The organism is Mucilaginibacter sp. A3364, assembly GCF_059690715.1.
Genome location: NZ_JCAWED010000004.1, coordinates 57,672 through 115,342 on the forward strand (window position 1 = coordinate 57,672; position 57,671 = coordinate 115,342).

The window sequence follows — 57,671 nt, forward strand, 5'->3', positions numbered from 1 at the left end:
ATCTGGGCCATAATAAAAAAGCTTATTTGCCGCTAAACCGTGGCTTTACCCATTTTTATGGCCATTATAACGGAGCGATCAATTACTTCAACCATAAACGCGAAGGCGAGTTGGACTGGCATAACGACTGGGAAACATCGTTTGACAAAGGCTACAGTACCGATTTGATTGGCGATGAAGCCGTAAAATGTATCAGCAACTACAGTAAAGGTGGCTCGCCGTTTTTTATGTATGTAGCCTTCAATGCTCCGCACGGGCCACTACAGGCTAAAGAGGAAGACCTGTTGGCTTATGGCTATGATAAAAACAAGCCCAAGTTTGCCAAAGGCGAAGCTATTGACGGCGATGTTGGCAGCGAAGACGGCAAAGGCAATACCCCAAGGCAAACTTATTCGGCAATGGTTACCTGTTTAGATAGAAACGTGGGCCGTATACTGGCTCAATTAAAGCAACTGCATATTGAGGATAACACGATTGTGTTGTTTTTGAGCGATAACGGTGCGGCCCCCAAAGGTGGCAGCAGCAGCGGCGAATTGCGTGGCAATAAATTCCTGGAGTGGGAGGGCGGTGTACGCTCGACCGCCGTGGTTAGATGGCCGGCCGTATTAAAAGGCGGCAGCCAAAGCAACCAGTTAATGGGTTATGTTGATATTGTGCCAACCCTGTTAGGCATTACCGGTGTAAAAAACGTGCAGCATAAACCCTTTGACGGTGTAGACCTGTCGCCTTTATTTAAACAGGAAACAGAGGAGATAGACCGCCAGCTGTACCTTGGCTACGGCAGCCTTATCAACGGCAAATGGAAGCTGGTAAAAGCCAACTCGGGCAATAACGGGATGAAGGCTACCGAAGACCAGCTGTTTGATATTGTTAATGATCCGACAGAAAAGAACAACGTAAAAGCAGGTAATGATGCCGTATATCAGCAAATGCTGAAAGCCGTAGCACCATTTGATGCCATAAAGCCCGAAAACTCGGTAAAGCCATTTGGCGAAGGCCGTGAAGGATTTAAAGCGCCTAAGGATTGGGTGATAACGGAATAGAACCAAGTTTCACCATCGCGTCATGGCGAGCGTAGCGTGGCCATCCCCGATTTGCAGGTCTGCGTGCTGAGCATGGCGGGGATGGCCACACTCGTACCTCGTTCGCCATGACGTGGTGGTTTTATAAAACATAAACAAAAAAAGCCCTTCAGCATTACGCGAAGGGCTTTTTACATTATGGCTGGTTGGAATTATTTCAACTCTTTGATCTTGATGTTTTTGTAGCTAACCTCGTTGCCATGATCCTGCAACAGGATATGACCTTGTTTAGCTTCGCCGAAGTTTGGCCATTTGGCATATTTACTACCCGCAACCAAAGTACGGAAAGCTGCCGAACCACGCTCATACTCCAACACTTTAACACCATTTAAATAATGCTCAACGTGGTTGTTAGGATAAACGATCACGCGGCCGGTATTCCACTGACCGATAGGTCTGATAGCCGATGCCGGTTTTTGTCCTTTGATCAGGTCATACAATGATGACAAGGTACGGTTACCGTCTTTACCTAATTTAGCATCAGGGTGAAGCTCATCATCTAACACCTGGAACTCTAAGCCAATGGCCGATCCGGTAGTTTTCTCATCAAGCGTTACAAAATATTTAACACCGCTGTTAGCACCGGGAGTTAATCTGAAATCGAATACCAAATCAAACGCGCTGTATTCTTTGTCAGTTACAATATCACCAAACGCGGCAGACTCTTTACCTTCAGACGCCTGGATGGTTAGCAAACCGTCTTTAACTACCCAGCCTTTGTTTGGGAAAGGTTTGCCATTGGCCAAATGCCAGCCCTGGCCGTTTTTGCCGTTAAACAGCGAAACATAATCATTCTTTTTTTGCGCGTTAATTGTTAAAGCGCATACCAATATGCCCACTAAGGCTATTGCTTTAATAAAGGGTGCTTTCATAATAAAATATTTTCCAAATGGAGGTTTTAATTGTAGCCGTGCATTACAGCTAAGACTATGACAATAATAAAAAGATTAAAACCATATTAAAAATAAAATATTGCCGACAAAACCGCCTTTAAACCACTTTTAAGCCACATTATGGCCTTGGCGATGCTGTTAGCGCCGCTATTTCGATTTCGTAAATAGTTTGATAAAAGCTAATATTAACCGCCCGGATTGTACCGGTAAAACATCCGGATGCGGTTTATTAAAATAACGCCTATCAGCCTTGATCTGCAATTGACCATAAAAAGACAAGTGGCTTTTGATGCTGACAGGCTGCAGAAGAAGGCAGACAGCTATTTGCAGAAAAATTACTACCGCGTTAAAAGCCGCGGTGCGGGATACGTGGTTTTTGAAGATGACGAATTTAGCGAAAAAAAAAGATCCCGGTCCGACTATCATACCAGGATAGGGGAAGGCAGGTTTGAATTGGAGGCAAAAGGAGAAGAGACAACCATAAGACTGGTTTATTTAACACCTATTGGTACGCCCGTTTTCGTAATATTATTGGCTTTGGTGATTGGTTTTTTTGCAAAAGATTTTACGCCGGTATTGATGATGTCTGTTGCTGCTTTGCCGGTTATTTTAAAAATATATTATATGAAGGCTTATGTGTTTGATGAAGTGCTGAAATCCTGATCATCATCACCTCCCATGTTTTGATTAAAAAGAACTACCCAAAGCGGCCCGGGAACTATTACTGACAAAACACCGCCACCAAAAAAGCCAAACACCTGATAATAAGTGCTGTAGCTGCGCTACACCTGGTGTAGCAGTGTAGCGTGCTACGCATACAGCGCTACACTGCGCCTCAATTGGTCGCATAAAAAAGTCCCCTGCAATTGCCTGCCGGGGACTTGATATTTTGTTACGTTTAACCGCCCACATTCTGGCGTCCGCGTGGCTTAGGTTTAGGCAGTACGTTGTGGGTGTTTGCCCAGTTGCGCCATAGGCCGGCCAGTGTTTTTACCTTGTCAGGATTTTCGGCGGCAATGTCATTGGTTTCGCTGCGGTCAACGGCCAGGTTGTACAGCTTCCAGGTGGTATCCGCCTGTCCCGGTTCCGAAACAATTTTCCAATCGCCCTGGCGTGCATAACGCGCGCCAAAGTGTTCGTTAAACAATTCCTGATGACCAAAAACAACCTTGCCCTTAAACGATGGTACCAAACTTACCCCCGTAGTAGGGCTGATGGTGCGGCCTTTGTAAGTGGTAGGGTATTTACCGCCTGCCAGTTCTGTAAAAGTAGCCATAAAGTCCATCACGTGGCCAACCTGGTTGCTAAAGCCGCCCTTTTTAACTGTAATGCCCTTAGGCCAAAACGCTATCATCGGCGTATGTAAACCACCCTCATGCGAATCAGATTTTGAGTGCACATAAGGCGTATTGGCCACGTTAGCCCAACGCGGGCCTATTGATGAGTAAACGGTTTCGGGTCCCGGGTCCACGTCCTTGTTTTTTGAGTAGCTAATCGGGCGGCCATCACGGGTTTCGTTAGGGCGGTCAAAGCCCGGGCCGTAGTTAACAGCGATTTCGGGACTGGCGCCATTGTCTGATAGTACCAGGATCAGCGTATTGTCCAGTTGATTGGTGGCTTTCAGCGCGGCAATAATGCGGCCTATACCCTGGTCCATGCAGTCGATCATAGCAGCATGGACAGCCATTGCTTTGGCATCCCAATCTTTATCCGGGTTGTTTTCCCATTTCAGGTCATCATTAAGGCGTTTTGATAGTTTGGTGGTTTTAGGGTCTATCAATCCCATTTTAACCATGCGTGCATAACGCGCTTCGCGGATGGCATCCCAGCCGCCTTTGTAGGTGTCCTTATATTTGGCTATGTCCTTTGGTTTGGCGTGTAAAGGCCAGTGCGGGGCATTTTCGGCCACATATAAAAAGAATGGTTTTGATGATTTGGCATAGCCTTTAATATAAGCCACCGCGGTATCATTGATAGCATCAGTGTGATAGTAATCTTTAGGCACTTTGGTAATAGGCGTAGTGCCGCTTACCAAACTGAATGGGTCAAAAAAGTCAACCACACCCCAAATAGTACCAAAGTATTTATCAAAACCGCGCGCGGTAGGATACTGGTTCAATGGCGAAAATTCAGGAAACTCGGTATGGTGATTTAACCAATCCAATTGTTCTTTTGGCGTACCCCGGCCTTGGGTATTTGAAACGTGCCATTTACCACTCATGGCGGTGTTGTAGCCCGCGGTTTTCAGCACTTCGGCAATAGTTACGGTGTTATCGCCCAGGTGGCCATAGTAGCCCGGGGTATCTTCAGCGTCGGTCATTTTACCTATACCGGCCTGGTGATTGTATAAGCCGGTAAGTAGCGCCGCGCGGGTAGGGCAGCAGCGCGAGGTGTTATAAAATTGTTTATAGCGTATGCCGTTGTTAGCAAGATAATCAATATTAGGCGTTTGTACCTCGCCGCCATAGCAGCCAAGGTCTGAAAAGCCCATGTCATCGGCCATTATTACAATAATGTTTGGCTTTTTGGCAGGAGCTTGTGGAGCCGATTTCTTAGGCTGACCTTTAAAACCAACAATAGCTGCTGCTGATGCCAAAGCCAGTACAGGTAGGAATAACTTTTTGTAATTCATTTGTTTGTATATTAATTAGTTAACCGCGGCAGGGTTTTCCACCAGGCGGCCAGTTTATCTTTTAGTTCGGTGGTTATTTTAGGCTGTTCGGCAGCCACGTTGGTGGCTTCGGCTTTATCCTTAATAATATTGTATAGCTGCACATCGCTGCCATCATGGTTCATCAATAGTTTCCAGTCGCCGGAGCGTACGGCCAGGTTAGGGCTTTTATCAACCGGCCTTGGGTAGGCATAGGCAATAGTATTGCGGCCGTATTCCCAGAATATATCTTTTGCGCGGGCGGCAGGTTTACCTAACAGCACCGAACTGCGGTCGGTACCATCGCCTTTGTAGTTGGCAGGTAGGCTTATACCGGCAATTTTGGTTAAGCTTGGCATTAGGTCTAAGGCGCTGATAACCGATGTTTCGTCTTTGGTATCCGCAGCTATGTGGCCCGGCCAACTGATAATAAATGGCATGCGGGTCCCACCATCATATAATGATAGTTTTGAACCACGCATCCCCAAAGCCCTTGTACCGCGAAAACTTGGCAACGGCCCGTTATCGCTGGTGAAAATAACGATGGTGTTTTTATCAAGGCCCAGTTTTTTTAGTCCGTCCATTAAATGGCCTATTTGCTTGTCATACTCTTTCAGCACTAAAGTAAAGGCTGCTTCCTCCTGTGGGTTCATCGGGTATTGGCCAGTGTATTCGGCTTCTTTACGAGGTACCCATGGGGTGTGCACATCATCTGGCCAAAGGTTGATAAAGCATGGCTGGCCCTTGTGTTTTTCAAGGAAACCAAGTGTACGGTCGACAAAATATTTACTGCGATCCCAGCGTTTAATGCTGTCTTTATCGCTCCATATCCAGTCGGTAGCCGTCAGCAGCGGATCAGGATCAGGGCTTTCGTAGGTGCTGGCATGTTCGTCAAAACCGTATTTTTCAAAGCCGGGTGCATCTTTAACATCGCGGCCGCCACCCATATGCCACTTACCAAAGTGACCGGTAGCATAGCCTGCATTTTTGAAGAACCGGCCTATTGATGGTGCCGATGGGTCCAGGAAATCAGCCTGCTCTGCATTTTTGTTATGCTTTTTATTGTCAAGATAAGTGGCAAAATTCCACCTGCCCGGGTTCATCCCCGTCAGGAAACCGCAACGCGATGGCGAGCAAATTGGTGCCGCGCTGTAATACTGCGTAAACATGCGGCCGCTTTTTGCAAGGCGGTCAATATTAGGTGTAGGCGTAAATTTTCCGCCGAAACAGCCAATATCGCTAAAGCCCATATCATCAGTCAAAATAAAAATAATGTTTGGGCGACTGTTTGCAGCTGTGGTTTTTTGTGCCGAAGCGGCCAGTGTTGCTACTAAGCAAAGGCTTAGTGCCAGGGTAAATTTTCTCATAAGTGGTTAACCTTGTTTGGTTGGTTTATTAATAACCAAATTGTAGTACAAAACTAAGTTATCTAATTTAAGCACTACTCAGCATCTGTAAAATACAGATATTTTTTTCAGGATCGTGGCCTGCGCCACAATGCCGGGTTATGTATAATTGGTAATCAGCACCAAATTAACAAAATGAGCGACTAAAAAATTACTCAAATTTTAGTCGATTTTTCTCAATCTCCTGTATAGGTAATGTTGTATCATATTGATTATCTATGTTTAACGGTTTATGTTAGCCTGCAGGCATTCGGGCACATAAATGTTACACGTATATGCTATAGCCTATGTGCTATATTTGAGTAACCAAATATGAACCTCGTTAGTAAAGTTTATTTGATAGGGGCAGTTTTACTGCTAATGGCGCAGCTATGCTTTGCGCAGGACTATTACTTTAAACGGTACCAGGCTGATGATGGTTTGGCACACAACTCAGTAGTAACCATAATGCAGGATAGCAAGGGGCTGATGTGGATAGGCACCCGCGGCGGCCTTAACCGCTTTGATGGTTATACCTTTAAATCTTTTAAAAACCCGCGCAACACTTTTGGTACGCTTGGCGACAATATTATTTTAAGTATAGCCGAAGACCATAAAGGTATGATATGGGTAGGTACCGGCCGCGGCCTTTTTAAATACAACCCTTATCGCGAGCAGTTTGTTGAGATAAGCAGGCCCCATAACCTGGCCGTTAGTCAAATTAATGTCGATAGGAACAACAACCTTTGGTTTATCAGCCGGACGCGGGTACACATCCTTGATCAGGCACACAACAAATTAATTAATACCAATATCAGGGCCACCTGCATTGATTTTGACAAGGAGGGTAATTTTTGGGTTGCCGATGGTACAGGTTTAATCAGGCAGTTTAATAAAAATTATCACCAGCTAAAAAGCATACAACTAATTGTTGCCCGCGGATTGGTGAATGGACGCAACATTAGTAAGTTGTTTGTTACCGGCGGGGATGAATTGCTGGTAGGTACGGCCAAGCATGGCTTAAAAAGCTACAACATAAAAACAGGGGCAATTACCTCTTTACTTGAAAGAAATGCCGACAACACCGAAATATACGTACGCGACATTTTACATAATGGTAACGATGAATATTGGATAGCCACCGAATCGGGTGTTTACATTTACAACCTGCGCAACCACACCAGTAAAAATTTAAGAAAACGTACCGGCGATAACTATTCTATTGCCGATAATTCGGCCTACACAATATGTAAAGACAGGCAAGGAGGGTTATGGGTAGGTACCTATTTTGGGGGGATAAACTATTACTCAACCACAAACGCCCGGTTTGAAAAGTATTTCCCATTACAGGGTGTTAATTCACTATCAGGTACTGCAGTACGCGAAATAAGTGGCGACGATAAAGGCAATATATGGATAGGTACCGAAGATGCCGGCATTAATAAGCTTGATCCGCAAACGGGGCAGTTTACCAACTACACTACAGATGGCAAGCCGTCAAGCATATCCTATCCAAATATTCATGGCATGAAGGCCATCGGCAACCGGTTATTTATCGGGCCTTTTCAACACGGTTTGGAAATAATGGATACCCGGACAGGGCGTATCACCGACAGGTTTAAACGAATAGGCGACAAGGATACAGCCATAAACGATTTTGTAATGAGCGTGTACCAAACCCGTGATAAAACTATACTGGTGGGTACAACAGGTGCCGGTGCAGGCCTTTTTAAGTTTGATACGGGTACAAAATCATTCATCAAGGTTAACCAAATGCCGCTAAGCTCGTTTGTTTATGCCATACTGGAAGATCATGAAGGCACCATATGGACCGGGAGTTTTGAACGCGGCGCGTTTTACTATAATCCTAAAACAGGGCTGCAGGGCAATCTGCGCTTTAATCAAACCAGTAAAGCGAAGCCGATGTTTGAGTATATGATACAAGGGATACACGAGGATAGTAACCACAACCTATGGTTTGCTACCGAAGGGGGAGGGCTTGTAAGGCTTGGTGCCGACCGTAAAACCATCGAAAAATTTACTACCCGTAATGGCCTGCCCAGTAATTACCTGTTCCGCATTTTAGAGGACAATAAACAACAATTGTGGATAAGCTCGTTAAAGGGGCTGATCTGCTTTGATCTGAAAACCGGAAGAAGCAAGGTTTACACCCGATCGAACGGGTTGATAACCGACCAGTTTAACTATAACTCGGCCTTTAAGGATAAGAACGGCAAAATGTACTTTGGCTCGGTTAGAGGCTTGATAGCATTTGATCCTTCGCGGTTTGGCAAAAAGGTGATACCACCACCAACCTATTTTACGGGCTTCCAGGTTGATAATAAGGAAATTGTTCCAGGCGGTAAAAAATCCCCCCTAAAAAAATCAATACTATATACAGATACTATAACGTTGCGCTATGATCAGTCCAACTTCAGCATTGAGTTTGCCGCGTTGGGTTATTCATCGCCCAATGTAACACGTTACAGGTATTTCATGAGGGGATTGGATAAGGACTGGACTTATTTAAACACGAATAGAAAAGCATATTTTACTGACCTGTCTGCCGGTAATTATACGTTTGTAGTAAAGGCCGAAAGCAACGTTGGCGATTGGGCGGGACACGAGCGTAAATTATTTATACAAGTGTTGCCGCCGTTTTGGAAAACAAAAGTAGCTTACTTTATTTATTTTTTGCTGGCCATGCTGGTGGTTTACTTATTGGTAAGGGCATACAACCAACATCTTGAACAAAAGAACCGCGAAAAATTAAGGCGTTTTGAGCAGGAAAAGCAAAAGGAGATATACGAGGCTAAAATTGAGTTTTTTACCAACATAGCGCATGAAATACAAACCCCGTTAACCTTAATTATAGGCCCGGTAGAGCAGGTAATGAAAAAGGTCGATGAAGTACCGGCTGTTAAAAAAAGCCTGCAAATGATAGATAAACATGCTAATCGTTTGTTGAAGTTAACTACGCAACTGCTTGATTTCAGGAAGACAGAGATGGATCAGTTTGGACTTAATTTTGTAAAGGTTAATATTAACGGCCTACTTAAAGAACAGGTGGAGCTTTTTATTCCCGAAGCACAGAAAGCGGGCATCAGCTTAACGTTACAGTTGCCCAAAAACCAGGTAACAGCTTATGTGGATAGAGAAGCTTTTAATAAAATATGCACTAATCTAATATCAAACGCCATTAAATATGGCGAAAGTAAAGTGTTGGTAAGTGTTGCAAGTTTTAATGCAGGCGATGGCACTTTCAGTATAAAATTTAGTAACGATGGCCGTGCAATACCCGAGGAATACCGCGACCAGATATTTGAACCGTTTTTCAGGCTGCGATCTAACGAGAAACAGGGCACGGGCATCGGCCTTTCGCTGGCCAAGTCATTATCCGAATTACACAATGGGGCGTTGGTATTAAGCCAGGTAAACGATGACGCAATTGTATTTGAGCTAACTTTACCTGTGCATCAAAAATTTGAATTTAAACTTGGGGGGTGGAAAAATTTAAAATAGCATGAGCGACAGTATTTTAATTATCGACGATAACGAAGATATCCTGGAGTTTTTATCAGAGGTGTTAAGCGATAGCTATACACTTCACCTGGCGCTAAGTGCCGGTAAGGCCCTTGAGATTTTAGATAACAATATGGTAAACATCATAATAAGCGATATTATGATGCCTGGTATGGATGGTTATGAACTTTGTAACCTGATCAAATCAAAAGTAGAATATTGCCATATACCGGTAATACTGCTTACAGCTAAAAACACTTTTATGGCTCAGATAGAAGGCCTGGAAGCAGGCGCCGATGCCTATATTCAAAAACCTTTTTCGCCTGAGTTTTTACAACTGCAAATAGCAAACCTGCTTAAAAATCGTCGCAAAATAAAAGACCACTTTGCCAATTCGCCGTTTGAGGATGTGCGTATTATGGCTCCGTCAAAAACAGACGAGACTTTTCTTAAAAAGCTGGATGAGTATATCAATAAAAATTTGAAAGACCCGGGGTTGGATATTGATAAACTGGCCAGCCATGTGCACATGAGCAGGCCCACCTTCTATCGCAAAATAAAATCGCTATCATCGTTAACGCCTAAAGAATTGATAGATATTACCCGCCTTAAAAAAGCGGCAGAGTTAATCGCCCAGAACGAATTTACCTTGTTTGAAATAGCGCGTATGGTAGGCTACAGTTCGCAAAGCGTATTTGGCCGAAACTTTCAAAGGCACTTTGGCTTGTCTCCTTCGGGGTACGCCGCTTCGCTGGAAAAGCAAAAATAAAAACCAACATGCCTACTACCATGGGCATAGTAAACCTACTTAAGCAAACGAGTTATACCTATTACTAATGAAAAAAATTGCCGGCATTACATTGTGTTTAATTGTAACTGTTTACGCTTTTATGGGCAACAGTAAGCCGGTACAACAAGCCCCGGCTCAGCCGAACATAATTTATATAATGGCCGATCAGTTGCGGTACAACGCCCTGGGTTATACGGGTAACACCAAAGCCATCACCCCAAACATCGATCGCTTTGCTGCAACGGCCATGAATTTTAGCCAGGCCGTATCGGCAACGCCGGTTTGCGCGCCTTACCGGGCTGCGTTAATAACAGGTAAGTATTCGTCGAGCACGGGTATGGTTACTAACGAGATCAGGCTAAACCCTAACCAAACAACTATAGCAAATGTGTTGACGGCACACAACTACAATACCGGCTATATTGGCAAATGGCATTTATGGAGCAACCAGGCAGGCAAACATAACGGTGCCGAAACCGAGTATACGCCCCCGGGCCCGTACCGAATGGGCTTTAACGGCGAATGGAACGCCTACAATTTTCATCATAACAACTTTAACAGTGTTTATTATGCCGATACCCCTACGCCATTAAAATATAAAAAAGATTACGAGCCCGAGGCCCAGTTTGATATGGCTATTGATTATGTAAAGCGCCATAAAAATGATAAAAAGCCTTTTGCCCTGTTTTTATCTGTAGGTGTTCCGCATGACCCATGGGTGAAAGAGAACGTGCCTGCAAAGTATTACGACAAGTTTAAAAATGTTGATTTTAAGCTACCTGCAACCTGGCAGGATGTGCCAGACCAGTACATGGACAGGAATACCGATAAACAGCAATGGCTGGCTAACTGGAAGGTAAACCTGCCCGAAATGATGCGCGTTTATTACGCCATGATAGCTAGCTTAGATGATAACATGGGCAACCTGCTAAAAGCGCTTGACGATGAACAGCTGGCCAACAACACCATCATCGTATTTACTACCGACCATGGGGAGATGTTTGGCGAGAACGGGCGCGTTTTTAAACTGACGTTTTATGAAAGCGCCGCACGTGTTCCGTTTTTAATACGATGGCCGCAACATATCCCGGCAGGCTCAAAAACCGACGCGCTGTTAAACACGCCCGATATTATGCCAACCTTACTCGGGCTTACGAAATTGCCTGTCCCCAAAACGGTAGAAGGCAGCGATCTAAGCAATCTTTGTTTAGGCAAGCCCGGCGCACAGCAACCGGATTACGCCTTTTTGCAGGGCATGGGCCATACTTATTTATGGCAGGACGGTTTTGAATGGCGCGCCGTGCGCGATAAGCGTTATACCTACGCCCGCTACCTGCGCGATGGCAGCGAACTGCTGTTTGATAATCAGAAAGACCCGCTGCAAACAAAAAATGTAATTAACGATGCCGCGTACCAGCACGTTTATAAAAGCTTAAAACAAAAAATGCAGGCCAGGATGCGGTCTTTGAATGACGAGTTTAAGCCGCTAAGCTGGTATCGTGATAACTGGACGGATGGAAACAGGAATATAATCGCATCTGCCAAAGGAAAATTTTAAATTGATAAACTAAACAATATGATGAATAAGTATTTAAGTAGAATAATTGTACTGGCCGCTTGCTGCTATGCGCCGGCAACTTTAGCGCAGGTAAAAAAAGCCAGCGGTAAACCTAATGTCATCGTTATTTATTCGGATGATCAGGGAGCTATGGACCTGAACATTTACGGCGCTAAAGACCTGGTAACGCCTAACCTTGATAGGCTGGCCCGTCGTGGTGTGCGCTTTACGCAGTTTTATTCGGCGTCGCCGATATGTTCGCCGTCAAGAGCATCGGTGCTAACCGGCAGGTATCCGCAGCGCGCGGGTTTGCCTAACATGGCCTCATCAAAAGAAGGGGTAGACGGCATGTCTGGCGATCAGTTTACGATGGGCGAATTATTTAAATCTGGCGGATATAAAACCGCGCACGTGGGCAAATGGCACGTAGGCTATACGCCCGAAACTATGCCTAATGCGCAGGGTTTTGATTATTCATTTGGTTTTATGGGCGGATGTATTGATAACTATTCGCACTTCTTTTATTGGGAAGGCCCTAACCGTCATGACCTTTGGCAAAACGGTAAAGAGATATATCGCCCAGGCAAATTCTTCCCGGATATGATGGTGAGCGAAGCGGGTAACTTCTTCAAGCAAAACAAAAACAACCCTTTCTTTATGTATTGGGCCATTAACATACCACACTACCCGCTGCAAGGCGCCGAAAAATGGTTAAAGTATTATAAAAACCTGCCTGCGCCGCGTAATATGTACGCCGCGTTTATTTCAACCATGGATGAGAAGATAGGTGAACTGTTTAAACAACTGGACGCAAACGGACTGACAGAAAATACCATCATTGTTTTCCAATCAGATCAGGGTTTTTCGGAAGAGGACCGCACGTTTGGTGGCGGTGGTTCTGCAGGTAAATTGCGCGGCTCAAAGTTTAGTTTGTTTGAAGGCGGTGTACGTGTACCTGCAATTATCAGCTGGCCTAAACGTATACCACAAAATCAGGTGCGCACGCAGGTGGCCGCCAATATTGACTGGTACCCAACCCTGGCCGAGTACTGCGGCATTAAATTACCCGAGCGTAAGTTAGATGGTAAGAGCCTGGTGCCGGTAATCAATTCGGCTATTGCGCCAACTCCGCACCCGGTATTTTACTGGCAAAGCGGCGGGCAAAAAGCCAACCCGCAATGGGCTGTACGAGATGGCGACTGGAAGCTATTGCACAATCCACTGCAATCAAAACCTGCCGACCTGGACGCCGATGGCTTATTACTGGTTAACATGAAGAGCGACAGCACCGAGCACACCAACGAAGCCGCCAAACACCCGGACATTGTACAAAAATTAAAACAACAATACCAGGCCTGGATAAGCGAAGTGTCTGACCAGAAATAAGTGGGTTGAGACAAATCGGCTAAATATTGATTTGACTAATTGGGCCCGCCTTTGTTTATTTGTAATTGCAACCAATTGTAGATAAGCGGCATTACCTGTATGATATTATTGACGATGAAAAGAAACTTATATATAAGTGCTTTTATAGGTGCTGTGTTATTGGGCATTGCCCCGGCAGCCGTGTGCCGGGCGCAGGCTCAAAAAAAGCAGCCCAATATTGTTTTTATACTGGCGGATGATCTTGGTTACGGCGACTTGAAAAAGTTTAATCCCAACGCCCAGATAGAAACCCCCAACATTACTAAACTGGCCGATGGCGGGACGATATTTACCGGCGCGCATTCGGCGTCGGCGGTATGTACGCCATCGCGTTATGGTATCATGACCGGCCGCTATGCTTTCCGTACCACGTTGCAAAAAGGGACGCTGAACGGTTATTCGCCGGCGTTAATGGAGCCTGACCGTTTCACTATCCAACAGATGCTGAAAAACGCGGGTTACCAAACCGCGGTGATAGGCAAATGGCATTTGGGGATAGACTGGAAACCTATCGACCCCTCAAAGCCAGCCATTAAACCAAATCCCGCGGGAGCGGATATCAGCAATATTGATTTTAAATTACCATTACTTAATGGGCCAAATACCCATGCTTTTGATTACAGCTATGTACTGCCTGCATCGTTGGATATGTCGCCCTATATTTATCTGGAGAATGGCAGACCGACCGATCTGTCCTGGGATACTATAGCGGACGTAAGAACCAGCAGGGGGGTATTTTGGCGGAAAGGCCACATGGCTAAAGATTTTAAAATAGAGCAAACGCTGGACAATTTTACCACCCATGCCCGCGATTATATTATCAGCGCCAGCAAAAAACCTGCGCAACCTTTTTACTTGTACCTGGCACTAACTGCTCCGCATACACCGTGGATCCCTGCGGGTAAATTTAAAAATAAGTCGGGTGTTGGCTTATATGGCGATTTTGTGATGCATACTGATGATGCCGTTGGCCGCGTACTGCACTGTTTAGATAGCTTGAAACTGGCGGATAATACCATCATCATATTCGCATCAGACAATGGTGCTACCTGGAAGAAAGCGGATAAGGAAGAGTTCCCGAAACATAGCTCCAACTATATTTTTAAAGGCGAAAAATCAGATATATGGGATGGGGGACACCACATACCGCTTATTATGCGCTGGCCTAAAAATATCCCGGCGGGCAAACGCAGCAACGAGGTTATTTCATTGGTTGATATGATGGCTACTTTATCGGCCATTACCAATCAACCATTACCCGCAGGTGCCGGGCCCGATAGCTACAACTTTTGGCCGCTGGTAAGTGGTAAAGGCAATGTGGTTAGGCCAAGCATCATCCACCACTCAAACGACGGCATGTTTGCCATACGCCGGGGCAAATGGAAGTTTATTGACGGCGAGGGCAGCGGCGGCTGGAGCGCCAAAGACCCCAACGATAATGCCCCCGGCCAGTTATATGATATGGAGAAAGACGAACGCGAAACCACTAACCTGTACACCAAATACCCTGAAGTGGTTAAAGAGTTAAAGAACCTGCTTGAGCAACAAAAAAGCCAGGGCTATAGTGTAAATGTGCCTCGTAAGTAATAACTTTACAACAAGGGCGTTAAATAAAACAACGTTATGAAAAAAAATACTATCATAAAATTTACAGCTTTACTACTAGCCATTGGCGCGGTAGCATTTACCATAGATGATAAAAAGGCCGCTAGTAAAACTGACAAAAAAGCTCCGGCTGCTAAAAAAGTAGTTGTAGCTAAGTCGAAAAAATCATCAATGTGCTGTGAATCGGGCATACCGGATAGGTTTGCCGCTGCCGGTGCCAAGGTGTTAAAAAAGGAAAAAGCGCCTGCTACCCATTAATGTAATTTAATTTTTACCTAATAAAGCATTGGCCCGCTGCAAATTATTTGCAGCGGGCTTTTTTATGGCTTTAATGGCATTGTACTTGTTAGGTTTTAACAAACAAAAAACTATACCATGAGCTTAATTAAAGGATTTTTATTGGGGATGGGCGTTGCCTACGGCATTTATTACCTGAACAAAAAAAACGAGAACGGCGTATCGTTACTGGACGAGTTACTGGATGACCCGTCGGACTTTGTAGAGCGCGCCAAGAACTATGCCTTGCAGGAGGCCGTACAGGTGGTTAAGGACAAGATATCGTAGTACGTTTTACTACATCCCACCTGCCTAAAATGAACAAAACGAACAAGTCACTGTAAATGCACCTGTAATTATATTAGTTACCCGATATAATTACAATGGCACCAAGGCAACACGCCATTTACAGTGGCTTGCGCGTATGAAAAGAAGTTTAGCTGGTACTACCCGTGTGGTTTTGGGCACTGCCGTTACTATTTTTATGGCGCTGCTGTTTGTGCTTACCCAAAAAACCTACGAAACGCTTTGCCAATCAAACCAGGCAGTGATAAGTACGGGCAATATCATCAGCGGGTATGAAAAGGTATCAGCCGATTTTAAGGACGCCATTATCTATATATCCACCTATAAAAATAGCCCTTCACTAACTTATCTCAACACCTATGGCAAGGGCCTTTGGGAGATACGCATGGATATGTACAAGCTCAAAAAGCTGGTGAGTAAAACCGAGCGTGCCCAACTCAACCACCTGGCCAGCCAGATATACCAGGAAGAAGAGTGGCTAAGCAACCCCGGCACCGATGACCCCGAACTGTATGAAGAGCGCGAACGGCATATCCAGAATATTATCACCATTCAAAATTTTTTAAATGGCAAGATAGCCCGGCTCTCCCGGCAATCCATCAGCAACGTACAGGCTGCCGACCGTATGCTGGTGCGTTTACATTATTGGCTTATGGTGCTTATTATTTCCACATCGGGGGTAATTATTCTGGCCATTTATGTAATACGCAATCAAATTGACAAGGTAACGCGGCAAAACAAAACCCTTGTTGAAATAGCCTGGATGCAATCGCACAAAGTGCGGGCACAGATAGCGGTGCTGCTGGGCCTGGCGCAACTGTTTGATCGTGAAAATACTTGCGACGAGGAGAATATAAAAGTGATAGACTACATGACCGCCACCACACACAAGCTTGATGGCATAGTGCGCGAGATAAATGAAAAGGTGAGTTGTAAGTAGCGGGTTGATTGTTTAGATTGATAAGTAGCAACTCCTAACTCAAAAATCCTATATTAGCCCGTCAATACCCAATTGCACCCTTTGTTATGAATGTTGTTAAAAACAGCCTGACCTCATTGTTAGGTTTTACCCTGGCGGGGATATTTTTATTTGCGCCGGCATTGGCCCAAACAGCCAAAAGTACTTACCCGACAGATAAGCCCACTATTGCCAAAGGCGAAGCCTTGTTTCAGCAAAACTGTATGGCTTGTCATGGTTTTGCGCAGCGTGGCATAGGCCCTAATCTGGCGGGCGTTACAGGTGAAGTTTCGGCTACGTATTTAAAGCAGTTCATCAGCAATTCGCAACAGCTTATTAAAAGCGGCAATAAGCGCGCTGTAGCTTTATTTGCCGAGTATAAGGTGCCTATGCCGGCTCATCCGCATCTTACGCAGGCTGATATTGGGGCTATACTGGCTTTTATCAATACCCACAAAAAACAAGTTGTGGCCGAAAACACGGCCGGTCTTGGCCCGATAATTAACGACCCGCTGCCGGCCAAAATTGTTAAAGGCGGTCTTACTATTAAACTGGTAGAATTTGCCACCGCGCCGCCAACCGGTGCCAAAAATCCGGTAGCCCGCATAAACCAAATGACGGTTTTAAAAGGCCCCAACGGTACCCGCACTTTTATTAATGACATGCGCGGCAAACTGTACGAGTTAAAAGGCAAAACTTTTAATGAAGTATTTAACCTCATAGCGCATCGCCCTAACTTTTTGAACGAACCGGGGCATGCAAGCGGCTTGGGTAGCTACGCCTTCCATCCCGATTTTAATAAGAACGGCTTATTCTACACCACCCATACCGAAAAGAAAGGTTCGGCACCGGCAGATTTTTTATATGCCGACTCGTTACCCGTAGCCCTGCAATGGGTAGTAACCGAATGGAAGTTTAACCCGGCCGATGAAAAATTTGAAGGTACCGGCAGGGAGATGCTGCGCATTAATATGCCAACGCCTATGCATGGCATGCAGCAGCTCACGTTTAACCCACTATCAAAACCCGGCAGTGCCGATTATGGTATGCTATACCTGGGGATTGGCGACGGTGGCAGCGCCGAGTATAACTTCGCGTTTTTATGCAACACCAATACGCAAATACGCAGCAGCGTGCTACGTATTGATCCGGCCGGAAGAAACAGCGCCAACGGGAAATACGGCATACCTCCCTCAAACCCCTGGGCCAAAGATGCCGACGCTAAAACCCTGGGCGAGGTTTACTGCCGCGGTTTTAGAAACCCTAACCGGATAGAGTGGGCGGCAGATGGCCGTATGCTGATATCGGAGATAGGCTTGAACAATATTGAAGAACTCAACATAGGCAAACCCGGCCTTGACTATGGCTGGCCTGCCCGCGAAGGTACTTTCCTGCTCAACTATAAAGGCAAAATGAACAAGGTTTATGCCCTGCCCGCTAATGATACACGCTACACCCAACCCGTTGCCGAGTATGACCATGATGAAGGTAACGCCATTTCGGCCGGCTTTTTTTATGTAGGTAGCATCCCCGCGCTTAAAGGCAAATACATTTTTGGAGATATTGTAAAGGGGCGGGTGTTTTATGTGGAAGCTGCGGATCTGCAATTAGGTAGACAGGCAGTTATTAAAGAATTTGATGTGCAGCTAAACGGCATACCATCAACTTTCAATGCACAAGTGAAAAATGCTAAAGCCGATATGCGTTTTGGTAAGGGCGAAGATAACGAACTGTATATTTATACTAAAGTTGATGGTAAGATGTGGGTATTAGTAGGGTGTGAGTAAAGCATACAGACATTTCAATGGGTAGGGTGCGCCACTTTTAAAGTGGCGCAGATGGCGCACCTGTTTTTTATAAATAGCTGATATTTAAATATTTGCTTAAAAAAGCGGCGCAATGCGGCGCACTTTCTTGTTTTTTTAAGTAATTGATAATGAGGTGTTTGTTTTTGTGGTGAATTGACAGGGTTTAAAAGTGGCGCACCCTATTTGCCCGTGTTATGAACTTTGACTAAGGCGTCTGGTAGCATTTTTCCCGCTGTCATTTCGAGCGATAGCGAGAAATCTATACACATGCTGACGTCAGATTAGCTTGTGTATAGATCTCTCCCGTTGGTCGAGATGACAAATCAATAAAATGCTATGCACTCTTGACTCAAGACTTAGCACTCACTCCCCTCACCCTCATATACACCACCGTATTCAACAATATCAACCCCATCCCATAAAATACATCTTCAACAGGTATAGTTAATATGCGGATATCCAAGTTGTGATTATTGTTATACCAAACTACAGGTTCATCCAGCCCGGTGCCGGTGAGCAGGCCGTTTACTACGAGGAAAGGGATAAGCAATATGCCGTAGATGATGTAGAAATTAAGCATCCATTTAACCTTCAGCATAAATTGCGCTACGCAGAGTATGATGGTTAAAAACGCGAAAGCGAAGGAGGTGTATAGCCTGTCGTGAAAAAATACTGCCATCACCACCGAAATTCCTATCAGCGCCAGCGTAATATTCTTTACTTTATTTTCCGCCAGTTTAACTTTAATAAGCGGGTTAAGGCAGGCAAATGTAAATACGCAACAGTAGGGGATGCAGATAAAAAACAATACCTCTTCAACAGGCAGGTTGCCCAGGTTATAGCCCATCAGGTAGCGTGGGTTAAATCCCCATACTTTAAGATGGGTAAAATACATGTCCCATGGTAAAAATACAGCGCACGATACCAGCATCGCGACAGCAAGCGCCCCCCAACCCTTATAAAACTTAATACCCGGATGAAACGATGCCAGGATGGGCACCAGCACGGCCAGCAGGTTAATAAGCAAGTAGGTGTGATGCATTTGTTTAAGATTTGCTTTCCCGGAAATATTTAAACGGAACCCAAAGCATACCAAAACACTCGCCGTGCTCTTTGCCCAGGTGTTTGTGGTGTACCTTATGTGCCCTTCGGATGCCTTTAAGATAAGCCGAATTGGTATTACGCAAGGCCTTAAAGCGCTGGTGAATAAAAATATCGTGCACAAAAAAGTAACAGGCACCGTACAGCGTAATGCCCACGCCAATACTGGTATAAACCGGCTGATGATAAAAGGTGCCGAACATTAAGCAAATAATGCCGGGTATGGCGAAGATGAGGAAGAAGAAATCATTCCGCTCAAAAAAGCCCTCGTGCTCCTTATGGTGATGATCGCGGTGCAAAGTCCAAAACAGGCCGTGCATAATGTATTTGTGGGTAAACCACGCCACGCCCTCCATGCTTAAAAAAGCACCCAAAGTAATGGCTATGTAGGTTATCCATTGGCTCATATTAATTTAATGGGCGTGCTGGTAATAATGTTCTTTTACTTTATCAAAGCATATTTTAAGCCATGCGGTATACTTTTTGGGGTTGGCTATCAGGTCCTCGCTCAGCTTTTCAATATCCATATAACGGGTAGCGGCAACCTCGGCGGGGTTGGGTACCGGGGCTTCATCGCTTATGCCAATAAACACATGATCATACTCGTGCTCCGTAAGGCCGTTATCAAACTTATGTTCGTAGGTGAAATGAAACAGTTCTGTCAGGTCGCCACTCATACCCATTTCTTCTTGTAAACGGCGGTTAGCGGCATCTAAAACAGGTTCGCCCAGCCGTGGGTGACTGCAGCAGGTATTGGTCCACTCGCCGCCCGAGTGGTACTTATCCAAAGCGCGTTGTTGTAGTAACAACTGCCCTTTACTATTAAATATAAACACAGAAAATGCACGATGCAGCCTGCCCGCTACATGGGCTGCCATTTTATCCATTGTCCCAATACCTTTTCCACCGGCATCAACCAGCATTACGCTCTCTCTCAATTTTCGTTTTCTATTTATGGCGATGTTATATCGCGTTCATTTTATATTTTACCAATGAATCTACCATCAGCCAGCATTTATGGCTGTTGGATACCCTTATACGTTGGGTTAACACTTTTTGTGCGCTTACCCGGGTTATTTTGCGGAAGAGTTCCTGGTAATACACGTAGGCCAGGTAAACCCCTTTGCGCGAGGAGGCCGGCAATTGCCTGATACCTATTAACGCTTCTTTAAACTCGCGGCGTATATCATTCTCAATTTCCAGCTTATCCTGCAAAGAAAATGACGCCATGTTAACACCCGGGAAATAGGTACGCTCAAGGTCCTCGTAATCGGCCTTAACATCGCGCAGAAAATTCACCTTTTGAAATGCTGAGCCCAGTTTCATGGCCGAGTCTTTCAAACGCTCATATTCCGCATTATCGCCCCCGGTAAAAACCTGTAAGCACATTAGGCCCACCACCTGCGCCGAACCCAGTATGTAAGTATCGTAAGTTTCGGGCGTATAGGTTTGCTGGTGCAGATCCATTTCCATGCTTTGCAGAAACTGGTCTATCAGCTCGTGCTTAATGCCGTAATAGTTAACGGCCGATTGGAAAGAATTAAGCACCGGGTTCAGGCTTATACCACGATCAATAGCTTCAAAGCAATCCTGGCGGAATTCGGCCAGCAGCTGGGCTTTTTGATAATCGTGAAAGCTGTCTACTATCTCATCGGCCAAACGTACAAAGCCGTAAATGGCATAAATAGGCGCGCGCAATTCCTTCCCCAAAAACCTGATGCCCAGCGAAAAACTGGTACTGTAAAGCCTTGTGGTGGCCTTGCTGCACGCTGCCGATAGCAGATCAAATTTTTGTTTCATGCGTTTGGTTGATATATTTTATCATTTGCTGCGCTGCTACCTTGCCCGATATGATGGATGGTGGCACCCCTGGCCCGGGCACCGTAAGCTGCCCGGCGTAAAATAGGTTGTTAATTTGTTTGTTACGTATACTGGGTTTTAAGTTGGCGGTTTGCATCAGCGTGTTGGCAAGGCCATAGGCATTACCCTTGTACGAGTTGTAGTCGCTTTTAAAATCCTTAATACAATAACTTTTTTTGTAATTAATATGTTTGCTTATGGGCCTACCTGTGTACTCCTCCAGTCTCTTAATTATCTTTTTATAATATTCCTCGCGCAATTCATCGCTATCTGTAATGCCCGGCGCAAGTGGCATCAATATAAACAAATTTTCGTGACCGGGCGGCGCTACATAGCTATCGGTTTTAGATGGGCAGCATACGTAAAACAAAGGATCAGTCGGCCATTGTGGCTGCTTGTAGATCTCCTGAGCATGCAGCTTAAGATCTGCATCAAAAAACAAGGTATGATGCTTCAATCTGTCCATTTTAACATCTACCCCTAAATAAAATATCAAACTTGATGGTGCCATAACGCGCTTATCCCAGTACTGCTCTGTATAATTACGATTTTTAGCATCAAGCAGTTTACTTTCTATATGGTGATAATCGGCGGCGCCGATTACGCCGTCGTATGAATGGGTGCGTTTGGTAGTTTTTACCTGGCTGATAACCTGGTTTGAAACGGGGAGTTCCGTAACCGCCTCATCGGTATGAAATAGCACGCCTTGTTCTTTGGCCACGGCTTTCATGCCATTTATTACCTGGCCAAAACCACCTTCGGGATACCAGGTGCCCAGCTTTAGGCCGGCGTAGTTCATCAGGCTGTAAAGCGCGGGAGTATCCTCGGGCATCGCCCCCAAAAACAACACCGGGAACTCCATCAAGGTGACGAGCTTTGGGTGCTTGAAAAACTTTTTTACATGCTTGCTGAAGGAGGTAAACACCTGCAGTTTAAACATGCCTTTGATCAGGTCCATGTCCGCAAACTCCAGCAGCGAAAGACCGGGTTTGTACACCAGTCGGTCCATGCCGGTTTTGTATTTAAATTCGGCTTCGCTTAAAAATTTTTTAAGTTGTGCGGCGCTGCCGGGTTCTATAGATTCAAACAGCCTGCAAAGCGCTTCAAAATCTGCAGGGATATCCACCACATCATCCTGATCAAACACCATGGTAAAGCCCGGGTCAAGCTGCTGCAGTTGGTAAAAATCGGTGGTTTGGTGGCCGAAGTCGTTAAAGAATTTCTCGAACACCTCGGGCATCCAATACCAGCTTGGGCCCATATCAAAAATGTAACCTTCGGGCGTGGCCAGTTGCCTTGCACGACCACCGATATCGGCATTCTTTTCATACACATCAACCCTGTACCCGGCCTTAGCCAGGTAAGCAGCAGCGCTTAAACCGGCAAAGCCCGAACCTATAATTGCTATATGGGTAGATGTCGTCATTTTTTTATGGTAGCGCCAAATATAGCTTAATTAAGCGCCATATAGGGGTTTATACAGGCTAATGTTGCTTTTGTGTTGCAATGTTTGCTTGTGTAATACAAGTATAAGCGGGCCCTGTTTTGGATAAAATATTTGAGTTAAAACCTTCAGGAATAACCACGAGATATATACGGTAAGTACGCTAAATAAAATTTAAGGTATTTGGTTAGTAATTAAATAGTTAGATTTGCGTTTAATTGCAAACCCCTGTTAATGCGTAATAAATTATTAATATCGATCACCGCTCTGGTTATTACAATGTATGGTTGTATGAAGAACCCGGTGATTAATAACCCCGAACCGCCACCCCCCGTTACAGGGGAAGATGTTGCAGCGCTAACCGCTGTTAAAATAGAAGCCTCGAAGAACACGGGTAAGATAAGCGCTGATATTACCTGTGGCTTTGTTAATGATACCATTACCGCTATACTTCCTGATTTAAAGGCCGTTAAAAAGCTGGCTTTAACTTTTACACCAAAAACCGCAGGCAGTACCATAAAAGTGAGCGATACCTTGCAAACCAGCGGCAGTACCATTGCTGATTATAGTAAAGCGGTTACGCTTACCGTAACATCGCCGAAGGGGAGCGTAAAAAACTACGTTATTAAACTTAAATCGTTTACAGGCATACCTATAATGTATTTAACAACCAGCGGCCCGGTGGTATCAAAAGATGTATATGTAACGGGTAGCGTAGTGGTTGATCCAAACCTGGAGGTTGAGCAGGCGGTAAACAATATCCCGTTGCAGATTAAGGGACGCGGTAATTCTACCTGGTCAAATTATCCTAAAAAACCTTACCGGTTAAAGTTTAATAACAAAGCCGCCATGCTGGGTATGCCGAGCGCCAAAAACTGGGTGCTGTTGGCTAATTATAACGATAAAACCCTGATGCGTACCAAGATCGCTTTTGAGCTGGCCCGCAGGGTAGGATCGGATTTTGCACCACAGAGCCGTTTTGTTGAGGTGGTGATGAACGGCGAATATATTGGCAACTACCTGCTTACAAGCCAGGTTGAAATACACGAAAACCGGGTAAACATAACCGAGATGAAAGCCACCGACGAATCTGCAAGCACCATTACAGGCGGCTACCTGGTTGAACTTGATTTTAGATTGGATGGTACCTATAACTGGCGCACAACAAGCAAAAATATTCCCTTCATTATTAAAGAGCCCGAAGAAATAACCCCGGCGCAGTTTGCCTACATTAAAGACTATATACAAAAAACCGAAGACGCACTTTACGCCGCTAACTGGAACGACCCCGACAACGGCTACGCCAAATACATCGACCCCGACTCGTTTATGCGTTGGTATCTGGTACAGGAAACCGTAAAGAACCAGGACTCGTGGGATTTTAGCAGTATATTTTATTATAAAGACAGGAATGGCAAACTTGGCATGGGCCCTGTATGGGATTTTGACATCAGCCTGGGTAATTGCGATTACTCGGTATCCGGCAGCCCCGATCAATGGTACAGCCGCAACGGTTTGTGGATGATTCGCCTGGCGCAGGATAATGCCTGGAACCTTAAATGGCGTAATAAATGGGCTGCTGTGCGCACCAAAGAAGTACAACAAATGTTTACAGATATTGATAACCTGCAGGCATACTTAAAACTATCGGCGGCCGCAAACTTTAAACGCTGGCCTATACTTGATCAATACGTGTTCCCTAACAAAGTGGTGTTGGGTACCTACGATAAAGAGGTGGAATACATGAAAAACTTTCTGCAACAGCGCGTAGCGTGGATGGATGCTAACATTGGCGGCTATTAATTTTTAATGTTTAAAAAGGTCTACCAGCGTATCTTGCGTAAGGCCGGCCAGTAAGAATATTAGCCCTGTTGCGATAATAGATTTAACGATGATGGTAGCCTTCGGCTGGTCGTTAAAAAAGTTGACGTTGGTTATAACGCAGTATAAAACAATGACCGGGACTTCTATATACCGGGTTTCAAACTCAGGATCAACAAATTTAGCCAGGTGCGAAAGCATCATAATTAACACCAGGAAAGCGAGCGAATACAATTGCAGTATGCCGATTTCTGCATAATTGTAACGCGTGTTCTTAAAAAACAGGTAGAGTATTAAAGTATAAACCGGCACCAAGCCAATTTGTAGCAGTACCCAGTATTGGTGAAAAAAGTCGGTTTCGGCGGCCTGCGAAACATGGTAATATTTTACGATGATGATGTTTGTCCAGTACACATCTAACGCCGCAAGCGACGCGCAGATAAAAAACATGGAGAAGGGCTTTTGATGCCTGGCCCTGAAGCCTGCAATATACAGGCGCTGCATGTGCCCGGGGCGCAGCAGCAACTCTTTAAGCGTAAACAAAAAGCCTTTGTCCAGGTGCGAAAAAAAGTGAAACACCTCGTGCAATAAACTATGCAGGGTTATGCGTTTTACCGCGTAAGCCTGCCCGCAGTTTTGACAATATTTTCCGTCGCCATCCTCGGCGCAATGCATACAGGTTGTGGTAGTTACGCTTGCCATACGCTAAAAATAATAAACTGGTATTGATATAGTGTAAAACATCATGATAAATTAGATGGATTATTATTCACATTTGTTGTAGGCGCGCGTCTATAAAGCAAAACCTGTTTATGAAAAGAATACTACCTGTAATTGTCATCTCCCAGTTTTTTTGCACCTCGCTGTGGTTTGCAGGCAATGCGGTAATTGCCGATGTTATTAAACAGTTTGGCTTAAGTATATCTGTAGCCGGGCTTACCAGCGCGGTGCAGGCCGGGTTTATAAGCGGTACGTTGGTATTTGCCTTGTTAAGCATGGCTGATAGGTTTTCGCCCGTGCGGGTTTTCTTTACCTGCGCGCTGGTGGCTGCGGTTATCAACCTAGGTATATTGTTACCTGGAAGCGGGGGTGCTACGCTATTGCTCTGCAGGTTTTTAACGGGTTTTTTCCTGGCGGGAATTTATCCCGTAGGCATGAAAATAGCCGCCGATCATTACGAAAAGGGCCTGGGCCGGTCGTTAGGATTTTTGGTAGGGGCGCTGGTATTGGGTACTGCCTTTCCGCATTTTTTAAAAAGTATGATGAGCGGCCTGCCATGGCGCTATATTTTGTACGCAACTTCGGCCCTGGCAGCGATGGGTGGTATAGCAATGTTAACGCTGGTGCCCGATGGTCCGCATCGTAAGGCCGGGCAACAACTTAAACTGAACAGTTTTTTAAGCAATTTCAAGAACCCGGATTTCCGCGCGGCCGCGTTTGGCTATTTTGGCCATATGTGGGAACTGTATGCATTTTGGGCCTTTGTACCTTTAATGCTTACAGCTTACCACGAACATTATCCGGCAACGGCTATCAATGTTCCTTTTTTATCTTTCGTTATTATAGTAGCCGGTAGTGTGGCTTGCGTTTTTAGCGGTATAGTTTCGCAACGTATGGGTGCCAAACTTACGGCTATTATTGCGTTGGCCATATCATGTGCATGTTGTTTGCTGTCGCCATTACTGTTGTTTAATGGTAGCCTTGCAAAGGTTTTAATTTTTATGTTGATATGGAGCACAAGCGTTATTGCCGATTCGCCTTTGTTTTCTACCCTGGTAGCGCAAAACGCGGTGCCGCAGCTAAAGGGTTCTGCATTAACTATTGTGAATTGTATCGGCTTTGCTATTACCATTGTGAGTATCCAGTTTATTAATGGCTTGCGCGCGAGCATTGGCAATCAATATGTTTATATGCTATTGGCTATAGGTCCCGCGTTAGGTTTATTGGCGCTAGCGCGGGGTAGACAGAAAGAGTTAAACTAAAACCCTTGGTCTGCTTATTGCGTTTCTTTTTTTCGATAGCTATTTTATAAATTAGATTAATGGAGAAAGCAGCCACAAAAATACGAGCTATAGTAACAGGTGCCACCGGCATGGTGGGCGAAGGTGTTTTGCACGAATGCCTGATAGACCCGCAGGTAGAGGCGGTGCTGGTCATCAACCGCAAACCCGGCGGTTATGTGCATCCAAAACTGACGGAGGTGATCCACAAAGATTTTTTCGACCTAACAGCTATTGAAGTGCAGTTAACCGGCTATAATGCCTGCTATTTTTGCCTTGGTGTCACATCAGTAGGTAAAAACGAGGAGGAGTATTTTAAGCTTACATACACGCTTACGCTAAATTTTGCCGAAGTGGTAAGTCGCGTAAATAAGGATATGACTTTTTGCTACGTATCCGGCAAAAGTACGGATAGCACAGAACAAGGTAAATTGATGTGGGCGCGTGTAAAAGGTAAAACCGAGAATGACCTTACCAGGCTGCCTTTTAAACAAGTCTATAATTTTCGCCCGGGGCTAATGCAACCAACCGAAGGATTGAAGAATGCGCCGAAGGCATACAAATATTTGGGATGGCTATACCCAATCGTTAAATGGATGTTCCCGAACGCCGCCTGCAAGCTAAGCGAAGTAGGGCGCGCCATGATCAATATAACTCAGTATGGATATCACACTAATACCATTGAAGTGCCGGATATCATCGCGTTAGCAAAAAATAAATAAAAACCTATTTAAGGTGCTTTTTTACCATGGCGGTTAAAGCCGTTAAATCAAACGGTTTACGCAGGTAATCATCGGCAAGGCCTGCTTCGGCAATTTCCTGTATATTACTTACCGCCGAAATAATGACTATTGGTATGTGGCTTGTAGCCGGGTTGCTTTTTAACTCTTTACTTAATTGCTGGCCATTGGCATCGCTTTTCCATTCGGTAAGCCAGTTATCCAACAATATCATATCAGGTTTAAGCGTGTCTAATGTTTTTAAAATTTTGGAGTCTTCGGATGCTACTACTTCGTATTGCTCTTCCTCCAACACATAAACAATGGTGTCCCTGATGTCTTTATCATCTTCAATTACCAGTATTTTTTTAGCCATGTTTTTAGATGTAGATTATAGGGTAAACAACGGCAAAAGGGCTTTTGTTTTGAGGATAATGAGTGAGTTTTGAATAAGTGAATGCTTTTTAAATATTTACTCATTCACACATCCCATCATTCAATCCTTAAGGTTATAGCACACTCTGCACCGTGGTTCGTAGCTTTCTTTTTCGCCAAGCAGTACTTTGTCTTTACTGGGTACCAGGCGGTAGGAGTATAGCGCGGTGTTGCCACATTTAACGCAAACAGCGTGTACTTTGGTTACCGATTCGGCAATTGCCATGAGTGTGGGCATGGGGCCAAAGGGGCGGCCTTTAAAATCCATATCCAGGCCGGCAATAATTACGCGTACACCTTTATTAGCTAAAGCTGTACAAACTTCGGGCAGTTTATTGTCAAAAAACTGCGCCTCATCGATACCCACTACCTGCGCGTGGCCGGCAAGCGCCAGTATGGCCGATGATTTATCAACCGGGGTGGCCACTACCTTAGTTGAGTTGTGTGATACTACATCTTCTTCCGCATAGCGGATATCAAGCTTAGGTTTAAAGATTTTTACGCTGAGTTTGGCATAACGGGCACGGTTTATACGACGGATCAACTCCTCGGTTTTGCCCGAGAACATGGAGCCGCAAACAACTTCAATGCCTCCGCCACGCTCATTCTTCCTACTAAAAACCTCCTCGCTTAGCTGCATGCCTAATTTTGTGAAACGCCTAATATCAGAATTTAATGCTTAATTTTGATAAGCATTTTCTAACAACTATGAAGCAGAAGGAAGTATTTAATAAAATTGGCGTCATTATAAAAGAAATTACAGATCAATATAAATACCTGGAAACCAACCCTGATGATCTGAATGCCCTTGAACTGGAACTTTTTGTGGCTAACGCGCATTTTTTAGCAGACCACGCCGAGATATTAAATAAATTAAACACCCAGGCCAATGCCGAACGCATAGTTGCCAAAAATGAAGAAGCTGTACGCAAGGAAAAATATTTTGAACCCGTAGTGCGCCAACCTGAGCCTGAAAAGCCCGAACGGGTAATTGATACTACTGCGACCGAAGCAAAAGATAGTTTTCAATTTATTATGGATGAGCCCGAGGTGATCCGCCATGAATTGACTGCCGACGATATACCGGGTTTTGACGAAGAAACTGAATACCCGGAAGAGGATGAAGAGTTACTACAGGATGAGATAACAGAAGACGAACAGGAAGCAGAAGCCGCTTTGCCACCTGTGCCCGAAAAGCATGAGCCGGTAGCTATTGAATTGCCAGTAACGCCTGTTAAGCCTATACCCGAGCCCGAGCCACCGGTGCAGGAAGCATCAAAACCTAAGTCGAAGCCCGCCGAAGCGCCGGCTAAGGAAGATATGTTGACCATTAACCAGCGTATTTCGGCCCAACTAAGCGCGGCCAAAGGAGGCGAGCAACCGGCCCAGCAACCCATAACCGACCTGAAGCAGGCCATAAACCTTAACGATAAAATGCTGTATGTAAAAGAGCTGTTTAATGGTTATAGTCTGGCTTATAGCGAAGCCATCGAGATATTGAACCGCTTTCAATCATTTGAGGAGGCCGACCGTTTCCTGAATAAAAACTATGTAACCAAAAATAATTGGGAGAGTAAAAAAGACACTACGGAGAAATTTTACGCTATTTTAAAGAGAAGGTATTTGTAGGTTCTCTTATTTGTCATTTCGAGCGTATGCGAGAACTATTCTCTTAAGCGTAGCGAAAAAACCTTATACGGGCGGTGACTAGCTCAATGTATATTATATCTCATTGATCCTGGTCGGGATGCATATTTATTTAATAATCATATAACCCACTTCGTAAAATAATACTGTATTAAAACAGTTATTATTGCCGGTTGGTTATTTACCTTTGCAGCAACCTGTTTATTTAATGAAGAATAAAATTCCGTTTTTATTGTTGTTGGCGTTTGTGTTGGTTGGCACATTGTATAATTCGTGCAAAAAGGACGAGCAAAGCTCCATTGAAGCCGCATTTACCAGGGGCCGTTGGCAGCTTTCAAGTATTACAGTTACCACAGCTATTGGCGACAGTACGCATATAGACACTTTAAATACCACCTGCGATAGTACCCAGTATTTTACTTTTAACGCCGATAAAACCTGTAGCTATACGAATTTTCATTGCAAGGCTCAACCAATAGCGCGCGGTAAATGGGCACTGTCTGAAGATCAGCTTTATTTAGTATCAGATATGGTTTGCCAGGATACAACCAAGGTCGGAAGTTCAAAACCGTTTGCAAATGCACAGATTTTTAACGTTGGGCAATATTCGTTGGTACTGCGTACCGGTGATCTGCAAAACTATTCAACCACAAAAAAACGTGTGGTTGTACGTTATGGCTTTATCCGTGAAAGGCCGGTTACCAACTAGCAAATACCAAGTAATATTATATATTTGATCGAACAATAAAATATATCTGCCATTTTGAAAAAACGAATCGCCATTTTTGCTTCAGGCTCGGGTTCAAATGCTCAAAAAATAATGGAGCATTTTAAACGCCATGCCGATGCCGAAGTTGTACTGATACTAACCAATAACCCGCAGGCTTATGTATTGCAGCGGGCAGATAATTTTGAAATACCATCGCACATATTTACCCGTAACGAGTTTTACCAAACCGACGAAGTAATACGCATGCTTAAAACCCTGCAGGTAGACTTGATCGTACTGGCCGGTTTTTTATGGTTGGTACCGCAATCATTACTACAAGCTTTCCCCAATAAAATTATTAACCTGCATCCGGCGCTGTTACCTAAATACGGCGGTAAGGGTATGTATGGCGATAATGTTCACAACGCGGTGTTGGCCGCGGGCGAAGAAGAATCGGGCATTACCATACACTTTGTTAATGAGCAGTTTGACGAGGGCGAGGTGATTCACCAGTCGCGTTTTAAAATAGATGCCGGCGACAATCTGGAAATGGTAAAATTTAAAGGTCAGCAGTTGGAGCATTTGCACTTCCCGAAGGTTATTGAGTCTCTCCTGAAAAAAATGAAAAGCTGATTTTTAAGATTAGCTATTGAAGATTAAAGATTAGTTTTATTTTTATCGCGTTGATTATAAACCGGTAACAATTTAATCTTTAGCACCCCCATGACCGATAAACCTGCCAGCAGCAGCATTTTCCAGCTTGCCGTTATTGTTAGTGCCCTAGGCTTTTTTGTCGATACCTACGATCTTCTCTTATTTGCTATTATTCGCAAACCTAGTTTAACCGCATTAGGCTTATCTCCTGCCGAGGTTTTAACGCAGGGCGAACTGCTCATCAGCATACAAATGATCGGTATGGTGATAGGCGGCATAATCTTCGGTGTTTTGGGTGATAAAAAGGGCAGGCTCAAGGTTTTATTTGGATCGATTTTGTTGTATTCGATAGCCAACCTAGCCAATGGCATGGTTACTACCCTTAATCAATACATTGCTTTACGATTTATAGCAGGCGTTGGTCTGGCCGGTGAACTAGGCGCGGGTATTACCCTGGTAAGCGAGTTGCTGCCGAAGGAAAAACGCAGCACCGCGGCTGGCTTTATTGCAGGCTTCGGTTTGTTTGGCGTGGTAGCTGCATCCATCATCAGCAAAATGGTGGACTGGCGCGTGTGCTATTATATTGGCGGCGTGTTAGGTTTAGTATTGCTGCTGATGCGCATACAGGTGCAGGAGAGTAACATCTTTAAAAACGTGCAGGAAACTAACATAAGCAAAGGCAATTTCCTGATGTTTTTTAATGATCGTAAGCGTTTTGCCAAATATATGCAGTGCATTTTAATAGGTGTACCTGTTTGGTATACCATAGGCATACTGGTTACTTTCTCCGACCAATTTGCCAAAGCCATGGGTATAGAAAGCGTAGAACCCGGCACGGCCATTATGTACCTGTACATGGCCATAGCCGCCGGCGATTTTAGTGTAGGCTGGCTTAGCCAACGGTTACGTAGCCGCAAGAAAACCCTGTTTATTTTTTATACTATATCGGTATTATTTACGGTGTTGTACTTTTTGCAGCATGGCGCTACCGCGGGCTGGTTTTACTTTATATGCGCAGGCCTGGGTTACGGTGCCGGCCTTAACGTAGTTTATATAACCAGTAGTGTAGAGCAGTTCGGTACTAACTTACGTGCCTCGGCAGGTATCAGTATACCCAATATGGTGCGTGGTACATTGCCGCTAATGATCTTACTTTTTAAGTTTACCCGCGAGGTTTTTGATAACTACCTTATAGGTGGTTGGGTAACGGGTTTGATCATTTATGCTATAGGACTGAGTGCGGCTTGGTATCTGAAAGAAACTTACGGTAAGGATCTGGATTTTGTGGAGGGTGGGGTTAGTTAGACCTTCGCGCAACTGCAAATAAATCAGTTAGTTTTGCTTAGTGTTTGCTATACACGCAACAGAAATGCTGTGCTATTAAATTTTCTTCAAAAAAACTAATCACTAATCACCAATCTCTAATCTCTAATACGTACCTTTGCGGCTCAAAATTTTAGCGTAAATGAGTCAGTCTGTTGCAATTAAAAATGCCCTTATTTCAGTTTATTACAAAGATAACCTGGAGCCTATTATTCATGAGTTAAAACGCCTTGGTGTGAACATTTACAGCACCGGCGGTACCGAAACTTTTATCCGCAGCCTTGGTGCTGATGTGATCGCAGTGGAGGACCTAACTTCATACCCATCAATTTTAGGCGGACGTGTAAAAACCCTGCACCCAAAGGTGTTTGGTGGTATTTTAAACCGCAGAAGCAATACCAGCGACCAGGAGCAAATTGCACAATACGAGATCCCGGAAATTGACCTGGTAATTGTTGACCTTTACCCGTTCGAAGAAACTGTATCATCTGGCGCAGGCCATGACGATGTTATCGAGAAGATCGATATCGGCGGTATATCATTGATCCGTGCCGCGGCAAAAAACTTTAAAGATGTAGTTATCCTGGCGTCAAAAGATGATTACCTGGAGCTTGACGAGATGCTGAAATCGCAAAACGGCACCACTACTATTGATCAGCGTAAGCGTTTCGCTCAAAAAGCGTTCAACATCACTTCAAACTACGATACGGCCATCTTTCAGTACTTTAACCAAGACGAGCCGATGCCGGTATTTAAAAACAGTATTCAAACCAGCAAAACCCTGCGTTACGGCGAGAATCCGCACCAACAAGGTACTTTCTATGGCAACCTGGATGCCATGTTCGCCAGCCTGAGCGAAAAAGGAAAAGAGCTATCATACAATAACCTTGTTGACGTTGATGCAGCTGTTGAATTGATCAACGAATTTACCGAGCCAACCGTAGCCATATTAAAGCATACCAATGCTTGCGGTGTAGCTACCCGCCAGTCAATTAAGCATGCCTGGATAGATGCTTTAGCCTGCGACCCGGTTTCGGCTTTTGGTGGGGTTATCATTACCAATACCGAGATAGATGCTGAAACAGCTACCGAAATAGATAAATTATTTTACGAAGTATTAATCGCGCCGGCTTACACTGACGAAGCTGTTGCCATACTTACCGCGCGTAAAGGCCGTATAGTTTTGGTGCGCCAACCTGTGGAATTACCGGTTAAACAATTTAAAACTTTGTTAAACGGTGTTATTGAGCAGGACAAGGACCTGGTAATTGAAGGCCCGGCAGCTATGAAAACTGTTACCGAACGCCAGCCGACCGAGCAGGAGTTGAAAGATCTTTTCATTGCCAATAAAATCACCAAGAACACCAAATCAAATGCCATCGTGTTGGTTAAAAATAACCAGATGCTGGCCAGCGGTGTAGGACAAACATCGCGTGTTGACGCTTTAAGACAAGCGTTGGCAAAAGCCGAATCATTCGGGTTTGACGTTAAAGGTGCTGTTATGGCGTCTGAAGCGTTCTTCCCGTTCCCGGATTGTGTGGAGATAGCTGCTGATGCCGGCATTACTGCGGTGTTGCAGCCGGGCGGCTCTATTAAAGACCAATTGTCTATTGACATGGCTAACCAGAAAGGTATAGCGATGGTGACAACCGGTATCCGCCACTTTAAACACTAATTAATAGTGATTAGTTGATTAGGTGAATAGTTAAAATATTAAACATTTAAACTATTTCATGCCAGTTTAACGTTAATGAAATGTTAGTCGGGGTTTATTAAGATATTTTCAAAAATAACTGTTCACTTAATCAACTTATCCCAACTTAATCAACTAAATTTATCAACTTTGCAAAATATTTGAAGCAAACGAAAAATGGGTTTATTTAACTTTTTTACGCAAGAGATAGCCATAGATCTGGGTACGGCAAATACCTTGATCATACATAATGACAAAGTTGTAGTTGACGAACCGTCGATAGTGGCTTTTGATCGCACAACCAACAAAGTAATTGCTATTGGGCGCCAGGCCATGCAAATGGAGGGCAAAACCCACGACAATATACGTACCGTACGCCCGCTTAAAGACGGTGTAATTGCCGACTTTAACGCTGCCGAGCACATGATACGCGGTATGATCAAAATGATCAATCAAGGTAAAGGATGGTTCTTCCCATCGTTACGTATGGTTATCTGTATCCCATCGGGTATCACCGAGGTGGAGAAACGCGCGGTGCGCGACTCTGCCGAGATTGCCGGTGCTAAAGAGGTTTACCTGATACACGAACCAATGGCTGCTGCCGTAGGTATCGGTATCGACGTGGAAGAGCCTATGGGTAACATGATCATTGATATTGGTGGTGGTACTACCGAGATCGCGGTTATCGCGCTTTCGGGTATCGTTTGCGATCAGTCTATCCGCGTAGCGGGAGATAACTTCGACTCTGATATCGTTCAGTACATCCGTCGCCAGCATAACATCATGATCGGTGACCGTACTGCCGAGAAAATCAAGATCGAAGTTGGTGCAGCATTGCCAGAGTTGAGCGACCCTCCGGGCGATTTCGCGGTTCAAGGTCGTGACCTGATGACCGGCGTACCAAAACAGATCATGGTATCATACACGGAGATAGCGCACTGCTTAGATAAATCGATCTCGAAAATAGAAGAAGCGATATTGAAAGCCCTGGAGATCACTCCGCCCGAGCTTTCTGCAGATATTTACCAAACCGGTATTTACTTAACCGGTGGCGGCGCGTTATTGCGTGGGTTAGACAGACGTATATCTGCCAAAACCAAACTACCTGTACACGTAGCCGAAGACCCGCTACGCGCCGTAGTACGCGGCACCGGTACCGCATTGAAAAATATTGGTAATTTTAAATTCTTAATGCAGTAATTTTAGATGTGAGACGTGAGATATGAGTATTGAGACACTTTAGTCCGGCTGATATCTCACATCTCAAATCTCATATCTCAAATCTCACAAAATGCGCAACCTGTTAATCTTCATCAGCAAGTACAACGCATTTTTTCTGTTTATTATATTCGAGGTTTGCGCGCTCATCATTTACGTTAAGTATAACTCTTTTCAAAAAGCAAACTTTATTAATACCACCAACCAGCTAACCGGCAATTTGTACGCGCAGGTTGATGAGTTTAAAAGCTACTTGTCTTTAAAAGACGAAAACAACCGCCTGGCTCGCGAGAATGCCCAGCTGCGCAATCAGCTTAAAACCTCATTTTATGTGGATAGCGCTGGTAAGCATAAGGTTGTTGACACCATTTACAAGCAACAATATGAGTATGTTGAAGCTAAGGTTATCAATAATTCGGTGAACCGCCGCAATAACTATATCACCATAAATAAGGGCAGCAATGCCGGCATTACTAAAGGTACCGGTGTTATTTGCAGCCAGGGTGTGGTGGGTAAAGTTGTTTTTGTAGGGCCGCACTACTCGATAATCCAATCGCTTTTGCATAAAGAAACCATTATTAGTGCCATGCTGGCCAACAGTAAGGATAAAGGCTCGTTTAAATGGGGCGATAATCTTGATCCGCATAAAGGCTTGTTGTATGATGTATCGAACAACGTACAGCCAAAGCTGGGCGAGCAGGTGGTAACTTCAGATGTATCATTATTCCCTGCCGGGATATTAATAGGTAAAATAAGCAACCTGCATGCCACCAGTACCGGCGGCTTCCTGTTAAATATGGATGTTGCTCTGGCCGTTAATTTTAGTAGCCTGGAGTATGTGTATGTAGTAAATAACAAACTGGCGCAAGAACAATTGGGATTGGAGGCTCAGCAAAAGCAAGATGAGTAGGGCAATAATTATAAACATCATCAGGTTTGTGGCACTGGTGTTTATCCAGGTGTTTTTGCTGAAGAACATTACGTTGTATGATTTGTCGACACCGTACCTGTACATCCTCTTCATTTTGTTGCTGCCATTTGAAACGCCTAACCTGTTACTTTTTCCATTGGCATTTATATTAGGTTTGGTGATAGATGCTTTTTATGATACCCCCGGACTGCACACCGCTGCCTGTACCTTACTAGCCTTTACGCGGGTGTTGTTCATCAGTATAACCGTACAAAAAGAAGGTTTTGATAACGAGCCCGAACCTACCCTAAGTATCATGGGTTTTCGCTGGTTTTTTACTTATGCGCTCATTCTTACTTTCATCCATCACTTATTCCTTTTCAACCTGGAAGTTTCTCGCCTTACCGAATTCAATTACACCATAAGCCGCGTTGTATTGAGTACAATATTTACAGTATTTTTGATGCTGGTTTCGGGCCTTTTATTTTTCAGGAGGAAAGAGCGTAAGTAGATGAATAATTTTTTTGAGCGACGTTACATTATTGCAGGAATTTTCATTACGCTGGTGGTGGTTCTACTGGCGCGATTATACTATATCCAGATAGTTGATGATCGGTATACGCTTTTCGCCAAATCAAACGTAGTACGCCGCATTATTCAGTACCCGGCCCGCGGGCCTATTTTAGATCGTAACAATCACCTCCTGGTGCAGAACGAATTGGTTTACGACATTACCGTTATCCCCAAAAATATCAAACCTTTTGATACGCTTGAGTTTTGTAAGCTGATAGGGATCACCAAAGAAGAGTTTCATAAAAAACTCAGAAAGGCTATAGCTTATTCGCCTAACCTCGAGTCGCCGTTTGATAAGCAGTTATCGCCCGAGTTGTTTGCATCATTGCAGGAACGGATGTCCGAATTTCAGGGTTTCAGCATACAGCCGCACCCGGTACGTACTTATCCCGACTCAACAGCAGCCGTGTTCCTGGGCTATATAGGCGAAGCCAGCGAAAAGGTTATTGCCGATTCGGGCGGCTATTACCGCAGGGGAGATTATATTGGTATAAGCGGTGTAGAAAGAAAATACGAAAACCTTTTGCGTGGTACCCGCGGAGAAACGAATATGATGGTTGATTCGCGCGGCGTGCCCAAAGGGCGATATGCTAACGGCGAGTTTGATATATTGGCTGTAGCCGGCGAACGTTTAAAGTCATCATTGGATGTACGCATACAGAAGCTGGGCGAAACGCTGATGCGTAACAAAGTAGGCAGCATTGTAGCTATTGAGCCATCAACCGGCGAAATATTGTGCTTTGTAAGCAGCCCAACTTATGATCCTAACTTGATGGTAGTGGGGCCCGACCGTGGCGAAAATTATAAGCAATTAACCACAAATCCTTACAAACCTACACTTGTAAGGCCTATTATGGGTACTTATCCGCCCGGCTCATCCTTCAAGCCGTTAAGCGCCTTAATAGCTTTGCAGGAAGGTATCATTACCCCCCAAACAACCTATTTATGTCCCGGGGCTTATTTGGCCAACCGCGGCAAACCAAAATGTACACACGTGCACGGTTTGGTTAACCTGAGCAGTGCCATTGCCGAATCATGCAATGGTTATTTTGCAATGGTTTTTGAGCGGTTAATAAATTACCGTAGCCCAAAACTTACTGACCAGAATTTTGATAAATGGAGCCAGAATGTAAATAAGTTTGGCCTGGGCGTAAAAGTAGATATCGACCTTCCCAGCGAACAGCGGGGCTTTATACCTAAGTCGGCATTTTACGATAAATATTACAAAAAAGGCCGCTGGCGTTCAAGTACCGTATTGTCATTAGCCATAGGGCAGGGCGAGGTTTCGGCTACGCCGCTGCAGCTAGCTAATATTGAATGTGCTATTGCCAACCATGGCTTTTACTATAAGCCGCACCTGATAAAAGGCATAGGAGAAAAGCAGATAATTAAACCCGAATACCTGGTAAAAAACAGCGTAGGTATTGATGCCAAATATTTTGAACCGGTAATTGATGGTATGCAAAGTGTGGTTGACTATGGTACGGCGCAGGGCTCAAAAATACCTGGTATAACTATGGTAGGCAAAACGGGTACGGCACAAAACCCGCATGGAAAAAACCACTCGGTGTTTGTAGCCTTCGCCCCGCGCGAGAATCCGAAAATTGCCATCGCGGTTATTGTAGAGAACTCAGGAGATGGCGGTACTTTTGCCGCGCCGATAGCGAGTTTTATAGTAGAGAAATATTTGAGAGATAGCATTACCCGCCGTCCTTCGGGTATTTTCCCGGAATACTATATTGAGAAGAACCTGCTGCCCGAACTAAGGACAGCGGTTAAAAAGCCGGTAACGCCGGATAGCCTGAAGAAAGCCAAAGCAGATTCGGCTAAAAAATCAAAAACAATAACAGCATCTGCCAATAAGAAAAACGCGGCTGCTACAGCAACGGCCATGCTGCCAAAAAGGAGGGACGATGAGTAATCAGCAACGCAGTTTCTTTTTTAATGTTGATTGGTTAACCGTGCTGGTTTACCTGGCATTGTGCACCGTTGGCTTGTTAAGCATCCATTCCGCGGTATTTGATCCGCGCCATTCGGGCCTGCTTGATCTGGATACCAATTATGGGAAGCAGTTTATTTTTATCATTGTATCGGTAGTATTGGGCATAGTTATTTTGCTGTTGGAGAGCAGGTTTATTACCGCCCTGGCACCCGTTATTTATGCGGTTACTACGTTGTTGCTCATATTGGTACTGGTGGTAGGCCGTAATGTAGGCGGTAACCAGGCATGGATAGATATGGGTGGCGGTTTTAGGCTGCAACCGTCCGAGTTTGCTAAGGTGGCTACTTGTTTGTTGCTGGCGCGATACCTGAGCGGGGCCAATATAAAATTAACCGAGATCAGGTCGCTGGCTATAGCAGCCGGCATTATCATATTCCCGATGATGCTTATTTTGCTGCAGCCAGATGCGGGTTCAACACTTGTCTTCAGTTCGTTGATATTTGTTTTGTACCGGGAGGGGCTATCACCTTATTTCCTCATTTTGGAAGGATTATTTATTGCGCTGTTTGTGTTCACTATAAAGTTTGGTAACCTGTTTTACGTCATAGGTGGCATTGTTGTGGTAACACTTGTACTGATATGGCTGTTTAAGCGCAGCAGACAAATGATGCTTACGCTACTGGCCGGTGCTGCTATTTGTATAGTCTTTGTTTTGAGCATACAATTCCTGTACACCAAAGTATTAAAGCCACATCAAAAAACGCGTATTGATATTGTCCTGGGGATTACCAAAGACTTGCGCGGAAAGGGTTATAACGTTAATCAATCAAAAATAGCCATAGGCTCGGGCAAGCTTTGGGGTAAGGGCTATATGCAGGGCACCCAAACCAAATACTCTTTCGTACCCGAGCAAAGTACCGACTTTATTTTTTGTACCGTAGGCGAGGAATTCGGCTTCGCCGGATCTGTAGTGGTGTTGGGCCTTTACCTGTTACTTGTACTCCGCATCATCCACATCGCCGAAAGGCAGCGATCGCCCTTTACGCGTATTTATGCTTACGGCGTTGGTTCGGTTATCTTCTTTCACGTATTGATTAATATTGGTATGACCATTGGTATTGTACCGTCCATAGGTATACCCTTACCATTTATCAGCTATGGCGGCTCATCGTTGTTAAGTTTTACAATAATGCTGTTTGTGCTGTTAAAACTGGATTCGAACAGGATGGGGATGATCTATGCTTAAATAAACCACCATGTCATCTCGACCAACGGGAGAGAACTATACATATTCAGGATGAAGTATACTTGTAGGTGTATAGTTTTCTAGCTATAGCTCGAAATGACATCTTAGTAAAGGGGTGTCGATTCAAATTCCAGACTATACACTTACTACACCATCATTCCTTCAAACTTCTCCCAAAAACCATCTTTAGGTACAGCGGCAGTTATCAGTATCGATTCTTTTTTTATAGGATGAATAAACTGCAAACGGCGCGCGTGCAGGCAAATGCTTTTGCGTAAACTGCCGCGAGGATACCCATATTTATTATCGCCCACTATAGGGCAGCCCAAGGTAGATAGTTGCACACGGATCTGGTGCGGGCGACCGGTTATGGGGTCAACTTCTATTAAGTAATAGCCATCCAGTTCACCAACCAGTTTATAGTTCAGTTCAGAGCGTTGGCTACCCTGCACTTCCTTATCATGCGCTTTGGTAACGTTTTTCTGCGGATTTTTGATGAGCCAATGCACCAGGTTTCCGGCCTCGGGGTAGGGGCGTTTACGCACCACGGCATAATAGGTTTTATGCATTTCGCGGTTTTTAAACATGTTGTTTATACGCTCTAAAGCCTTGCTTGTTTTGGCGAAAAGTATCACGCCGCTCACCGGTCTGTCTAATCGATGCACCACGCCCAAAAACGCGCCGTTAGGCTTGCTGTATTTATGGGCGATGTATTTCTTCACCTTTTCATCCAACGATTCATCGCAGGTATCATCCACCTGCACAATATCGCCCGCGCGCTTGTTAACGGCAATAAGGTGGTTATCCTCATAAAGTACATCCTTATCAGTTATAGGTTGCGGCGCGTATTTAAATTCAGGTCGTGACATGTGTTATATAGTCCGGGAGTCGGAAAGACCGAAAGTCCGGAAGTTTTTATTTTTTTGAACCCTCTCTTTTGGAGAGGGCAGGGTGAGGTCTAATATTGCTCTTTATCGCTCGGGAAACTTCTGCCTTTTACATCGCTTACATATCCTTGTATGGCATCGTTCATAATATCATATAAACTGGCATACTGGCGTAAAAAGCGGGGTTTAAACCCTTTGTTTATGCCTAGCATATCATGTATTACCAAAACCTGTCCGTCGCAATCCTGGCCCGCGCCAATACCTATGGTTGGTACCGCTAAGCTTTCAGAAACTTCTTTAGCCAGTTTCGCCGGTATTTTCTCTAATACCATTCCAAAGCAGCCTAGTTCCTGTAGCTTTAGGGCATCTTCACGTAGTTTTTGTGCTTCGGCTTCTTCTTTGGCGCGTACGGTGTAGGTGCCAAATTTATAAATGGATTGCGGTGTTAAACCCAAATGCCCCATAACAGGTATACCCGCAGTAAGTATCCGACTTACAGATTCGGCTATTTCAATACCACCCTCTATCTTCACCCCATGCGCTCCCGATTCCTTCATAATACGAATAGCCGAAGCCAAAGCCTCTTTAGAGTTACCCTGGTACGAACCGAAAGGAAGATCTACAATAACCAAAGCGCGTTTAGCGGCGCGCACTACCGATGAAGCGTGATAGATCATTTGATCCAGCGTAATAGGCAGCGTGGTTTCATGGCCGGCCATCACGTTTGATGCCGAATCGCCCACCAGGATCACATCCGTGCCGGCAGCATCAACAATTGTAGCCATCGAAAAATCATAAGCGGTAAGCATGCTTATCTTCTCGCCCTTGTTCTTCATTTCTTGAAGCGTGTGGGTGGTAATGCGTTTTATTTCTTTATTTACAGACATGGCCGGGTTATTAAGATTGGGCAAAGTTAGAATATTTTATTTCGGAATTCGGATATCGGATTTCGGAATTGCTAGTCATGGTCAATACGTATTCTAATCTGACAAAACAATTATCAAAAAATCCGAAATTGAACATCCGAAATTCGAAATCTTTTCCTACTTTTGCGGCGTGAACAAGGAAGTTTTTTACTTCATATTTCCATCCTACTTTTACGGCGCATCGCACCAGACCAGCCGCTTTTTTAACCATTCAACATATTTAAATAAATGACTTATTTCACTAAGCTACCTGCTATTTTGTTATTGGAAGACGGTACCGTATTTTACGGTAAAGCCGCCGGAAAAATAGGAACCACTACAGGCGAAATATGTTTTAATACCGGCATGACCGGCTACCAGGAAATTTTTACCGACCCTTCATACTTCGGCCAAATCATGGTAGCAACCAACGCGCACATTGGTAACTACGGTATTGCCGATGCAGAAGTTGAATCGGGCGAGATCCAGATAGCGGGTTTGGTTTGTAAAAACTACAACATCGCTTACAGCCGTAAACAGGCTAACGAAAGTATCCAGGATTATTTCCAGCAGCATAACTTGGTTGGTATATCTGATGTGGATACCCGCCAACTGGTGCGCCACATCCGCGATAAAGGTGCGATGAACGCTATCATTTCTTCAGAGATATTAGACCTGGAAGAACTGAAAGCTAAACTGGCGGAAGTGCCTTCAATGGATGGCCTGGAGCTTTCATCAAAAGTATCAACCAAAGAAACTTACACTATTGGCGATGAGAAAGCACCTTACCGTGTAGCGGTTTTAGACTTAGGTGTAAAGAAAAACATCCTGCGTAATTTTGACGATCGTGATGTTTATGCCAAAGTATACCCGGCCAAAACTACCTTCGCCGAAATGGAGCAAGATTTTGCGCCAAATGGCTACTTTATCTCAAACGGCCCCGGTGATCCGTCGGCAATGCCTTACGCGGTTGAAACCGTGAAAAGCATCCTGGCTGCTGATAAACCGATGTTCGGTATATGTTTAGGTCACCAGTTGCTGGCTTTGGCTAACGATATCCCGACCAAGAAAATGTTTAACGGTCACCGTGGTTTAAATCACCCGGTAAAAAATATCATCATCAACCACTGCGAAGTAACTTCACAAAACCACGGATTTGGTGTAGTACCTGATGCGGTTCGTGCATCGGATAAAGTAGAGATCACCCACGTTAACCTGAACGACGATTCGATTGAAGGCATACGTGTAAAAGGTAAAAAAGCCTTTTCGGTACAATATCACCCTGAATCATCTCCGGGCCCGCATGATAGCCGCTACTTGTTTGATGACTTTGTTAATTTGATGAAGTAATCAGACACTATAAGATAAATGTAGAGACGCAATATTTTGCGTCTCTTTTTGTTTGTGGCTACCCATGCCGCGGGCGGGTATCATCCTGAGCTCCGTCGAACGGTGAGCGCAGAGGCCTCTGCCCACATGCTTCGAGAGCCTCAGCATGACAGCCCGCGCTTTTGCAATAACTTTGGCAATCCTTTTGCATTACGCTTCACCACAAATCATCAACCATGAAAAAAGGAGACACCGTACACTGGAACTGGGCATCCGGCGAAGCCGAAGGCAAAATAGAAAAGAAACACACCGAAACCGTTACCAAAACCATTAAAGGCGCCAAAATAAAACGTAAAGCCACAAAGGACGAACCGGCTTATGAAATTAAGCAGGAGAGCGGCGCCAAGGTGCTGAAATCAGAAAGCGAATTGAAAAGCGGAGGAAAGTAATAATTACATTCACCGATTAAGCCTCCCGTTTGGGTAGGGTTGGGAGGGGTCTTACCGACATTTTTCCTCCGTTTACCTAATAACCCTGTGTGAAAATTGACATCGTACGCACATTTGTATCGTCAAAAACAACATCACACAATGGAAAAACTATTCACTATCCCGCTAATGTTTGTAGTAGTAAAGTTTATTGCACACGCGGTGGCAGCGGCACAGTTAATTGGTCATTTGGTAAAATAGCGCACGGTATTTAGCTTTCGGCGTGTAAAAAAACGATTATCGCGCCGAAAGTTCATTGATAATCCAAATTTCTGTACCATTTTTACGCTATGGCAAAACAACCCATTATTACGGTAAATAACCTGGTGAAAAACTATGGCGATTTTAATGCCGTAAAAGATATTAGCTTTGAGGTTTACGAAGGGGAGATATTCGGCCTGCTTGGCCCTAACGGCGCCGGCAAAACCACCACACTGGAGATCATTGAAACCCTGCGCGACAAAACATCGGGCAATATAACCGTTGATGGGTTTAATATTGATACCGACGCGCTGAACATTAAACGCCGCATAGGCGTGCAGTTACAGGCTGCCGGCTACTATCCAAACCTTAACCTTACCGAACTGATTGAACTGTTTTGCGGCCTGTACGGCGTTAATAAAACCCCGCAGGAAATGCTGGAGAAAGTTGCCCTGACAGATAAAGCAAAAGCCAAATACAAAGAACTATCTGGCGGACAAAAGCAACGTTTCTCTATAGCCACCACGCTGATCAACGACCCGCGCATTGTTTTCCTGGACGAGCCCACTACCGGCCTCGACCCGCAGGCCCGCCGTAACCTGTGGGACCTGATCAAACAGATCCGTGACAACGGCACTACCGTAGTAATAACCACCCACTACATGGACGAAGCCGAAGTGCTTTGCGACCGCGTAGCATTTATAGACGGCGGCAAGGTAGTAGGTATTGATACCCCCGATAACTTTATTGATAAACTGGTAGAATCTGGCTTTGAACGACCAAAACAAGTTAAATTGGCCAACCTAGAGGACGTGTTTATTAATCTTACAGGGAAAGAGTGGCGGGGTTAGTTTTGAGTCCATAGTATATGGACCATAGACCATAGTTAAATGTTACCCAATATAAATTTCCATGGACTATCGACCATGGACCATGGACAAAAAATACAATGATCAACAATAACAAATACAGTAACACCCAGGCTACGCTGGCTATAGCGAAGGCGGCCTTTCGTTCCATAGTGCGCAGCCCGTCGTCGGTGGTGTTTACTTTAGCATTTCCCTTGATATTTATTTTGGTGTTTGGTTTTATTGGTGGGGGCGGTGTGGCTATTGATGTGGGTGTAGCTAAGGGCACCGATACGCTAAACCCGGTTTACCAATCGTTGGCGCATACCAGCGTGGTGCGCTTAATTACCAGTCAAACTAAAGAGGAAATGGATATGAACCTTGAAAAGGGTAACATCGATGCCATCCTCAATATTAAAAAAAATAGCGGCACGCCCCCATTTACGGTTGATGTACTTTATACCGGCGCTTCTTTCGAAAAAGGAAACATCCTGAAATCTATTCTCAACAACACTTTATATAACGTAAATAGCAAAGCAGCTAACGGCCCGCCTCCTGTTGCCGAGTTAAAGCAAGCCACCATCAAAGGTCGCGCTTACAAAACTATCGACTTTATATTACCCGGCCAGCTAGGTTTTTCGTTGCTGAGTACCGGTGTTTTCGGTACCGCCTTCGTGTTTTTAAGCCTGCGGATAACTTTAGTTATTAAACGTTTTTTTGCTACACCTGTGCAACGTTACAGCATTGTATTGGGCGAGGCTATAGCGCGTATCAGCTTTGCTTTAATAGGTGCCTTGTTCATTATTTTAGTAGGGCACTTTGCATTTGGTTTTACGCTGGTGCATGGGGCGGTCACGGTAATTAATATGATGATACTCTCTTTATTGGGCGTAATTGTGTTTATGGGTTTTGGTTTCGTGGTATCGGGTATTGCTAAAAACGAGAGTTCGGTGCCACCAATAGCTAATATTATTACGCTTCCGCAGTTTTTGCTGTCGGGCACATTTTTCTCTATCAGTGTGTTTCCGGCCTGGTTGCAGCCTATCAGCAAGGCCTTGCCTTTAACTTATTTGAATGATGCCATGCGTAAGGTAGCTTTTGAAGGCGCAGGGTTGTTGGATGTTACTCATCAGATATTGATCATTGCCGTATGGGGTATAGGTGTTTATGCCTTGGCGGTAAAGTTGTTTAAATGGGAGGCTTAAATGACCTCTTTTGAATTTGAAAATAACTTAGAAGCGGGAAGGGAAATATTCGAAAATGTGCCGAATGATCTTGTTCCAAGTTGGGCTGCATTGATATTATCTTCTTTCGACAATTACATAAAAGATATTCCACAAGAGATAATAGAGCTTTATCTAATAATTGGTGAAAAGGATAGATGGGCGGAAGCTCATGAACAGTTTACTAAAATTAGAAGAGTTTTGTTAGCTCAAAATTTTTCTGTACCTGAATGTTACATATTCTTGGCAGAAATGGTTGCTAAGGTAACTTATAATTCGTCTAAAAGCGCTGCTCCGTTTGATGCAGACAGTGGTTGGTTTATATCTCAATTTGCCATGGCTACTGCTCAAAGCATAGATCTTCATTTTATTGAAGATGAAGTGAAATCGGCATTATTAATGTTTGAAAGAAATGAGAGTTTTAGGACAGATTTGTATGCAGCTAAAGCCTTTATGTTGTATATGAAAATTGATGACATTCTCTGGTTTGATTGGGATCCACTTGGGATTAGTGAATTTGCACCGCGAGATGAGTATCGATTTTATACTCCAAAAATTTTCGAATTAAAAAAGCTTGGAGTGCAGAATGAAGAAATTGCGGCACAGCTCCTCGGTTTTGAAACCCAGCGTATGGCTATGCCAGGGGCTTTTGAGAAGTGTTTAGCAATAGCGAGAAAAATAGATGCCTTATCCAGAATTTACAACTTAACATAAGCTTAACATTAACAACCCGTGAATTAATATTAAGCTAATATTAAGAAAATACTTTTGCGCTTATAATTTACATTGATTTAACAATGACGAAGCATAAGGCGGTAATTTTAGCAGTAATATTTTTAGTTTTAAGTGCAACCAGGTTAGCGCACGCACAAAATGATAAAACCGGGGTTTTCGGTATAGGCTCGGTCGTATTGCCGGGCGATAGCACCCACCGCTGGGGGGGCTACATCGAACTACAGGCTCGTTCAAACCAGTTTTTCAATGAGTTTTATTATTTTGAGACCAAGGGCGGTATCAGCTTTGATATTGCTAAAAATTATACGGCATTGATCGGTGGCGGTCGTTACATTACTGAGGATAATGATAACATAGGCCAGGCTCATGTATCCGAATTCAGGATGTGGGAGCAGTTAACGGTAAACAACTTTTTAAACAGGGTTAAAATTGAGCACCGCTACCGTGCCGAGCAACGTTGGTTAAATGGTATCTATCGTAACCGTTTCAGGTACAGGGTTAACTTTGTGGTGCCCTTAAATCACCCTAAAATTGAGCCGGGCACCTACTTCATATCTGTTTTCGACGAAATATTCCTTAATAACAGGGCGCCGCACTTTGAGCGTAATCGCTTTTCTGCCAGTTTAGGTTATCAGTTTGATAAATCGTTAAGTGTACAAGCCGGTTGGTTAAACCAGTATAACTACAATCTTACTACGGCGGGGGCCAAAAATAACCTGGCCATAACGGTAATGTACCGTATTAACCGTAAAAATGCCAAGCCAAAAGAACACATTCCTACTACTGTCGATTAGTGTTTTTTTAAGCTAACCGTAGTTTTTTTAAGAAAAATAAAATTTATTTGATACCTTTTTTCGTTTATACACGTATAAAGACTTTCCCCTTCGGAAACTTAAACTTGATAAATGAGAACAGGAGCGTTTAAAATTGCTGCTATGTACACCATAGTGGGTTTGCTTTGGATAGCCTTAAGCGACCGTGCCCTGGATTGGGTATCCGAAACTATGGACATACCTTTCGTTCTGTTTATCAGTAGTATAAAAGGTTTTTTGTATGTAATTATAACAGGTATCATCCTGTATCGGCTAATCACTTCTTATAACAGTAAGCTTGAAGTAAGCGAAAAGCAATACCGAACCTATTTTGAAGAGAATCCAAACCCCATGTGGATATACAATCGTCGCACCCTCAACTATACAGCAGCCAACAATGCTGCTACGGCTAAATATGGGTACACCCGCGATGAATTTATGAACATGACCATCCTGGATATTCGTCCTAAAAGTGATATGGCCAAGGTACACGCCACTGTGAAAGCGTTAACAGGCACTTACAACGACTCGGGCATATGGACGCATAGAAAAAAAGACGGTACCTTAATGCAGGTACACGTAACATCGCACATTATTACCGGTGGCAAAGAAGAACACATTATGGTAATGGCCGCCGAAGTGCCGGCTGCGCAGTAGGTGCCTGTATCACACTTAATTAACCTTTGTTTATATTAAGTTAATGTTAATATTAAACTATTTTGCCGGTTTTTTCTCGGAAATTGTATCTTTGAAAAACTATTAGTTTTTAGTGTATTTGCTACACTATGTTATAAAACCGAAAAATCAATAAAAAAATGAGTTTAATAATTGACGTTCGCGCCCGCCAAATCCTTGATTCGCGTGGTAATCCTACTGTTGAGGTAGATGTATTAACTGAAAACGGCTTTTTAGGTCGTGCCGCTGTACCATCAGGTGCTTCAACCGGTGCTTATGAAGCTGTTGAGCTTCGTGATAACGATAAAGCTGTTTACATGGGTAAAGGTGTTTTAAAGGCCGTAGCTAACGTTAACGACATCATCGCTAAAGAATTAGTAGGTGTTGACGTATTTGATCAAAACTCTATCGACCAAATCATGATCGATTTGGACGGTACTGATAACAAAGCTAACTTAGGTGCTAACGCCATCCTTGGTGTATCATTAGCTGCCGCTAAAGCTGCTGCGCAAGAAAGCCGTCAGCCATTATACCGCTACATTGGTGGTGTAAACGCTAACACTTTGCCAATCCCGATGATGAACATCGTTAACGGTGGTTCACACTCTGACGCGCCTATCGCGTTCCAGGAGTTTATGATCATGCCGGTTGGTGCCGCTTCATTCTCTGAAGCTTTACGTTGGGGTGCAGAAGTGTTCCACAACCTGAAAAAGATTTTACATGACCGTGGTTTATCAACTGCCGTAGGTGACGAAGGTGGTTTTGCGCCAACTTTTGAAGGTACCGAAGATGGTGTTGAAACCATATTGAAAGCTATTGAGAAAGCCGGTTACAAACCGGGTGTTGATATTTGCCTGGCGTTTGATTGCGCTGCTTCTGAGTTTTACAAAGACGGCAAATACGACTATACTAAATTTGAAGGCGATAAAGGTGCTATCCGCAGCAGCGAAGAGCAGGCTGAGTACCTTGCCGAATTAACCCGCAAATATCCTGTTATCTCTATCGAGGACGGTATGGCTGAGGACGATTGGGCTGGTTGGAAGATATTGACCGAGAAAATTGGCGATAAAGTACAACTAGTAGGCGACGATTTGTTTGTTACTAACGTTGTACGTTTGCAACAAGGTATTGATAACGATACTGCAAACTCAATCCTGGTTAAAGTAAACCAAATTGGATCATTAACCGAAACCATTAACGCAGTTAGCCTGGCACAAACCAGCAGCTACACTTCGGTAATGAGCCACCGCTCTGGCGAAACTGAAGATTCAACCATTGCTGACTTAGCGGTAGCATTAAACTGCGGTCAGATCAAAACCGGTTCGGCTTCACGTTCAGACAGGATCGCTAAATACAACCAGTTATTACGTATTGAAGAAGAATTAGGCGAGAACGCTAAATTCATCGGCAAAAACTTTAAGTATTTTAAAAACAGATAATATTTGAGGCTAATTTTCACGAATTAGATCGAATTATACGAATTGAAAAGGCTCCGGGAGATCGGGGCCTTTTTTTGTTGAACTGTATACGTCATCACGAGCGAGGTACGAGCGTAGTAATCCCCGCCGTGCTCAGCAGGCGGACCTTCAGGTAGGGGATAGCCACGCTGCGCTCGCTATGACGGGTGGGGGGGGACTAAGGTGTGCCACTTTTATAGTGGAACACTTTGGTACACCTGATTTTATTAATGATTTGATTTTCAATAAGTTGATTTGAAAAGCGAAACACCCTGGCACACACTTATTCGTCAGGATTTTTTTTGTGTAATTTGAGGTATATAACTGATAATCAGAGATAAATTTTTTAACAAAAAAGTGTTCCACTTTGGCACACCCTGCTAAAAAAAACGCCCGTTCAAGTGTCCACACTTGAACGAAACAACCAAAGTAAGCGTCCTCGCTTGCGATGCGAGTTTGAAATATATCGTAAGTGTGGACGCTTACATTAATATAAATACAAGCGTAGGCGCTTGTATTGGCGAAGTATTAATAACTACCCAAATACACCCTCGCCAATCTTACAACCACAAAAACTGCCGTACTAATTATCGAACCATAAAATATGATCTTGGCGTGTTGCCTGTCTTCTTCGTTATATTCATAAATGCGTTCGCCGTTGGGCAGGGTTTTCTTTTGGCTGAAGAGGTGCCAGCCTATAAAAATACCCAGTACGCCACCTAACAGGGCTGAGAAATAACCAATAATTATCCATACGCGTTGCGATGCTTCTGGCTTGCGTAACGCGTCTATACTGTTGCGGGTAAGTATGGCTATGTCTTTATCGGTAATGTTAAAGCCTCGGTCGTTTAGTATTTTTCGCGCCAGCAAAAAATCATCGGTGTTCCACTCGTTGCGCTTGGTCAATACGTCTATCAGCTCCTCGTCTGTAAACTCGAAAAGGTAATGTTCAGGATCTACTTGTAAAGCGGTAAGCTCGGTATTCATTACTAAATAAACGAAATAAAGTTGTAATCGGATTTTGTCATTTGAGGAAGATGCGTTAAGGATAGGAGCGGATACCGGCCCGTGGCTAAGGCCTCGAGTAGTATGAGCGTATAGCCTGACCCGACGAAGGAGGGGAACGCCCTTGTTTTAGTGACTGGTGATTAGAGAATAGAATTGGTGTTCGATATTAGCCTTTGCGTTGCCCAGCTAACTCATTTGCTTTCGTTTACTGCTACATAACTATATATTACACATCATCAATTAAAACCGTATCTTTGCGGCAAATAATTTAATACCCGTTAGCTATTACGGTTTTGATGACCGCCCACTCTTCATATCCGCTATGCGATCGCGTTAGCACTATATATTAATAATACGACACATGTCATTTGAAAATTTAAAATTAATTGAGCCCATCCTTAAGGCTTTAAAAAACGAGGGATATACTACGCCTACCCCAATACAACAGCAAGCCATACCTATTGTACTACAACGCCGCGACCTGCTGGGCTGCGCGCAAACCGGTACCGGTAAAACGGCTGCTTTCTCAATACCCATGCTACAGTTGTTGTACCAGGACAAGCTTCAGCATAAAGAGCAAAAAACAATAAAAGCGCTTATACTAACCCCAACGCGCGAACTGGCCATACAAATTAACGAGAGCATTGCCGCTTATGGCAAGCATACCGGTTTAAAGCATTTGGTGATCTTCGGCGGGGTATCGCAAAACCCGCAGGTCGACGCTTTGCGCCGTGGTGTTGATATTTTGGTAGCCACCCCGGGCCGTTTGCTGGATTTGATGAACCAGCGCTTTGTACACCTTGACCAGGTTAAAATGCTGGTGTTGGACGAAGCTGACCGTATGCTGGACATGGGTTTTGTAAACGACGTTAAAAAGATCATAGCCAAAGTGCCGCAAAAAAGGCAAACGCTGTTCTTTTCGGCAACTATGCCTAAAGAGATCCAGCAACTGGCGGATTCTATGCTGACCAATCCTGAAAAGGTGGAGGTTACCCCGGTATCATCGACCGCGGATACCATACAGCAAGAGCTTTACTACGTAGAAAAGAACGATAAAAAAGCATTACTGGCGCACGTACTTAAAGATAAGGAAATTAAAACCGCGCTGGTATTTACCCGCACCAAGCATGGTGCCGATAAAGTGGTGAAAGACCTGCATAAAATAAACGTTACTGCCGAAGCTATACACGGCAATAAATCGCAAAATGCGCGTCAGCGTGCTTTGGCCAACTTTAAAAACCGCACCACACGCGTGCTTATAGCTACCGATATTGCCGCCCGCGGTATTGATATTGACGAGCTTACCCACGTAATAAACTACGAGATACCTAACATTCCTGAAACATACGTACACCGTATTGGCCGTACAGGCAGGGCAGGGGCAAGTGGTATTGCGTTTACTTTTTGCGACGCCGAAGAGGTTGACTTTTTAAAAGATATACAAAAGCTGATAGGTAAAGATTTGCCTGTTAATGATGCGCATCCCTATGTGATGAGTCCGCAAAGTATTGTAGCCGGGCAGGCTGCTGCTAAGGATAAGCCTAAAGGCAAAGGCGGCGGCCAGAAACGTGGCCGTGGTTTTGGCCGGGCCGACAGGCCTAAAGGCGGCGGTGGCGGCAGCAAACGCCAGGGCGGCGGTGGTGGTAATCGCTCGGAAGGCAGCATGAGCGGCGGCGGTCCAAGAAAAGGCGGTAACCGCAGATAAGAAATGTAGAGACGCAATATTTTGCGTCTCTTTTTTTTGTTAATAAGTTAATAAAGTCTCTTGCGGCATTTGAAAATTATAAATAATTTTAACTCGTAATTTATTATCCACAACCATGCAACGATTATTAGATCTGTTTAAGAACAAGTTTTTCCTGGTTACGTTAGCTTTTGCCGTGTGGATGATATTTTTTGATAAGAACGATCTGCTGGCTCAATACCAGTACCACGAACAACTGGTAAAGCTAGAGCAGGAGCGCGATTTTTATCAAACCCAAACAGATAAGGTTAACAAAGACCTTGACGAGCTTACCTCAAACCCCCAAAAGCTCGAAAAATTCGCCCGCGAAAAATACCTCATGAAAAAAGATAATGAGGATGTTTTTGTAGTGGAGAAGAAGAAAGAAGAGTGACCCCACCCAACCCTCCCCAGAAGGGAGGGCTAAAAATATTTTTGAAGTCTCCCCCTTCGGCGGAAATTTAGAGGGGGTAAATCCCTACTTTTACCCCATGAGTATCCGTGTTGAAAATTTAACGAAAATTTATGGCGAACAAAAGGCGGTTGATGGCATAAGCTTTACTGCCGAACCTGGAGTACTGGGATTTTTGGGCCCTAACGGCGCCGGCAAATCAACCACCATGAAAATGTTGACGGGCTTTATACCGCAAAGTAGCGGCACAGCTGCGGTTTGCGGTTTTGATGTGCGCACACAATCGTTGGAGGTGAGGCGCTGCATTGGCTACCTGCCCGAAAATAACCCGCTTTACCCGGATATGTTTGTGAAGGAATCATTAGCCTTTGTGGCCGGTGTTCATGGCATGAAAGATCCAGCCCCGCGGATAGCCGAAGTGATTGAACAAACCGGCCTCGGACCCGAGCAACACAAAAAAATTTCACAATTATCAAAGGGCTACCGGCAGCGTGTCGGGCTGGCCCAGGCTATCCTGCATAACCCGCAGGTATTGATATTGGATGAACCTACTTCGGGCCTGGACCCCAATCAGTTAGTAGGTATCAGGCAACTGATTGCAGAGCTGGGGAAAAGCAAAACCATCATTTTATCAACACACATTATGCAGGAGGTTGAGGCCGTTTGCAACCGTGTTATCATCATAAATAAAGGGAAAATTGTAACAGATAGCACGTTATTGCGTCTTAAGGAGGATAATAAAATTAATACATTAGAAGAGGTGTTTATAAAATTAACTGGCCATTAATATGATTTATACAATATTTTTATCTTTGTTTTAACACATCAACAATTCACAATTTTTATTTAACCTTAAAAAACAATTCAATGAAAAAAGTTCTATTAGCAACCTTATTATTTGTAGGTGTAGCAGCAACAAGTTTCGCACAAGATGGTGGTAAATTTAGCATTGGCGTTGAAGCAGGTTTGCCTGTTGGCGACATTTCTGACACGCACAGCTTTGCTATCGGCGGTTCATTAAAGTATGACCTTCCTATCGCTGACGCTCTTGCTTTTACTGCATCAGCCGGTTACACTTCATTTATGGGTAAAACTGTAACTGTTACAGCAGGTGGTTTTACTGCAACTGGTAAAGCGGCTTCTTTTGGCTACGCACCTGTTAAAGTGGGTATCAAATACAACCTGGCCGAAGCATTGTATGCCGAAGCTCAAGTTGGTGCTGCTATAGCTACAGAAAGTGGTAATAAAACTGCTTTTGCGTACGCTCCTGGTATTGGTTACAAATTTACCGAAAATGTTGACCTGGGCGTTCGTTACGAAGGTTGGTCTGCTAACGGTGGTACCATCAGCCAAATTGCTGCCCGTTTAGCGTTCAGCTTCTAATTAGAAAATTACGCGTAGCGATACGCATCTTAAAAAAAAGCCCGGTTTACTCCGGGCTTTTTTTATTTTTGCCCAATAAATTTTTAACCTATTAACCTTATGAAAAAATTTCTATCAGCATTTATTTTCTTTGGCGGCTTCGCATTAAGTGGGTTCGCTCAAACTACCGACAAGGGAAAATTCAGCTTAGGCTTTGAGGCGGGCGTGCCTGTAGGCAATATCTCAAACACACACAATATCGCTTTAGGTGGTTCACTTAAATATGAACTTCCGGTGGCCAATGCCATTGCGTTTACCTTGTCTGCAGGCTACACATCGTTCCTGGGTAAAATGCTAACCTTCCTGGTAGGCGGCGACTCGTACCAAACATCACCGGCGCCCTCTGTTAATTATATACCGGTTAAAGGTGGTATCCAGTTTGCATTGCCAAATGCCTTTTATGCCGAAGCCCAGGTGGGCGCGGCCTTTGGCACCAACAGCGGCAGTAAAACGGCCTTTGCCTATGCGCCGGGTGTAGGCTACAAGTTTAATAACAAACTAGATATTGGCGTTAGATACGAAGGCTGGTATCATTACGGTGATGGCACCATCGGCCAGGTTGCCGCCCGTTTAGCTTATCGCTTCTAATCAAATTATGGTGTAACAATACGTGTTATTAAAAAAGTCCCGGTATACGCCGGGCTTTTTTTGTTGCCCTAATGTTTTTACTTTTACAAAAAACCAACCTTGTCTTTTATGAAAAAAATCCTTTTAACTATTATGCTTTCAGCCGTTTTTTTAACGGGTATCGCGCAAGATAAAAGCAACAGAAAATTTAGTATAGGCCTTGAAACGGGTATCCCTATAGGTGATGCAACCCGGGCGCGCGATTTTGTTATTGGCGGCTCTTTAAAGTATGATATCCCTGTAGTGGCAGATAAGCTTGCGGTAACCTTATCAGCAGGTTATAGTAAGTTTTTAGGTAAAACTGTTGCGGGAAACCAAGTGCCTTCTTTTAATGCCGTACCTTTAAAAGCCGGTGTCAAATATTTTTTATGTCCCCAATTTTATGTCGAAGCGCAAGCCGGTACGGTATTTAGTACCAAAATAAGGAGCATAGGCGGAAAGAATGATAATTTCTGTTTTGCATACGCGCCGGGTGTTGGTTACAATATAGGCAACCGTGTTGATATTGGTTTACGCTTTGAAGCCTGGAACTTTGCAGAAACGGGCGTGTACGGTGGCGGTGCACCTGTTGCCGGGCAACTTAACCAGGTAGGCTTTCGTGTCGCTTATAAATTATAAAAACACGATGTGATTTTGAGGCCCGGTTTAAACACGGGCCTTTTTGTTTGCGCAAATATTGTTGTAATTTCGGCGTTCAAGCATTGCCGTGTATAGTATCCTCAAAAAAGAAATTACTTCTTACTTAAGTTCATTGGTTGCCTATGTTACCATTGGCGTGTTTTTATTGGTGTTGGGTTTGCTGCTTTGGGTATTCCCTGATTCAAGCATATTGGAGTATGGCTATGCCAGCTTAGAAAACCTTTTCGGCACCGCCCCATACTTATTCATGTTTTTGGTGCCTGCCATTACCATGCGCGCCCTGGCCGAAGAACGCCGCGAAGGTACTTTTGAGCTGCTGGTTACCCGTCCGCTTACCGATTTTCAGATCGTATTAGGCAAGTTCCTGGCGGCTGTTGTTATCGTGCTATTCGCGTTGGTGCCTACCTTAGTTTATTACTACTCTGTTTATACATTGGGCACGCCGCAGGGTAATATTGATACCGGCGCGGTTATCGGCTCATACATTGGTTTGTTTTTGCTGGGTTCGGCTTTTGCAGCTATTGGCTTATTCGCCTCGTCACTGAGCAAAAACCAGATCATCGCTTTTACCATCGCTGTTTTTCTTTGTTTCTTTTTTTATAGTGGTTTTGATTCGCTAAGCGGATTGTTATCGTTGCAAAACCTGGGTGTGCAGGATCTGGGGATCAATGAGCATTACCAGTCTATTAGTCGCGGTGTGTTAGATACGCGCGATGCAGCTTATTTCATTATCCTAACGGGATTGTTTATTTGCCTTACCCTGTTTGTATTGCTAAAGCAAAGGCAGAAAAGCTTGAAGGATGCCACGTTGTTTAAGTTCCTGGGTGGGATAGCGGCTATAGCCATCTTATCAGCCATTACCTTCACCCGTTTTGATTTTACTGCCGAAAAACGCTTCACCCTGTCGTCCGTAAGCCGCGGTATTGTAAGCAACCTATCGCAACCTATAAAAGTAACCGTTTATTTAGATGGCGAACTTACCGGCGGCATGAAACGCCTGCAGCGCGCTACTAAGGATATGCTGGCCGATTTGCAGGTTTACAGTAATCACCGCTTACAATTTGAGTTTGTTGATCCCTTGAAAGGTAAATCGCCGGAAGAGCAGGAGCAGATCATTACCGATTTGCAAGCCCGCGATATTGAGCCAACCGCGCTGAGTGTTAAAACCGATGATGGCATAACTCAAAAAACTATTATCCCCGCCGCATTGGTTAATGCAGGGGGCAGGCAGGTAGCGGTAAAACTACTCTATCAGCAATCGCAATTAGGGCTATCGCCCGATGAGGTACTTAATAACTCCATCCAGAATTTAGAGTACGCCTTTACATCCGCCATAAAAAAAGCGAGTACTAATGGTAAGCCGTTAATAGGCTTCACTACCGGGCACGACGAATTAAACGACGTGCAGCTAAACGATGCCATGAAAAGCCTTTCAGACGGCTTTACGATTGGTCGGGTTGATGTGCAAAGCATCCCTTTTGATACCCTGATGCGCATTAGCCTTGTAGTAGTGCCGAAGCCTGAAAAGTCATTCACCGAAGCCGAGAAGTATAAACTTGACCAATACCTGATGCGTGGCGGAAAAATACTATGGGCTATTGACCAGGTAAGCGCCGAATTGGATAGCCTGCGTGGCCATGGTGGCGAGCAGTTGGCTTTTGCGAAGCAATTAAACCTGGACGACCAGTTATTTGTTTACGGCGCGCGTATCAACTATGATATCATAGCCGATATGAATTGCGCGCAAATCCCTATTACCACCGGCAATGTAGGCGGCCAACCGCAAATACAAATGGTGCCGTGGTTGTTTTACCCGGTGTTTATTCCGCTGGCCAAACATCCTATCGTAAAAAACCTGGACGGTATTTATAGCGAGTTTCCGGCTACTATCGACGTATTGGGCATAAAGGGTATACAGGCGACTACGCTGCTCACCTCATCGCCCTATAATAAAAAACTGACGGCCCCACATACGCTGTCGTTACAGGCTATTGAGCAGGAACCTAACCCTAAAGAATTTCAAAGCCAGCCTAAAACCACGGCTGTATTACTGGAAGGAAGCTTCACGTCAAATTATAACAACCGCCCTGTACCATCCGGCGTAGCCGAAAATATAACTACGCAGCCACAAAGCAAGCCCACTAAAATGGTGGTGATAAGCGATGGCGATGTGTTTAAAAACCAGGTAGGGGCAGATGGTTCGCCATACCCGTTGGGTTATGACCGTTATACCCGCCAAACCTTTGGCAACAAAAACCTACTGCTCAACATTGCCGACTATATGACCGACGACTCGGGCCTGATATCGCTACGCAATAAGGAAATTAAACTGCGCCTGCTGGAACGTGCTCGGGTACGTGCCGAAAAACTGAACTGGCAAATAATTAATACCATAGGGCCTTTGCTTTTGGTGTTAATATTTGCTATTTTTCAACATTATATCCGCAAGCGGCAGTATACTCGCTAATTTTTATACTTTTGAACAATTAACCATTAATTATATATGAGATTTATTGTTTCCACATCAACATTACTTAAGCAATTACAGTCGGTAAGTGGCGCGCTAAGTAGCAGCACCGTATTGCCAATACTGGAAAACTTTTTGTTCGAGATAAAGGATGGAAACTTAACCATTTCGGCTACCGACTTGCAAACCAGCATGACCACTTCCTTAGCCGTTGAAGCTAAAGAGAACGGCCGCATTGCCATCCCGTCGCGCATCCTGTT

Annotated in this window: 53 protein-coding genes and 1 pseudogene (2 of these 54 cut by a window edge); 40 read left to right on the forward strand and 14 right to left on the reverse strand. The window is 44.3% G+C overall.

Annotated elements, in window-relative coordinates:
• A pseudogene (locus AC59JT_RS19945) lies at positions 1–671 on the forward strand (arylsulfatase B); its annotated part reaches 373 nt to the left of the window's first position; the annotation flags it as partial.
• Between the two features lie 563 nt (positions 672–1,234).
• On the opposite strand, the gene AC59JT_RS19950 reads toward AC59JT_RS19945, so the two are convergent.
• The gene (locus AC59JT_RS19950; RefSeq protein WP_497402466.1) at positions 1,235–1,954 is read right to left on the reverse strand and encodes a 3-keto-disaccharide hydrolase; all 720 of its coding nucleotides are present in this window, start codon (positions 1,952–1,954) and stop codon (positions 1,235–1,237) included.
• A 240-nt stretch (positions 1,955–2,194) separates the two neighbouring features.
• On the opposite strand from AC59JT_RS19950, the gene AC59JT_RS19955 reads away from it, so the two are divergent.
• Positions 2,195–2,638 (forward strand): hypothetical protein, encoded by a 444-nt coding sequence (locus AC59JT_RS19955; protein WP_497402468.1) that lies wholly within the window; start codon positions 2,195–2,197, stop codon positions 2,636–2,638.
• A gap of 235 nt (positions 2,639–2,873) precedes the next feature.
• On the opposite strand, the gene AC59JT_RS19960 is transcribed toward AC59JT_RS19955, so the two are convergent.
• Complete coding sequence (locus tag AC59JT_RS19960; RefSeq protein WP_497402470.1) at positions 2,874–4,607, reverse strand: arylsulfatase; 1,734 nt, start codon at positions 4,605–4,607, stop codon at positions 2,874–2,876.
• 11 nt (positions 4,608–4,618) lie between these two features.
• On the reverse strand, positions 4,619–5,992 hold the full coding sequence (locus tag AC59JT_RS19965; RefSeq protein WP_497402472.1) for a sulfatase-like hydrolase/transferase: 1,374 nt from the start codon (positions 5,990–5,992) through the stop codon (positions 4,619–4,621).
• Between the two features lie 351 nt (positions 5,993–6,343).
• On the opposite strand from AC59JT_RS19965, the gene AC59JT_RS19970 reads away from it, so the two are divergent.
• From AC59JT_RS19970 to AC59JT_RS20010, 9 genes are all read left to right on the forward strand, one after another.
• The gene (locus AC59JT_RS19970) at positions 6,344–9,532 is read left to right on the forward strand and encodes a ligand-binding sensor domain-containing protein (RefSeq protein WP_497402474.1); all 3,189 of its coding nucleotides are present in this window, start codon (positions 6,344–6,346) and stop codon (positions 9,530–9,532) included.
• 1 nt (position 9,533) lies between these two features.
• Positions 9,534–10,301 carry a response regulator transcription factor gene (locus tag AC59JT_RS19975; protein ID WP_497402476.1) on the forward strand — a complete coding sequence of 256 codons (768 nt, stop codon included), beginning with the start codon at positions 9,534–9,536 and terminating at the stop codon, positions 10,299–10,301.
• 67 nt (positions 10,302–10,368) lie between these two features.
• Positions 10,369–11,880, forward strand: a complete 1,512-nt coding sequence (locus AC59JT_RS19980; RefSeq protein ID WP_497402478.1) for a sulfatase family protein — start codon at positions 10,369–10,371, stop codon at positions 11,878–11,880.
• Positions 11,881–11,898: 18 nt separating this feature from the next.
• Positions 11,899–13,266: a sulfatase family protein gene (locus AC59JT_RS19985; protein ID WP_497402480.1), complete on the forward strand. Its 1,368-nt coding sequence runs from the start codon at positions 11,899–11,901 to the stop codon at positions 13,264–13,266.
• Between the two features lie 114 nt (positions 13,267–13,380).
• A complete protein-coding gene (locus tag AC59JT_RS19990; RefSeq protein ID WP_497402482.1) occupies positions 13,381–14,892 on the forward strand; it encodes a sulfatase family protein in 1,512 nt (503 codons plus the stop codon).
• A gap of 36 nt (positions 14,893–14,928) precedes the next feature.
• A complete protein-coding gene (locus tag AC59JT_RS19995; protein WP_497402484.1) occupies positions 14,929–15,168 on the forward strand; it encodes a hypothetical protein in 240 nt (79 codons plus the stop codon).
• Between the two features lie 117 nt (positions 15,169–15,285).
• Positions 15,286–15,474 carry a YtxH domain-containing protein gene (locus AC59JT_RS20000; RefSeq protein WP_497402486.1) on the forward strand — a complete coding sequence of 63 codons (189 nt, stop codon included), beginning with the start codon at positions 15,286–15,288 and terminating at the stop codon, positions 15,472–15,474.
• A 136-nt stretch (positions 15,475–15,610) separates the two neighbouring features.
• Entirely contained in the window at positions 15,611–16,432 is an 822-nt protein-coding gene (locus tag AC59JT_RS20005) for a hypothetical protein (protein ID WP_497402488.1), read from the forward strand.
• A gap of 86 nt (positions 16,433–16,518) precedes the next feature.
• Entirely contained in the window at positions 16,519–18,237 is a 1,719-nt protein-coding gene (locus tag AC59JT_RS20010) for a PQQ-dependent sugar dehydrogenase (protein WP_497402490.1), read from the forward strand.
• A gap of 370 nt (positions 18,238–18,607) precedes the next feature.
• On the opposite strand, the gene AC59JT_RS20015 is transcribed toward AC59JT_RS20010, so the two are convergent.
• From AC59JT_RS20015 to crtID, 5 genes are read right to left on the reverse strand one after another with little or no spacing between them, the layout of a single operon-like run.
• Complete coding sequence (locus AC59JT_RS20015; RefSeq protein WP_497402492.1) at positions 18,608–19,300, reverse strand: lycopene cyclase domain-containing protein; 693 nt, start codon at positions 19,298–19,300, stop codon at positions 18,608–18,610.
• A 4-nt stretch (positions 19,301–19,304) separates the two neighbouring features.
• On the reverse strand, positions 19,305–19,766 hold the full coding sequence (locus AC59JT_RS20020; protein ID WP_497402494.1) for a sterol desaturase family protein: 462 nt from the start codon (positions 19,764–19,766) through the stop codon (positions 19,305–19,307).
• 6 nt (positions 19,767–19,772) lie between these two features.
• Positions 19,773–20,297: an isopentenyl-diphosphate Delta-isomerase gene (idi, locus tag AC59JT_RS20025; RefSeq protein WP_497402496.1), complete on the reverse strand. Its 525-nt coding sequence runs from the start codon at positions 20,295–20,297 to the stop codon at positions 19,773–19,775.
• 25 nt (positions 20,298–20,322) lie between these two features.
• The gene (locus AC59JT_RS20030) at positions 20,323–21,159 is read right to left on the reverse strand and encodes a phytoene/squalene synthase family protein (protein WP_497402498.1); all 837 of its coding nucleotides are present in this window, start codon (positions 21,157–21,159) and stop codon (positions 20,323–20,325) included.
• Positions 21,143–22,645 (reverse strand): bifunctional phytoene desaturase/3,4-desaturase, encoded by a 1,503-nt coding sequence (crtID, locus tag AC59JT_RS20035; protein ID WP_497402500.1) that lies wholly within the window; start codon positions 22,643–22,645, stop codon positions 21,143–21,145. Before crtID ends, AC59JT_RS20030 begins: the two co-directional genes overlap by 17 nt.
• A gap of 309 nt (positions 22,646–22,954) precedes the next feature.
• Between crtID and AC59JT_RS20040 the strand changes: the two genes are divergently transcribed.
• Positions 22,955–24,466: a CotH kinase family protein gene (locus AC59JT_RS20040; RefSeq protein WP_497402502.1), complete on the forward strand. Its 1,512-nt coding sequence runs from the start codon at positions 22,955–22,957 to the stop codon at positions 24,464–24,466.
• A 3-nt stretch (positions 24,467–24,469) separates the two neighbouring features.
• Here AC59JT_RS20040 and AC59JT_RS20045 read toward each other — a convergent pair whose 3' ends face one another.
• Positions 24,470–25,186, reverse strand: coding sequence for a DUF3667 domain-containing protein (locus AC59JT_RS20045; protein WP_497402504.1), 717 nt, complete (start codon positions 25,184–25,186; stop codon positions 24,470–24,472).
• A 110-nt stretch (positions 25,187–25,296) separates the two neighbouring features.
• Between AC59JT_RS20045 and AC59JT_RS20050 the strand changes: the two genes are divergently transcribed.
• Positions 25,297–26,466, forward strand: coding sequence for an MFS transporter (locus AC59JT_RS20050; RefSeq protein ID WP_497402506.1), 1,170 nt, complete (start codon positions 25,297–25,299; stop codon positions 26,464–26,466).
• 59 nt (positions 26,467–26,525) lie between these two features.
• A complete protein-coding gene (locus AC59JT_RS20055; protein ID WP_497402508.1) occupies positions 26,526–27,206 on the forward strand; it encodes an NAD-dependent epimerase/dehydratase family protein in 681 nt (226 codons plus the stop codon).
• Between the two features lie 4 nt (positions 27,207–27,210).
• Here the strand turns inward: AC59JT_RS20055 and AC59JT_RS20060 are convergent, their stop codons facing one another.
• Positions 27,211–27,579: a response regulator gene (locus tag AC59JT_RS20060; RefSeq protein WP_497402510.1), complete on the reverse strand. Its 369-nt coding sequence runs from the start codon at positions 27,577–27,579 to the stop codon at positions 27,211–27,213.
• 120 nt (positions 27,580–27,699) lie between these two features.
• Complete coding sequence (locus AC59JT_RS20065) at positions 27,700–28,278, reverse strand: thymidine kinase (protein WP_497402512.1); 579 nt, start codon at positions 28,276–28,278, stop codon at positions 27,700–27,702.
• 68 nt (positions 28,279–28,346) lie between these two features.
• Here AC59JT_RS20065 and AC59JT_RS20070 point away from each other — a divergent pair, with 68 nt between their 5' ends.
• The 10 genes from AC59JT_RS20070 (at position 28,347) to rodA (ending at position 39,553) form a co-directional block, all read left to right on the forward strand.
• Entirely contained in the window at positions 28,347–29,267 is a 921-nt protein-coding gene (locus tag AC59JT_RS20070; RefSeq protein WP_497402514.1) for a DUF8457 domain-containing protein, read from the forward strand.
• A gap of 226 nt (positions 29,268–29,493) precedes the next feature.
• Positions 29,494–29,994, forward strand: coding sequence for a DUF5004 domain-containing protein (locus AC59JT_RS20075; RefSeq protein ID WP_497402516.1), 501 nt, complete (start codon positions 29,494–29,496; stop codon positions 29,992–29,994).
• A 54-nt stretch (positions 29,995–30,048) separates the two neighbouring features.
• Positions 30,049–30,627 carry a phosphoribosylglycinamide formyltransferase gene (gene purN, locus AC59JT_RS20080; RefSeq protein ID WP_497402518.1) on the forward strand — a complete coding sequence of 193 codons (579 nt, stop codon included), beginning with the start codon at positions 30,049–30,051 and terminating at the stop codon, positions 30,625–30,627.
• Positions 30,628–30,717: 90 nt separating this feature from the next.
• Positions 30,718–31,953 (forward strand): MFS transporter, encoded by a 1,236-nt coding sequence (locus AC59JT_RS20085; protein ID WP_497402520.1) that lies wholly within the window; start codon positions 30,718–30,720, stop codon positions 31,951–31,953.
• Between the two features lie 160 nt (positions 31,954–32,113).
• The gene (purH, locus tag AC59JT_RS20090; RefSeq protein ID WP_497402522.1) at positions 32,114–33,646 is read left to right on the forward strand and encodes a bifunctional phosphoribosylaminoimidazolecarboxamide formyltransferase/IMP cyclohydrolase; all 1,533 of its coding nucleotides are present in this window, start codon (positions 32,114–32,116) and stop codon (positions 33,644–33,646) included.
• Positions 33,647–33,841: 195 nt separating this feature from the next.
• A complete protein-coding gene (locus tag AC59JT_RS20095; protein ID WP_377187171.1) occupies positions 33,842–34,864 on the forward strand; it encodes a rod shape-determining protein in 1,023 nt (340 codons plus the stop codon).
• 91 nt (positions 34,865–34,955) lie between these two features.
• Positions 34,956–35,792, forward strand: coding sequence for a rod shape-determining protein MreC (gene mreC, locus AC59JT_RS20100; protein WP_497402525.1), 837 nt, complete (start codon positions 34,956–34,958; stop codon positions 35,790–35,792).
• Positions 35,785–36,303, forward strand: coding sequence for a rod shape-determining protein MreD (locus tag AC59JT_RS20105; protein WP_497402527.1), 519 nt, complete (start codon positions 35,785–35,787; stop codon positions 36,301–36,303). Before mreC ends, AC59JT_RS20105 begins: the two co-directional genes overlap by 8 nt.
• A complete protein-coding gene (gene mrdA, locus AC59JT_RS20110; RefSeq protein WP_497402529.1) occupies positions 36,304–38,286 on the forward strand; it encodes a penicillin-binding protein 2 in 1,983 nt (660 codons plus the stop codon). It begins immediately after the preceding gene.
• Positions 38,279–39,553 carry a rod shape-determining protein RodA gene (gene rodA / locus AC59JT_RS20115; RefSeq protein WP_497402531.1) on the forward strand — a complete coding sequence of 425 codons (1,275 nt, stop codon included), beginning with the start codon at positions 38,279–38,281 and terminating at the stop codon, positions 39,551–39,553. Before mrdA ends, rodA begins: the two co-directional genes overlap by 8 nt.
• A gap of 146 nt (positions 39,554–39,699) precedes the next feature.
• On the opposite strand, the gene AC59JT_RS20120 is transcribed toward rodA, so the two are convergent.
• A complete protein-coding gene (locus tag AC59JT_RS20120) occupies positions 39,700–40,422 on the reverse strand; it encodes an RluA family pseudouridine synthase (protein WP_497402533.1) in 723 nt (240 codons plus the stop codon).
• Positions 40,423–40,511: 89 nt separating this feature from the next.
• Positions 40,512–41,327, reverse strand: a complete 816-nt coding sequence (panB, locus tag AC59JT_RS20125; RefSeq protein WP_497402599.1) for a 3-methyl-2-oxobutanoate hydroxymethyltransferase — start codon at positions 41,325–41,327, stop codon at positions 40,512–40,514.
• 267 nt (positions 41,328–41,594) lie between these two features.
• Here panB and carA point away from each other — a divergent pair, with 267 nt between their 5' ends.
• The 8 genes from carA to eno all read left to right on the forward strand — a co-directional run bounded on the left by carA (position 41,595) and on the right by eno (position 49,095).
• Positions 41,595–42,695 carry a glutamine-hydrolyzing carbamoyl-phosphate synthase small subunit gene (gene carA / locus AC59JT_RS20130; RefSeq protein WP_497402535.1) on the forward strand — a complete coding sequence of 367 codons (1,101 nt, stop codon included), beginning with the start codon at positions 41,595–41,597 and terminating at the stop codon, positions 42,693–42,695.
• A gap of 215 nt (positions 42,696–42,910) precedes the next feature.
• On the forward strand, positions 42,911–43,123 hold the full coding sequence (locus AC59JT_RS20135) for a hypervirulence associated TUDOR domain-containing protein (protein WP_497402537.1): 213 nt from the start codon (positions 42,911–42,913) through the stop codon (positions 43,121–43,123).
• 329 nt (positions 43,124–43,452) lie between these two features.
• Positions 43,453–44,214: an ABC transporter ATP-binding protein gene (locus AC59JT_RS20140; RefSeq protein WP_497402539.1), complete on the forward strand. Its 762-nt coding sequence runs from the start codon at positions 43,453–43,455 to the stop codon at positions 44,212–44,214.
• 98 nt (positions 44,215–44,312) lie between these two features.
• Positions 44,313–45,416: an ABC transporter permease gene (locus AC59JT_RS20145; protein ID WP_497402541.1), complete on the forward strand. Its 1,104-nt coding sequence runs from the start codon at positions 44,313–44,315 to the stop codon at positions 45,414–45,416.
• A complete protein-coding gene (locus AC59JT_RS20150) occupies positions 45,417–46,148 on the forward strand; it encodes a hypothetical protein (protein WP_497402543.1) in 732 nt (243 codons plus the stop codon).
• 83 nt (positions 46,149–46,231) lie between these two features.
• Complete coding sequence (locus tag AC59JT_RS20155) at positions 46,232–46,963, forward strand: DUF2490 domain-containing protein (RefSeq protein WP_497402545.1); 732 nt, start codon at positions 46,232–46,234, stop codon at positions 46,961–46,963.
• A gap of 111 nt (positions 46,964–47,074) precedes the next feature.
• Positions 47,075–47,638 carry a PAS domain S-box protein gene (locus tag AC59JT_RS20160; RefSeq protein ID WP_497402547.1) on the forward strand — a complete coding sequence of 188 codons (564 nt, stop codon included), beginning with the start codon at positions 47,075–47,077 and terminating at the stop codon, positions 47,636–47,638.
• 158 nt (positions 47,639–47,796) lie between these two features.
• Entirely contained in the window at positions 47,797–49,095 is a 1,299-nt protein-coding gene (gene eno, locus AC59JT_RS20165) for a phosphopyruvate hydratase (protein ID WP_497402549.1), read from the forward strand.
• 546 nt (positions 49,096–49,641) lie between these two features.
• Here eno and AC59JT_RS20170 read toward each other — a convergent pair.
• Positions 49,642–50,100, reverse strand: coding sequence for a hypothetical protein (locus AC59JT_RS20170; RefSeq protein ID WP_497402551.1), 459 nt, complete (start codon positions 50,098–50,100; stop codon positions 49,642–49,644).
• Positions 50,101–50,482: 382 nt separating this feature from the next.
• On the opposite strand from AC59JT_RS20170, the gene AC59JT_RS20175 reads away from it, so the two are divergent.
• The 8 genes from AC59JT_RS20175 to dnaN form a co-directional block, all read left to right on the forward strand.
• Entirely contained in the window at positions 50,483–51,826 is a 1,344-nt protein-coding gene (locus AC59JT_RS20175) for a DEAD/DEAH box helicase (RefSeq protein ID WP_497402553.1), read from the forward strand.
• 115 nt (positions 51,827–51,941) lie between these two features.
• A complete protein-coding gene (locus tag AC59JT_RS20180) occupies positions 51,942–52,238 on the forward strand; it encodes an FtsB family cell division protein (RefSeq protein ID WP_497402555.1) in 297 nt (98 codons plus the stop codon).
• 97 nt (positions 52,239–52,335) lie between these two features.
• Complete coding sequence (locus tag AC59JT_RS20185) at positions 52,336–53,043, forward strand: ATP-binding cassette domain-containing protein (RefSeq protein WP_497402557.1); 708 nt, start codon at positions 52,336–52,338, stop codon at positions 53,041–53,043.
• An 80-nt stretch (positions 53,044–53,123) separates the two neighbouring features.
• Positions 53,124–53,639: an outer membrane beta-barrel protein gene (locus AC59JT_RS20190; protein WP_497402559.1), complete on the forward strand. Its 516-nt coding sequence runs from the start codon at positions 53,124–53,126 to the stop codon at positions 53,637–53,639.
• 99 nt (positions 53,640–53,738) lie between these two features.
• Positions 53,739–54,266: an outer membrane beta-barrel protein gene (locus AC59JT_RS20195; RefSeq protein ID WP_497402561.1), complete on the forward strand. Its 528-nt coding sequence runs from the start codon at positions 53,739–53,741 to the stop codon at positions 54,264–54,266.
• A gap of 108 nt (positions 54,267–54,374) precedes the next feature.
• Positions 54,375–54,923, forward strand: a complete 549-nt coding sequence (locus AC59JT_RS20200; RefSeq protein ID WP_497402563.1) for an outer membrane beta-barrel protein — start codon at positions 54,375–54,377, stop codon at positions 54,921–54,923.
• An 88-nt stretch (positions 54,924–55,011) separates the two neighbouring features.
• The gene (gene gldG, locus AC59JT_RS20205; RefSeq protein ID WP_497402566.1) at positions 55,012–57,411 is read left to right on the forward strand and encodes a gliding motility-associated ABC transporter substrate-binding protein GldG; all 2,400 of its coding nucleotides are present in this window, start codon (positions 55,012–55,014) and stop codon (positions 57,409–57,411) included.
• Positions 57,412–57,447: 36 nt separating this feature from the next.
• On the forward strand, positions 57,448–57,671 hold the 5' portion of the coding sequence (gene dnaN / locus AC59JT_RS20210) for a DNA polymerase III subunit beta (RefSeq protein WP_497402570.1). 901 nt of this gene lie beyond the right edge of the window; only the first 224 of its 1,125 coding nucleotides appear in the window; its start codon is at positions 57,448–57,450; its stop codon lies off the right edge, out of view.

What these genes read in the sequence shown, in the direction of transcription:
- purH (WP_497402522.1), top strand. Translation starts at nt 32,114, where the DNA reads ATGAGTCAGTCTGTTGCAATTAAAAATGCCCTTATTTCAGTTTATTAC.
- AC59JT_RS20030 (WP_497402498.1), bottom strand. Translation starts at nt 21,159, where the DNA reads ATGAAACAAAAATTTGATCTGCTATCGGCAGCGTGCAGCAAGGCCACC.
- AC59JT_RS20000 (WP_497402486.1), top strand. Translation starts at nt 15,286, where the DNA reads ATGAGCTTAATTAAAGGATTTTTATTGGGGATGGGCGTTGCCTACGGC.
- AC59JT_RS20020 (WP_497402494.1), bottom strand. Translation starts at nt 19,766, where the DNA reads ATGAGCCAATGGATAACCTACATAGCCATTACTTTGGGTGCTTTTTTA.
- AC59JT_RS20175 (WP_497402553.1), top strand. Translation starts at nt 50,483, where the DNA reads ATGTCATTTGAAAATTTAAAATTAATTGAGCCCATCCTTAAGGCTTTA.
- panB (WP_497402599.1), bottom strand. Translation starts at nt 41,327, where the DNA reads ATGTCTGTAAATAAAGAAATAAAACGCATTACCACCCACACGCTTCAA.
- AC59JT_RS19970 (WP_497402474.1), top strand. Translation starts at nt 6,344, where the DNA reads ATGAACCTCGTTAGTAAAGTTTATTTGATAGGGGCAGTTTTACTGCTA.
- eno (WP_497402549.1), top strand. Translation starts at nt 47,797, where the DNA reads ATGAGTTTAATAATTGACGTTCGCGCCCGCCAAATCCTTGATTCGCGT.
- AC59JT_RS20140 (WP_497402539.1), top strand. Translation starts at nt 43,453, where the DNA reads ATGGCAAAACAACCCATTATTACGGTAAATAACCTGGTGAAAAACTAT.
- AC59JT_RS20010 (WP_497402490.1), top strand. Translation starts at nt 16,519, where the DNA reads ATGAATGTTGTTAAAAACAGCCTGACCTCATTGTTAGGTTTTACCCTG.
- AC59JT_RS20145 (WP_497402541.1), top strand. Translation starts at nt 44,313, where the DNA reads ATGATCAACAATAACAAATACAGTAACACCCAGGCTACGCTGGCTATA.
- AC59JT_RS19950 (WP_497402466.1), bottom strand. Translation starts at nt 1,954, where the DNA reads ATGAAAGCACCCTTTATTAAAGCAATAGCCTTAGTGGGCATATTGGTA.
- AC59JT_RS20055 (WP_497402508.1), top strand. Translation starts at nt 26,526, where the DNA reads ATGGAGAAAGCAGCCACAAAAATACGAGCTATAGTAACAGGTGCCACC.
- AC59JT_RS20040 (WP_497402502.1), top strand. Translation starts at nt 22,955, where the DNA reads ATGAAGAACCCGGTGATTAATAACCCCGAACCGCCACCCCCCGTTACA.
- AC59JT_RS20045 (WP_497402504.1), bottom strand. Translation starts at nt 25,186, where the DNA reads ATGGCAAGCGTAACTACCACAACCTGTATGCATTGCGCCGAGGATGGC.
- AC59JT_RS20050 (WP_497402506.1), top strand. Translation starts at nt 25,297, where the DNA reads ATGAAAAGAATACTACCTGTAATTGTCATCTCCCAGTTTTTTTGCACC.
- AC59JT_RS20180 (WP_497402555.1), top strand. Translation starts at nt 51,942, where the DNA reads ATGCAACGATTATTAGATCTGTTTAAGAACAAGTTTTTCCTGGTTACG.
- AC59JT_RS20005 (WP_497402488.1), top strand. Translation starts at nt 15,611, where the DNA reads ATGAAAAGAAGTTTAGCTGGTACTACCCGTGTGGTTTTGGGCACTGCC.
- crtID (WP_497402500.1), bottom strand. Translation starts at nt 22,645, where the DNA reads ATGACGACATCTACCCATATAGCAATTATAGGTTCGGGCTTTGCCGGT.
- rodA (WP_497402531.1), top strand. Translation starts at nt 38,279, where the DNA reads ATGAGTAATCAGCAACGCAGTTTCTTTTTTAATGTTGATTGGTTAACC.
- AC59JT_RS19975 (WP_497402476.1), top strand. Translation starts at nt 9,534, where the DNA reads ATGAGCGACAGTATTTTAATTATCGACGATAACGAAGATATCCTGGAG.
- AC59JT_RS20060 (WP_497402510.1), bottom strand. Translation starts at nt 27,579, where the DNA reads ATGGCTAAAAAAATACTGGTAATTGAAGATGATAAAGACATCAGGGAC.
- AC59JT_RS20015 (WP_497402492.1), bottom strand. Translation starts at nt 19,300, where the DNA reads ATGCATCACACCTACTTGCTTATTAACCTGCTGGCCGTGCTGGTGCCC.
- AC59JT_RS20085 (WP_497402520.1), top strand. Translation starts at nt 30,718, where the DNA reads ATGACCGATAAACCTGCCAGCAGCAGCATTTTCCAGCTTGCCGTTATT.
- AC59JT_RS20195 (WP_497402561.1), top strand. Translation starts at nt 53,739, where the DNA reads ATGAAAAAATTTCTATCAGCATTTATTTTCTTTGGCGGCTTCGCATTA.
- AC59JT_RS20075 (WP_497402516.1), top strand. Translation starts at nt 29,494, where the DNA reads ATGAAGAATAAAATTCCGTTTTTATTGTTGTTGGCGTTTGTGTTGGTT.
- AC59JT_RS20135 (WP_497402537.1), top strand. Translation starts at nt 42,911, where the DNA reads ATGAAAAAAGGAGACACCGTACACTGGAACTGGGCATCCGGCGAAGCC.
- AC59JT_RS20070 (WP_497402514.1), top strand. Translation starts at nt 28,347, where the DNA reads ATGAAGCAGAAGGAAGTATTTAATAAAATTGGCGTCATTATAAAAGAA.
- AC59JT_RS19995 (WP_497402484.1), top strand. Translation starts at nt 14,929, where the DNA reads ATGAAAAAAAATACTATCATAAAATTTACAGCTTTACTACTAGCCATT.
- AC59JT_RS19980 (WP_497402478.1), top strand. Translation starts at nt 10,369, where the DNA reads ATGAAAAAAATTGCCGGCATTACATTGTGTTTAATTGTAACTGTTTAC.
- carA (WP_497402535.1), top strand. Translation starts at nt 41,595, where the DNA reads ATGACTTATTTCACTAAGCTACCTGCTATTTTGTTATTGGAAGACGGT.
- mreC (WP_497402525.1), top strand. Translation starts at nt 34,956, where the DNA reads ATGCGCAACCTGTTAATCTTCATCAGCAAGTACAACGCATTTTTTCTG.
- AC59JT_RS20105 (WP_497402527.1), top strand. Translation starts at nt 35,785, where the DNA reads ATGAGTAGGGCAATAATTATAAACATCATCAGGTTTGTGGCACTGGTG.
- AC59JT_RS19965 (WP_497402472.1), bottom strand. Translation starts at nt 5,992, where the DNA reads ATGAGAAAATTTACCCTGGCACTAAGCCTTTGCTTAGTAGCAACACTG.
- AC59JT_RS20170 (WP_497402551.1), bottom strand. Translation starts at nt 50,100, where the DNA reads ATGAATACCGAGCTTACCGCTTTACAAGTAGATCCTGAACATTACCTT.
- AC59JT_RS20155 (WP_497402545.1), top strand. Translation starts at nt 46,232, where the DNA reads ATGACGAAGCATAAGGCGGTAATTTTAGCAGTAATATTTTTAGTTTTA.
- AC59JT_RS20200 (WP_497402563.1), top strand. Translation starts at nt 54,375, where the DNA reads ATGAAAAAAATCCTTTTAACTATTATGCTTTCAGCCGTTTTTTTAACG.
- AC59JT_RS20190 (WP_497402559.1), top strand. Translation starts at nt 53,124, where the DNA reads ATGAAAAAAGTTCTATTAGCAACCTTATTATTTGTAGGTGTAGCAGCA.
- AC59JT_RS20185 (WP_497402557.1), top strand. Translation starts at nt 52,336, where the DNA reads ATGAGTATCCGTGTTGAAAATTTAACGAAAATTTATGGCGAACAAAAG.
- AC59JT_RS20160 (WP_497402547.1), top strand. Translation starts at nt 47,075, where the DNA reads ATGAGAACAGGAGCGTTTAAAATTGCTGCTATGTACACCATAGTGGGT.
- AC59JT_RS20095 (WP_377187171.1), top strand. Translation starts at nt 33,842, where the DNA reads ATGGGTTTATTTAACTTTTTTACGCAAGAGATAGCCATAGATCTGGGT.
- AC59JT_RS19990 (WP_497402482.1), top strand. Translation starts at nt 13,381, where the DNA reads ATGAAAAGAAACTTATATATAAGTGCTTTTATAGGTGCTGTGTTATTG.
- AC59JT_RS20120 (WP_497402533.1), bottom strand. Translation starts at nt 40,422, where the DNA reads ATGTCACGACCTGAATTTAAATACGCGCCGCAACCTATAACTGATAAG.
- AC59JT_RS20150 (WP_497402543.1), top strand. Translation starts at nt 45,417, where the DNA reads ATGACCTCTTTTGAATTTGAAAATAACTTAGAAGCGGGAAGGGAAATA.
- mrdA (WP_497402529.1), top strand. Translation starts at nt 36,304, where the DNA reads ATGAATAATTTTTTTGAGCGACGTTACATTATTGCAGGAATTTTCATT.
- AC59JT_RS19960 (WP_497402470.1), bottom strand. Translation starts at nt 4,607, where the DNA reads ATGAATTACAAAAAGTTATTCCTACCTGTACTGGCTTTGGCATCAGCA.
- AC59JT_RS20065 (WP_497402512.1), bottom strand. Translation starts at nt 28,278, where the DNA reads ATGCAGCTAAGCGAGGAGGTTTTTAGTAGGAAGAATGAGCGTGGCGGA.
- AC59JT_RS19955 (WP_497402468.1), top strand. Translation starts at nt 2,195, where the DNA reads ATGCGGTTTATTAAAATAACGCCTATCAGCCTTGATCTGCAATTGACC.
- AC59JT_RS19985 (WP_497402480.1), top strand. Translation starts at nt 11,899, where the DNA reads ATGATGAATAAGTATTTAAGTAGAATAATTGTACTGGCCGCTTGCTGC.